We start from the raw sequence: 57066 nt of genomic DNA, 5'->3' as shown, positions 1-57066 counted from the left end.
CTGCATGTCATCGTCATGCAGCGCAGGTATCTGCTGACGAATATGCTGCAGAGCAGCCTCTAGACGTACCCCGCGGATCTCACCCTGGCTGGCGACAAAAGCAGCGGCATCATCGCGCGCAGCGAGGACGATCTTGTCATCGGTAAAAGACGAAGACACATCAGAAGTCGCTTCCGATGTAGCACCCACCGCACCGACCACTGCATCGGTGGTGACCACAAAACTGGTCGCACTGGCTGTAGCGGACACCGTCAACAGTGCTGCCAGGCCGAGGATGTGAATTAGATTCATAGAAAGCTCCTGAAATGCCTGACCGCCAGGCAAGCCTCATTATAGACAATGCTAACGGGGTTATTACACGCCTAGTCACTGCCACAACGGCTTATCCAGCTCAACCTGGCGCTGTGCCTCATGGAGGCCAGCACCTGTTAATTAGTCGCCACTGAGACGAACGAACTGCTTGCGGCTACGCAGATTGCGCTGGCAACCTCGCGTGAGCCTTCATTCAAAAAAGTCCGTAACCGCGCCTAACGGCTGGAGGCCCACCCCATGCGCAACCTCTTATCAAAGGCGAGAGATGGGAGCCCATGACGCATGAAAAATGAAGCACATCCTGCGGAGACGGAGATGGCCATTGTTATGGTCGCATTTTCTTTTTAGAAAACTGTACCGATGAGCAACTCCGCAGATGGCTGCAGATAAAAAGAAAGCCCCAGCGCACGAGGCGTGGAGCTTCCAAAAATCCCATCAAGGGAGGAGCAGAAATCGGTGCCTGGCAGCAGTTAGCGCCAGAAAGGCTTGCTCAGTTCAGCCTGACGCTGTGCTTCGCTGATACCCGCATCTGCAAGCAGACGAGCGTCCAGACGAGCAAGCTGGCGGCGGCTGACGACACGGCGCTGCCATTGCAGAACAGAAGAAAGCATGCGCAGCGGCAGGCCGCTGGAGCCGGTGGTTTGGCTGTGATCAAAGAACAAATCGGAACTGAGGGTACGTTCCATGGTGGTCATCCTTCCGCTTGTGGCGGCTCAGTGGTGTATTGCGATGGGAGAATTATTGCTGTTTGCGCCCGAACGCTGTAGCCACAGCTGGATGAAATTGCAGCACAAATAGATAGCTTGCTTTGCAACTGTTTCGCCAGCTTTACATTCAACTGTACTGGCCATAAGTGCTTTAGCCTGAAAGATACGATTAAGAAGATAAAACAACTGCTAAATCAGCTTCAGTGCAGTGAATGCATATAGGTACAGTTACAGATTGCACTCCTATTACAGCTGACCTGTTTTTCAAATTTTTACTTGGATAAACACCTTCCTGATCGACTTGTCAGAAAAATATTCCCCTGTAAAAATCTCAAAAAAATCTAGAGGTTCTCCTTGCCCCGACAGGCTAGAACTGCGTTGCAGCCAACTGAATTGGGCTGCTATTAGCCGCCACTATTTATGCACATAGCTACTGGCCTACCGGTTGTCAGCTCGCACACCGCCTGTACTCACTCCAAGACAATGGTTGGAACCTCAGGACACTCTGCGTATTGCAGACAATCACGTCTTGTTGAACCGAGGCGAGCCTCTTAAACTCGCGCGGTTATGCTGGTGTAGCGGCGCATGCCCTGCAGCTGGCGCTAAAACTCATGCGCGCACGCCCATTCTTCATGTCCGCTGCCGCTTAATTATAAGAAACAGGCCCAGCTCAACCCGCACTAACCTGCAGCCTTGAGCGGCATTCAATATGTGACCCGATGATTATTCTCGTCAGCTCAAAAATTAGCCAAGCCGACATCCATGCTTCACTCGGCAAGCCCGAGTACAGCTATTTCTTCTTGATGAAAGATTTTCTGCCGGCGTTAGAACAGCTCGGTACGGTCATCCAAGTACGCAGCCGTGACGAAATCGAGTCGCTGCATGCCAGCTACAGCGCTCAGGGCGAGTCCGTCATCTTTATCAGCGTCAGCCCCCCGCATCAGACCCCGCTCGATCTCAAATGCCCTACCGTCACCCTGTTCGCCTGGGAGTTTGACAGCCTGCCGTCGGTGGCCTGGGATGACAATCCGCAGAATGACTGGCGCTATGTGTTTGCCCATACCAGTGGCGCCATCGCTACCAGCAAGGAGGCCGCTGATCTGGTTGCACAGAGCATGGGGCCTGAATTTCCAGTAGTCGCATTGCCAGCACCGGTGTGGACGCGGTTTGCCGAGGTCTGCCCAGAGTCGGGCTGGGCGCCTGACTTTGGGCCGCGCTCATTTGAATTTGCAGGTTTGGTCATTGACAGTCGCACGCTCACTTTGAATGCCGAGGATGTAGCGTATAGGCCCATCTCCGAAGCCAAACGCATCAGCAAAGCCTTGCTGCAAGGTTGGTGGCATGAGATGCGTCTGCCCAGAGCGACCTCCCCAGCGCCAATAGAAGAGCCGCCTGCAGCGCCTCAGGCGACACCCATCTGGGTTGACGGCGTGGTTTACACCACCGTGCTCAACCCGGCAGACGGCAGAAAAAACTGGGTAGATTTGGTCAGCGCTTTTTGTTGGGCATTTAAGAACGAGCCAGATGCCACCTTGATCGTGAAGATGACCCACCATAACATCGACCTTTATCGGGGTGTATTGGCCACTTTATTAGCGCGGCTTTCACCCTTTCGCTGCCGAGTACTGGTCTTGCATGGGTTTCTTCAAGATGCCGAGTATTTGCAGCTCATCCGAGCCAGTTCTTTTTACGTGAATGCCTCATCTGGCGAAGGGCTGTGCCTGCCGCTGATGGAATTTCTGTGCTGCGGCAAACCGGCTATTGCCCCTGGCCATACAGCCATGGCGGATTATGTAGATGATGATTACGTTTTTATTGTGAAGAGCTGCCTAGAGCCCAGCTGTTGGCCACACGACCCTACCGGAATGCTGTTAACCCACAGCAACCGCCTCAACTGGCAGTCGTTAATGGAGGCCTATCAGTCGAGCTATGCCGCCACTAAAACGGCTGAGGCTTATCAATGCTTATCTGGCGCCGCAAGGACTGCCATGCACAGCTTTTGTTCGCTGGAGCGAGTGGGTACTGAGCTAGATGTATTCCTTCAGCAAGTCTTGCGCCTAAGCGGCACCCAGCAAGACAAAGGTGCGCATGATGAGGGGCTTAACGTATGAAGTTCCTTGTCTACTCCGAAGTGACTGCTCGTCAAATTGGTGACAGCCTCGGTCAGTCGGAATACAGCTACTACTTTGTTCTCAAAGAGTTCCTGCCCGTACTGGAAAGCCTCGGCACAGTGACTGTGGTCGAGAACCCGAAAACAGAAATAGACAGGTTGTATGCACAAAGCAAAGCGGCCGGTGAGCCCTGCGTTTTTCTGTCTTTTTCGCCGCCACACAAAACCGAGCTGAAACTGCGCTGCCCGACCGTCCCGGTGCTGGCTTGGGAATTCGACTCGATTCCTAACGAAGCCTGGCTGGGTGATCGCCGACAAGACTGGCGTGTTGGCCTCAGCCGTTGTGGCCGAGCCATTACCCATTGCGGGCTTACGGTTGAGGCTATCAGCGCCGTCATGGGGCCGAATTATCCGGTCATTTCTATACCTGCCCCGATTTGGGATAAATACGCCGCACTGCGTGAACGACAGATACTCACGCACGCCTCATCTCGTACGTGTATCCGGGTAAAAAACGGTGTGGTGCTCGATACTCACGACGTATCCCTTGCGCCCTACATGCCTGACCAGCAATCCGTGGCCTCCGCTGTCGCGGTGGCGCGCAAGCATGAAGCGGCTGAGCAAAAAGCCGCCACCCTGCCTAAGAGCAGAGAGGAAAGCCTGCTGCGGATTACTTACCGCTATTTTCTGGAGTGGCGAAATCTTGTAGGGCGCGCGCTATTTCAAGAATGGATGTCGTCCGGCAAGCGTTGGCTGCTGCGTCAGCCTAAAGTTGAGCCGCTCGCCGCTAAACCCGTAATCGAATCCCCGCTTCCACTTTGGCAACTGAGCGAACATCAACTCGAACTTTCCGGAGTAGTGTTCACGTCGCTCTTCAACCCCTATGACGGCCGCAAGAACTGGGTCGATATGCTGACTGCCTTCTGCGCAGCGTTTCGCGACAAGCCGGATGCGACGTTAGTTTTCAAGCTGGGGCACGCCGAATATCAGTCAGCCATGAATGACATCCTGATGTGCATGGCGCGGCTACCCACGTTTCAGTGTCGCGTCGTGCTGGTTCAAGGCTTCCTTGAAGGCAAAGATTTTGAAGCCTTAATCGAGGCCACCAGCTTTGTCGTGAATGCCTCCCATGGCGAAGGGCAGTGCCTGCCGCTGATGGAATTTCTCTCCTGCGGTAAGCCGGCAGTGGCGCCTCGCCACTCTGCGATGGTCGACTATATCGATACTGAAGTGGCGTTCGTCGTCGATAGCTGGCTAGACGCCACGGCGTGGTCTCACGATGCACGCAAGGCATTTCGCACATGCCGCCATCAAATCGACTGGGAATCGCTGGTCGATGCTTACCGTGCAGCCTACAACTGCATCACCGAAACCCCCGAGCGCTATGCGCAAATGTCACACAACGCCGTTGAGCGTATGCGCAACCACTGCTCGCGGGCCGTTGCCACTGAGCGGCTACGGCACTTCCTGAATCTCAAAGAGGCGCCCACGCCATGAACCCCCAGGACTTATTTCGGCGCCTTGCCGGAATGGAAAACGACCCGCGTCCTACCGATGAAATCTGGCAAGAAACCACCAACTCGCCAGGTTTTGTTGACTCACGTGACTGCGGTTTGGTGGATGCGGTGCAAAGCGGCTGGTACCTGGGCGACAGTAACGAGTTGTTCAAGGGCTTTGCCGTCAGCGCCGAAGACAGCGTGCTCGACGTTGGCTGTGGTGCCGGTGGCGCCACCCTATTTTGTGCCAATCGCGGCGCCCAGGTGACGTTCACCGATGTGGTGCCGGAGAAAATCGAATCCTTGCGGGCTCGCGTTGCGCAAACCGCTGCACGCAAAGCGGAAGGATTTGTATCCGATAGCATTCCGTTACCGGTGGCAGCTAACAGCATGTCACGGGTGATCTCCATGGAAGTGCTCGAACACGTTGAAGATCCAGCCGCTTTCTTGCGTGAATTGGTCCGTGTTGGCCAACCCGGAGCGCTCTACCTGCTAGCCGTTCCAGACCCAGTTGGCGAGAACATGCAAAAGGGCTTTGCGCCGGCCTACTACTTCGAGCGGCCGAACCATATTCACGTATTCGAGCGCGAAGAGTTTGCCCGCTTGGTCAGCGACGCCGGCCTGGAAATAGTGCGCCGAGACGCCTTCGGCTTTTTCTGGACCTTTTGGATGTTTCTGTATTGGACGCTGGCCAAAACCACCGGCGACGAGCTGGTAGGCACCTCCCATGATGTCGTGCAACCACCTTACCCGCCGTTATTAAATGATTGGGCCAAGCTATGGCACCAAATCATCAAAATGCCGGAAGCGGCACCGATGAAGCAGGCGCTGGATCAGTTGTTGCCGAAAAGTCAGGTGATTATTGCCCGTAAGCCGTTATGACCAACACGCGCCAGCGGCAACAGTGACCCATTGAGTTTGTTCCGAAAAGGAAAGCCAGAATGCTGCAACGACTGAAGCGACTTGTCTCACGTATTGTCGCCCCAAGTGCCTCGGTAGCCCCTGAAGTCGAAACGGCAGCCAACGCGCTGCCCAACGACCCAACCCTAACCGACGCCTATCTAAGCGGCTGGTTCCATCATGATAGCGGTGAGCTGTTTGAAGGGTTTGCGATCAGCCCAGAGGATACGGTGCTGGACATCGGTTGCGGTGATGGCACCTACGCATCCTTCTGTGCTGGCCGCGGCGCAGAAGTGATCTTCGCTGACATTGATGGGGCCAAAGTGGCAGCCATCGAATCAATGCTCACCGGCTCACCGGCTCGTGCGATCCAGGGGCTAGTGACGGATGCCAACCCCATTCCGTTGCCGGACGGGCGCGCCAACAAGATCATTGCCATGGAAGTGCTAGAGCACGTTGAAGATCCAGCGCAGTTTATGCGCGAGTTGGTGCGCGTAGCCAAGCCCGGCGCCCAGTTCCTCTTGACCGTGCCAGACCCACTTGGCGAAAGCGTGCAAAAGAAGCTCGCGCCTGCCGCCTATTTTGAACACCCGAACCACATTCGGGTATTTCAACGCGATGAGTTCGAACAGTTGATTCTGGACGCCGGCTTGATCATCGAGCGGCGCGCCGACTATGGCTTCTACTGGTCGATCTGGTGGTTTATGTTCTGGGCCTGCAAGCAGGACCTCTCGCCGCCGTGGCACCCACTGCTCGAGTCCTGGACCACGACCTGGGGCATGCTTTTGTCTACGCCTGACGGCCCGCGGATCAAGAAGGCACTGGATCAGGCCATGCCCAAGAGCCAGGCGATCATCGCCCGCAAACCCTAAGCCGTAACAAGGATTCGCTATGCCCTCTGTCGCTCACGCCAGCCGTTTGAGTATCGCCAACTTACGGCCGCACTTTTTTATGCTGGCGTGTGCAGCGCTCATGACCGTTGTGGTTCTGTTTATTCGTATCGGCATGGGCTTCGAGTTCCCCATCCCCTGGAACGACGAAACCGCATTTACCGCTCAGGCTTTTGAATTCAGCCGCACAGGCAGCTTCTTCGTCTACGGCCTCAATAGCGAACGCGTGGTGATGTGGATGCCGCCCGGCTACATGCTGCTGCTAGCCGGGGTCTACAAGGTTTTTGGCTATAGCTTCGAAATCTCCCGCTGGGTGTCCACGCTTCTGTATTTGGGGGCTTTCGGCGTTGGCCTGGCGATTATTCGCAGCACCCTGACTGGCTGGCGGCAGACACTGGCCATGCTGTTGATGCTTGTGGCCTTCCTTTCACCCTATTCACTGGCGATTGCCAATATTGCCCGAATGGAAGGGCTGTACACACTGATCTTCCTGCTCTCGCTACTGGCGGCAGTGCGTGGCAAATATGCGCTGGGGCTGGCGCTGGTGTTGTTCGGTGCGACTGTGCACTACAACGCGGTGTACTTCCTGTTGCCCTATGGCGCGCTGGTGTTATGGAAAATTGTACGCCGAGAAACCCTCAACATCGGTCCAGGTGAATTACTGGCACTGGTCATCGCCGCGCTGGCGCTGGCAGGCTACGGCCTGTTTGTGATCAAGCACATCGACGGTTTCTGGCAAGACATGCGCTTTCAGTTTGACTTCAAACTGGGCTCCCCAGTGATGAGCGGAAGTGAAGGCTGGAGGCTATTAGGCCTGCTGCTACTGGTGCCCTGTTTACAGCTAATCACGCATCGGCGTTTCGGCGCAGAGGCGCTGTTGTCACTGTATGGCGTGGCGTTTATCGCGATGGCCTTAAATGGCCACAGCATGTGGTACAGCTACGCTTATTGCTTCGGCTTTTGCCTGCTGTTATTGGGCGTGCTGGTTAGTACAAGCACCCTGAGCCGGAACTGGTGGCGCGTAAGTTGGGCGCTGATTGCCGGCGGCCTTCTCTACCAATTGGCGCTGCATGCCAGCAGCGGCAACCCACAGCTCGACGCACTCAAGCCACGCCTGTCGACATTCTCGCGGGATTTTTTGCCCGAGGCAGAGATCCAGAAGGTGCGCACCTTCATTGCCGACTTGCCCGCCGATGCCACCGTCTCGTTCGGCTATTCCGGTGTTGAACCGTACTTCTTCGCTGACTTTGCCCGCTCCGGCGCACGCTGGACCGGCTCGGCACACAGCGTGACGCAAGTGTTTCCCGCGCGCAGCGTGGATTACCGCGTGCTGTGCGACAGCGCGATGTTTCCGGCCTACCTGGCAATGTATGACTGGGATGGTTATCCGCGTAAAAGCCAGGACAGTGGTTGCGCGATTACCCGCCTGAGTAAGGATCAGGCTGATGAGCAGTGACGGCAAGAACAGAGAAATCGAATATTTACGTGCGATTTCTATCTGTCTTGTACTTGTTTCTCATGTGGTTTGGCTCTCGCCTTTTATCTACGAGCGTGTAGTACCGCTGTTTCAGTATGCAAGCTTCGGGGTTGGCGTTGATCTGTTCTTCTGTATTTCCGGCTACGTCGTCGCCATGAGTTACTGCGACTATTTCGATCGCTACCGTAGCCGCGGTCAATTTTGGCCCGCGGCTCGACTGTTCTGGCTACGGCGCGCATACCGCCTGCTTCCCTCAGCCTGGTTATGGGTTGTGATCGGACTGATTGGCGCGGCCTGCTTCAATCGCTCCGGCGTATTCATGGACATAGAACAGAATCTGAAAAGCACCTTGGCTATTTTCAGCTTCACCGCCAATATCGCGCACATGTATGGCTGGCTAGCACCGAACAATGTGTACTGGAGTTTGTCGCTGGAAGAGCAGTTCTATGTAGTGTTGCCACTGTTTCTTTTACTAGTTACCGGCCGACGAAAACGCATCATGGCGTTACTGTTGGTGATCGCGGTGCAGTTCCCATTGGCGCGAGGCCCATTTGGCGACCTTACTGCACAGTACCTCGCATCGTTTCGCATCGACGGTTTTGCTTGGGGCATTTTAGTATTTATGTGCTCCCGCAGCGTTTGGTATCGCCGGATTGAACCGCGTTTTTTACTGCGAAAGCCTTTGGCGTTAATTATTACGTTGTTTTTATTGTTGATGCTGGTAGCGGTACCCGCGCGCCTATTTACCTGGTCGATAAGCACGGGCTTGCTGGCAATGATCACTGCTGTGCTGGTATGGCTCGCGTCGTACGGTAACGGCTATTTGTTCGGCTACCAGCGCTTGAGTGGGGTTATGCAGTGGCTGGGGGCCCGGTCCTATGGGATTTACTTGATTCATCTGCCGGCGTTCAAGTTCACCCACGAAGCAGCCACACGGTATTTACAAGCTTCCGGCCAGGAGAACACACTTGCCATCGTTCCCTTTCTGCTGCTGTTCGCAGGCGTGCTGATTTTGGTGTTAGCCGAGCTTAACTTTCGCTATGTAGAAGAGCCGCTGAGGCGTATTGGCGCTGAACGTGCCAAGCGCAAACTGGCTGCGCTGCAAGCGGCAGACCGCGCAGAGCAAGAGTCAGTTGCTCGGGCACATCAAGAGAAGCAAGAACTCAGCGTTTAGATGCGAGGCCTTTGTATGCTATAGCGGCGAATCCACTGCTGTGCAGGTCGTTCAAAGTAACGATGGGTAAGCAGACTGCTGCTGATTAACATTACAAAGTAGCCGCCCCATAAGACCGAGCTGTAAAAAATGGCGCGCTCAGGCAACAAGTCGGCAAATAGCGTAAAGAAGATCAGTTGCAATGGAAAATGCAGCAGGTAGGACGCGTAGCTAATGTCGCCAAGCCAGGCGGTTCTCTCCCAGCCACCCTTGCCAGCAGTCTCGCTGACAGCCAGGGAGAGAATTGTTATGGGCAGCAGCAGGCCTGTAACCCATAGTGCTTTCAGCTGCTCCAGCCCAGTACCAGCACAACTTGTCGTGCAAAACTTGCTCAATACAACCTGCAGGCTGCCCAACTGAAACTCCAGCAAGGTCGCCAACCAGGCCGCGAGACAGATCAGTAGCAGTGGCTTTGCGCCCCTGTAGACAAGCCCGCCAGTGACCAGCTTTTGGTACGCAACATAGACCAGTGCACCCATATAAAACGCGAACACGCCTCGCCCTATGAGCACGGAATAACTCTGTAGATACAGCCCGGCCATGGCGAGTAGCAGGGCATAAACTGCCCGCGTGGGCAGCCATCTGGCTACGCAAAAAAACATCGCATAGAGCAATATTTCAACAGAAACCGACCATATTGGGGCGTTGAAAGAAAAGCCTTTTTCCAGCCCCCAGGCGGGGGCAAAAAACAGATTGAGAATAAAGTGATAAGCATCGTTGAGCGGGTACACGAAGTACCCGCCGTGGTAGCGGATATACAGCCACTGCAGACCCGCCACTAATAACAAGGTGGCTAGGTGCAAAGGGTAGAGTCGTGACAGGCGTAGCCAGAAAAAACGCCGTGTACTTACACTGCGTTGGCGGATGGGGTCTGCATATAGCCAAAAAATACAAAGCTCGACAATGCGAAAAAGAAATCAACGGCAAACCAGCCTTTCTCATAAAACAAAAACAACACTGAGTAAAACGGTTGTGCTTCGCGTTGAAAAACACCTGGAACTGAGCCATTGAAGAAAAAGTGCTGCCAGTGCCAAAGTACAACTGCCAGCGCTGCGACGCCTCGAGCAAAATCAAGGGAGTGCAGATGCCTAGCCGCATTCGCAGGGGCGTGGTGTGACGGAGGTGTCTGCATGCTGCCCTTGGTGATGTAGTTAATTGGCCTGATGGTCAGTTCAATTGCAGGCTTTTAAAAGCCAGCGCCAAAACCCGAGGGTCTGCAGTCTGTGGTTGCTGTGCATCAGGCAAGACAAACCGCAGGCTGTTGTTGCCCGCATGGGTGATCCCCGAGTTCAACGGGATGTTCAGTGTTGTCTGCGCACCGCTCAACTCGCCGGTGTAAACGGGCTGCTCATTGAGAAATATTTCGACGCGCTGGATACCGAAACTGCTGACGGAAATAAGCAGCTCATGCGGGCGCGGTGCTTGCTGGTCCAGCTCGAACGTTATGCTTGAGGAGTAGCCGGTACTCCAGCGGTGCTGTGACTCGGCCGGGTACCAGCTTTGAAATAGCAATTGCGGGCTGTTGTGGTCGTAATCCTTTGCCAGGCTAAGGGCCTGCAACTGTATAGGGCGCAAGCCATGGTTCAGTGTGCTGAATACGCACTGCTCTGCGCACTGCTCTGCCACTACCACACGGTACTGTGGCAAGGTCTGTACAGAGCAAATCATGGCGTCGGTATAGAGAAAGCCCATATGCCGCCAGGTGGTGCAGGCCTTGATGCCTTGGCGATCAAGCTCAACAAGCAACCCAGCCATAAAAGGCCACAGGTCGTGGTTGGCATAATCGATGGCGGCTATTTGCTCGCGAGGCAGATCGCCGCGAATAAAATCAGCAAACTCGGCAAACTCACTGACTGTTGGCTCGACACGCTCGGGGCTTTGTTTAAACGGTGCCAACAGATAGACCAGGATAAAACCGGCCAACACAACCAAGGTCTGTACCGAGTAAGCGTAACTGGCGCGACGCAGTGCCTCATTAAGCGTCAGGGCTAGCACGCTCGCCAACAGCAGTGGCGCTATTCCAGTGGCAAATAAAGCGACGAAGTCATACAGCGGAGCCGGCGTGCTCTTGTAATACACCACCAGAAGCAAGGCCAGCCCAAGTAATAATGCGCAGGCCTGTAGTGCTGGACGGACAGTCGCGAGTCTTGGGCGCAGCGCCAGCAGGCTGATGATGGCCAGAGCCAAAGCCCACCAGAGCCCTTGAGATGGCAACAGGCTATCGATAAAGGTGAGCATTTCTGCCCAGCTGGGTTTGGCCAGAAAACTGAAGCCATGCTGGGCGTACAACAGCTTGCTCAGATTGCTCGGCGATACGTACAACGCATCGTAAGCGATAGGCAGCACGAAAATGCCAGCAATTAGCAGCGCAACCAGTGCCCAGGGCGCGATCATGGCCCAGTCAATGCCTGCCTTATGCTGCGTCCGCCAACCAAGCAGCAGCGCCAGAGTTAGCGGTAGCAGGGTAAATAGTGGCATGGTGGCGTAGCCATGAATCAACACGCCGGTTAACAGTGCGGCCAAGGGCAGCAGTACTACGCGCCCCTGCATCAACAGCAGACAACAGACCAGAAAGGCCAGATAGGGTGCGATAAGTCTGTGCGGCATCCACAGGCTGAGCAAGTCGGAGCCCAGGTAAGCGCAAAGAATAAATATGGCGAGTGCGGCTGGCCAAAAACGCAACGTGCCAAATAGGTAAAGGCTGAGGCCAGCACCCGTAAAGCCGACTAGTAACGTGGCCATAGTGGTTTGGCCAAAAAGCCAGATATGGGTTCGAGACAACCCGCTGCGCTCAAGGCCGAGCTCGAACAGATGGTTGTAGTAGAACCAGAAAGGCCCAGGGTGGTTGAACTCGTAACGCGAATAATGCCCGACCAGGAGTACGCCCTCGTCGCGAATTCGATTGCCAAGCAGCATGTCTGCGGCAAAATCCCACGCCGGAACGCCGCCGGCAATCAGCGAATACCAGCCCAAGCTGATCAGTAAAAGCGCGGTGAAGCCGAGTAGCACAAGTGCAGAACTCAGCACAGCAAGGCTGCGTTTCACAGCGAAAGTCGTTTGAAGAGCGTCTCCGGTACGCTACGGATTACAAACATAATCAACATCCAAAAGCCTGGCGTGTAGAGCACGTCCTTTTTCTTCTCGATGGCCTTGTCGATATCCAGAGCAACCTTTTCTGGCGTGGCCCACAGCGGCCCCTTGGGAAAGGATGCGGTCATCGGGGTGTCGACGAAGCCGGGCTTGATGGTCAGCACCTGCACATCGCTCTTCTGCAGGCGATTGCGCAAGCCTTGCAGGAAGATGCTCAACGCCCCCTTGGCAGTGCCGTAGATGTAGTTGGACTGGCGACCACGGTCGCCGGCCACAGAGCTAATCACCGCAATGCAGCCATGCCTTTGCTCTTCAAAGTGGCCAGCCAGCCGCGTTAGCAGGGCAATTACGCTGAGGGCGTTGGTCTGCAGCTCCTGCAGGGTCAGCTCGACGCTTTGCTCGCAGGTCTGTTGATCGCTGAGGGTGCCGTGGGCAATCAGTACTCGATCTAGGCCATTGAGTTCGGTTTTGACCTGTTCCAGCAGTGCCTGGTGACTGTCGAGAGCGTTTGCCTCGAAAGTGGCGCAGTGCACAGCCTTGGCGCCGCGCACGCGCAAATCTTGCGCCAGGCTTTCCAATCGCTCGGTATTGCGTGCCAGCAGAAACAGGCTATGCCCCTGAGCAGCGAAGCGCTTGGCACAAGCTTCGGCAATCGCCGAGGTGGCGCCGATGATGAGGATTTTTTGCATGGGATTAGTCCAGGCCGAGCCGGCGCGATTGCAGGGAGGCGAATTTGCCGAGAGCGCCATATTGGGCGCGAACTTCTTGAAAGTGCTGCCAATTGGGCTGGCTTTGTTTAAATGTGGCTTCACTCATACGCGCGTCTTTGGCCAGGTACAGCCGGCCTCCGTAGTCCAGGACCATGCGGTCCAACTCTTCCAGCAACGTCAGCAGGCCAGCCTCCAATTTGAAGTCCAAGGCCAGGGTGTATCCGTCCATTGGGAATGACAGCAAGTTGTCGTTAGCAGCGCCGAAGGCTTTCAGCACGGCCAGGAAGGAGCCGCGATGAGAGGCCGAGATGCGCTCAAGGATTGCGCGCATACCCTCTAGGCCTGCTGCTTTGGGAATGACGAATTGATACTGCACAAAACCCTGTTTGCCATACAGGCGATTCCACTGCTGAATGCCGTCCAGCGGGTAGAAAAAACTTTCGTAAGAAACCCGCTGTTTTGATTCGTGGCGGCGAATACGCTGGTAGTACAGCTCATTGAAGGCGTGCACTGAAAATCGATTAAGCAGGAAAGAGGGCATGTCCAATGGGACACTTAGCCTGGGCTTGCCAGGTAGCACGAGCTGGCCATCGCGAGCATGCTCGCCAAGCATAAGCAGTGAGCGACCTAAGGCCGCACCACTGGCCAGACAATCGATCCATGCCACTGAATAGGTGGCGGCTGCATGAGCCTCGAACAGTTGCAACACCGCTTCGAGATTCGCAGCCTTGTACGTGGTTTGCTTGATATAAGCGCTTTCAATGGGTAATAGACGCAGCGTGGCTGCAACAATCAGCCCGGTAAGACCCATGCCGCCACAGCTCGCATGAAATAGCTCGGGGCGCTCGCTACGTGAGCAGGTAACCTGTGATCCGTCGCCCAGCAGCAGTTCAATGCTGTCCACACATTCGCTGAAGCAGCCATGTACATGGTGGTTTTTGCCATGCACGTCACTGGCAATCGCGCCGCCGATGCTGACGAATTTGGTACCGGGCGTGATGGGTAGAAACCAGCCGCGCGGCACAAATACATCCAATAATTCGCCCAGACTGATGCCCGCGGCGCACGCCAGCAACCCGCTTTGCTCATCAAAACTGTAAAGACGATTGAGCTGACGCGTACTGATCAGCTTATCGGCCAGAGCACTGTCGCCGTAGCTGCGCCCCATACCGCGGCCCAATAAAGCGCCATGCTCACCCAGTTGCTGGATGGCATCTCGTACACTTTGGGGTTGCATCAACTGCGCAGCATGCCGCGGATAGCGGCCCCAACCATGAGTCAGCATGTCGGTTGTGCCTGAGGGCGGAAAACAAAGCGCTTATCCAGCTCGTATTTAGCCACATAGCCAATGGCTAGGCCTATTACACCGCCCAGATAGCGCATTTGGTCAGTACCAAACAAGGCATGGAAAGACAGTTCGAAACCCCAAAATACTGCAGTAGTCAGCACGCCAGTGGAGGCATAAAGGATAAAAACCTTGCTGTCATGTGCCGCAGTTTCGGCCTTGAAGCGAAAGATATAACGCTTATCTAGGGCGTATTTAACAATTAGGCCGACACCAGTACCGAGCATAATCGACAATGCGATAGCATAGGCGCCCGTGTAAACGAGCAGGGAAGCTGCCTGCGCACTTATGTTAGTTGCTGTCGCGATCGCGGCAAGAAGCGCGTAGATAGCTGCCAGTTTCATGACTCGTTCCAAATATCCAGCCGAGGCAAAATGGCATGCATGCTACCGTAGCGCCGCGCTCGTCTCTAGCGCAAATTCGAGGGCTGCTGACGCTGATGCGACCGCGTCAGTGGGTGAAAAATGCCTTCGTCTTTGCGCCACTCATTTTTGCCGGCGAATTCCTCAAGCTGCAATCAATCGAAAAAGTCGCACTGGCAGCGCTGATCTTCTGCGTGGCCTCATCGGCTACTTATATCCTCAACGACCTGAGTGATATTGAGCGCGATCGACGCCACCCGAAAAAGTCACAGACCCGCCCATTGGCATCCGGCTTAATCTCAGTGCCACAGGCGATTATGTTGTTGCTGGTGCTTTATGCCGTTCTGCTGGCGACATGGTTCGTTATGCCGGCTGTGCTCTATGTCGTACTGGGCTATTTGCTGCTTAACCTGGCCTATACCCTCGTACTCAAGCATCAGCCGGTCATCGATATTTTTACCATCGCCATTGGCTTTGTCCTGCGGGTGTATGCCGGCGCCATGGCACTTTCAGTACCTGTCTCGTCGTGGATGTTCGTCACGACCTTGTGCTTGGCCCTGTATTTGGCGGCGGTAAAACGCGGCCAGGAACTCGCCAGCAATGGCAGCGAAAGCCGCGAGGTGTTGCAGCACTACACGCCGGCACTGCTGAATCGCTACGCGGAGATGGCCGCCACCGGCGCGTTACTGTTCTACAGCCTGTTTGTCATCACCACGCGACCTGCGTTGGTGATGACTATTCCGCTGGTGCTGTATGGGCTGTATCGCTACTGGTTCATCGTTGAATCAAAAGACGGTGGCGAATCACCCACAGATGCGCTGCTGGGTGATTGGCAATTGCTACTGACGGTGGCCATTTGGGCCGTAGTATCGGCTGTTTCGATCTGGCCGGAGCAACCGCTATGAGCCTTGACTATTCATATGCGCTCACACCCTTGCTGGCCTGGTTGCTGGCCGGGTGTAGCAAGTTCGCCATCAACAGTGTGCGGGCTCGGCGGTTGGCGTTTGACTTGATCGGCTATGGCGGCATGCCGAGCAACCACAGCGCGATCGTTTGCAGCATGGCAGTGCTGATTGCACTCAAGGAAGGTATTGCACACCCGGCTTTCGGTGTAGCGGTTACCTTGGCTTTTATCGTTTTGCTGGATGCCAGCAGTCTGCGCCGGCAGGTTGGTTTGCATGCAGAAGCCATCAATACCTTGTCTGCAGCGACCCCATCCAAGCCCCTGCGTGAGCGCATGGGACATAGTCGCAGCGAATTACTCGCAGGGTTCTTAATCGGTAGCCTTGCGGCCTGGCTGGTATGGTGCTGGATGCCGATGTACTCAGCGGCTGGTTGAGTACCACAGAATAAAGGGAGGCTGAGTGAATAAACTTCTGGTTACGGGTCTCAATGGTTTTGTGGGTGGCCATCTGCAGGCATTGCTGGCGTCCATGACGAACGAGCCCTGGCAGTTGCTGGCATCTAAACCGCATGACCTACTGGATTGCGCCTCATTGGATGCCTGGCTACAGGATGAGTGCCCCGATGCCGTCATTCACTTGGCAGGGCAGACGTTTGTGCCCGAGGCCTTTCGCGACCCGCAGCGCACCCTCGAAGTGAACCTGCTGGGCACATTGAATCTACTCCAGGCACTCAAGCGACGAGGCTTCAGCGGCACCTTTCTCTATGTCAGCTCTGGCGACGTTTATGGGCAGGTTGCGGAAGGTGACTTACCGGTCGTCGAAAGCCTGGCACCACGGCCGCGCAATCCCTATGCCGTGAGCAAAGTAGCCGCCGAATTGCTCTGTCAGCAGTGGAGTTATAGCGAACCTTGGCGGATCATAGTCGCCCGCCCGTTTAACCATATTGGCCCTGGGCAGGGTGAAGCATTCGTTATCCCGAGTATGGCTCGTCAGCTCGTCCGCGTTCGCCAAGGTCTGCAGCCTGCGCAATTGGAGGTCGGCGATGTCGATGTGACGCGCGATTTTCTCGATGTACGCGATGTGCTTCAGGCTTATCTGGCCTTACTCAAGCACGGTCGCAACGGCGAGATCTACAACGTGTGCTCCGGCGTCGAGCAACGGGTGCGCGATCTGATCATGCAGATGGCTAACCTGGCCGGGGTAGAGGTTGACCTGGTACAGGATCCCAGCCGTATGCGTCTGTCTGAGCAGCGGCGGGTAATGGGATGCAGCAAAAAACTACAAAAAGAGACTGGGTGGAAGCCTGGCACTTCAATCACGGAAACCCTGCAGAGCGTGCTCTCTGACTGGGCAGCAAGAGAAATGGATAATGTCTAAGACTGCATTGATTACTGGCGTAACCGGCCAAGACGGCGCTTACCTGGCCAAACTGCTGCTAGAAAAAGGCTATGACGTTCATGGCTTGGTGGCTCGACGCAGCAGCGATACGCGTTGGCGGCTTCGTGAGTTAGGCGTTGAAGGGCAGATTTCTTATCACGAAGGTGATCTGGCCGATGCCTGCTCGATTCAGCGCGCGGTAATCAAAGCCAAACCGGATGAAATCTATAACCTGGGCGCGCAGAGCTTTGTTGGCAGTTCATGGGATCAACCGGTAACCACTGCCGTCGTCGACGGTATTGGCGTCACGCATTTGCTCGAAGCGATTCGCCAGTTTGCCCCGCAAACCCGCTTTTATCAGGCCTCGACCAGCGAAATGTTTGGTTTGATTCAGGCCGAGCGCCAGGACGAGAACACCCCGTTCTATCCGCGCAGCCCTTATGGCGTGGCCAAGCTCTATGGCCATTGGATTACCGTTAACTACCGTGAAAGCTTCGGCCTGCATGCCTCCAGCGGCATCCTGTTCAATCACGAATCGCCGCTGCGTGGCATCGAGTTCGTCACCCGCAAAGTCTCCGACGCGGCCGCTCGAATCAAACTTGGCAAACAGACAGAGTTGCGTCTGGGCAATATCGACGCTAAACGAGACTGGGGCTTTGCCGGCGATTATGTCGAAGCCATGTGGCTAATGCTGCAGCAAGAACAGGCCGACGATTATGTGGTGGCCACCGGCGTCACCACCACCGTGCGCGACATGTGCAAACTGGCCTTCGAGCATGTGGGCTTGAACTATGAAGATTATGTAGTCATCGACCCGCAGTTCTTCCGCCCTGCCGAAGTCGAGGTGCTGCTGGGTAATCCAGGCAAGGCCGAACGCAAGCTGGGTTGGACGCCAAAAACCAGTCTTTCCACTCTGATTGAAATGATGGTCGAAGCCGATCTGCGCCGCGTCGGCAAGGAGTAAGGGCGAATGATCGTTCCTGTCATCCTTTCCGGCGGTGCCGGTACACGCTTATGGCCAGCCTCGCGCGAGGACCACCCCAAGCCCTTTATGCGCTTACCGGATGGCCAATCGCTGCTGCAGAAAACCTATGTGCGCGCCGCGAGCCTGATTGCTGAGGGCGGCGAAATGCTCACGGTGACCAATCGCGAGCACTACTTTGAAAGCCGTGATCATTTCGCTCAAGCCAGCTTAAACCGTCATCGCGCCCGCTTCCTGCTTGAGCCGCAAGGCCGTAATACGGCCTCAGCCATCGCCGTGGCGGCTTTGGTTGTGGCTGCAGAACATGGCGAGGACACGGTGTTGGTCGTCATGGCTGCAGACCATCTGATCCATGATTTACCTGGATTCAAGGCGGCGACCGAACATGCGCTGGTCCTGGCTCGTCAGGGCTATCTAGTGACATACGGTATTCGGCCCACAGCACCTGAAACCGGCTTCGGCTACATCGAAGCCGGCGATAACCTGGATGAGCGCGGTGGCTGCCGAGTCCAGCGTTTTGTAGAGAAACCTGATCAGGCGACGGCGAAGGAATATCTCGAGAGTGGTCGGTTCCTGTGGAACTCAGGGATGTTCTGCTTTACCGCTGGCAGCTTGATTGACCAATTACAGCAGCATGCGCCGGAGTTGCTGGAGCTGGCGCGCGCATGTGTAGCACTCAGCCCCCGTGGTGAGAGCGCGCAGATGCAGGAATTGCACGCACAGAGTTTTGCCGCCTTGCCGGATATCTCCATCGACTATGCCTTGATGGAGCGCTCTGACAAGGTTGCAGTAGTGCCGGCCGCTTTTGATTGGAGTGATATCGGTTCGTGGAATGCCCTGCGCGAACTGGTGGAGGCCGATGACCAGCAAAATCGTGTTCAAGGCGATGCCATTTTTATCAACAGTCGCAATACCTTCGTGCAGAGCCAGGGTCGTTTGGTGGCTACCGTTGGGGTCGACAATCTGATTGTGGTCGAGACACCCGACGCGATTCTGGTAGCCCATGCCGACTGCACACAGCAAGTGGGTCAGGTTGCCAAGCGTCTGAAGTTAGAAAACCATCAAGCCTACCGCCTGCATCGCACGGTATCGCGGCCCTGGGGCACCTACACGGTGCTGGAAGAAGGCCCACGCTTCAAGATCAAACGCATCGTGGTCAAACCTGGGGCCGCACTGTCCTTGCAGATGCACCATCATCGCAGCGAACACTGGATCGTTGTGCAGGGCATGGCCAAGGTTGTGAATGGCGATACGCCGCTATTGATCAACAGCAATGAGTCAACCTTTATCCCTGCTGGACACAAGCATCGGTTGGAAAACCCAGGTGTAATTGATCTGGTAATGATCGAAGTACAAAGCGGCGAATACCTCGGCGAAGACGATATCGTCCGCTTCGAAGATCAGTACGGCAGGGTGCAGTAATGGCCATCGGCATGGCCCGTGCGGTATGGAATTACCGCGGCTTTGTACTGGGCAGCGTGCAACGCGAGTTTCAAACACGCTATCGCAATTCACTGCTGGGTGCGGTTTGGACCATTCTTAATCCGCTGTCGATGATCATCGTCTACACGGTGATCTTTTCCCAGTTGATGAAAGCTCGCCTGCCCGGCGTGGATAGCAGCCTGGCCTATGGCATTTACCTGTGCACCGGAATTCTCGCTTGGGGCTTTTTTGCCGAGGTGATCAATCGCAGTCAGTCGGTATTTCTTGAACACGCCAACCTGATCAAGCGCCTGAGTTTTCCACGTATTTGCCTGCCATTGATTGTGGTGCTGAACGCCGGCGTGAACTTCGCGATCATATTTTCGCTGTTTCTCGGCTTCTTGCTGGTGACCCAGAACTTCCCCGGCTGGGCGGTACTGGGAGTTATTCCCGTGCTGCTGATCCAGATCGCCTTTTCTATCGGCTTAGGCATCAGCCTCGGTGTGCTCAACGTATTTTTTCGCGATGTTGGCCAGTTGATGGCGATTGTTTTGCAGTTTTGGTTTTGGTTTACCCCCATCGTCTATCCGTTGTCGATTCTGCCGAAAAGCATTCAATCACTGATCGTTCTTAATCCTATGGCGCCATTAATGACGGCCTATCAGGGTATTTTTGTGTATGGCCGCTGGCCCGACTGGATCTCACTCTGGCCAACTGCGCTGCTGGCGACGGCGCTCTGTTTACTCGGCATGCACCTGTTTCGTAAGCGCTCCGGTGAAATGGTGGATGAACTCTGATGGGCAGCATCAAAGTCACCCAGCTGGGTAAAGCCTACAAACAGTACCCGACGCGCTGGGCGCGTTTGGCCGAATGGCTGTGGCCCTTTGCAGGGCCGCGTCATCGCTTGCACTGGGTGCTGCGTGATATCAACTTTGAGGTTGAGCCGGGAGAAGCTGTTGGCCTAGTTGGTGCCAACGGCGCAGGCAAAAGCACACTCCTCAAATTAATCACCGGCACCACGAAAGCCAGTGAGGGCACTGTCGAGTTTCAAGGTCGTGTCGCGGCTCTATTAGAATTGGGCATGGGCTTTCATCCCGAGTTTAGCGGCCGGCAGAATGTAATCATGGCCTCCCAATTGCTGGGGCTAAACGTTGCTGAGATTCAGGCACTGATGCCTGCAATTGAAGCCTTTGCCGAAATTGGCGACGCCATTGATCAACCTCTGCGCACCTATTCAAGTGGCATGCAAATGCGCCTGGCTTTCAGTGTGGCCACCGCTCGGCGGCCGGACATTCTGATCGTTGATGAAGCCCTGTCCGTGGGCGATGCGTACTTCCAACACAAGAGCTTTGAGCGCATTCGCCAGTTTCGCCGCGAAGGCACTACCCTGCTGATTGTTTCCCATGATCGCTACGCCATCCAATCGATTTGTGATCGTGCTTTGCTGCTCCATGACGGCGCCCTGGCGCTTCAGGGCAAGCCCGACACAGTGCTGGATTACTACCACGCCCTGATGGCCGATCGTGAAGGCAAGACCATTCGCCAAGAGATGCTCAGTTCCGGTCATGTTCAGACCGTGTCAGGCACAGCAGAAGCGGTGATCGCCGCTGTACACCTGCTGGATAACGAAGGTCGGGAGCTCGATGTAGTTGAAGTCGGGAGCCCCGTAGTGCTGGAAGTTCAGGTGCAGGTACAACAACCCATTGAGCAGTTAGTTCTGGGGTTTTTGATCAAGGATCGCTTTGGTCAGGCGATGTATGGCCTTAATACTCAGCGTACGGCCCAAGCACTTGAGTCATTGCAGGCGGGGGAAACCCTTACCTTCCGTTTCGCCTTCCCGGTGCTTCTGGGTCAGGCTCACTATTCGATTTCTTTGAGCCTCACCAGCCAAGATTCACACCTGGATAAGAATTACGAATGGCGTGATTACGGTTTGGTTTTCCATGTGGTTAACACCACCCGGGAGAATTTTGTCGGCTGCTCCTGGCTGGATGCGCAGATCAGCATTGAACGCCCGCAAATAAGCATCAACAGCTCGGCGGCCTCACAGTGACTCGCTTGCTGATTGAATGCACCAACGTGTTTCGCAATCCACGGGTTAACTCGGGGATTCAGCGGGTCGTGCGCAACATCGTGCGGCACCTGGGCAGTACCGCTGACACCGTGGAATGCATTCCGGTGATCTTTGCGCGTGGCCGGCTTTATCGTGTCACCAAGCTAACACCAGACCCGGCGGATGAGGCGTTGTTGGCCCGCGCCTATGAGTTGTTGGAGCGACTCAATGGTGCTTTCTGGCGCGCCCATGGCCGCTATGAAAACCACTGGCCGATGACCCGAGTGCACAATCTTCGCCGCGCCTTTTACGTAGTTAGCCGCGTTCTGAACTTACCTATTGCCTTGGGTCTGCGTAGCTTGCGGCTATTGGGTTTTGACCCTTTATTACTGCGCGCAGAGCCTTTCGAAGCGCACGCGGGTGATCAATTGGTGCTCCTCGACTCGTCTTGGCACGAGGCGCACTTTGGCCAAATAGAGCAGCTAAAGCGCCAAGGCGTAGGCATTGTTGCGGTGCTTTACGATCTGATCCCGCTCACTCGCCCGGAGTTCTTTGATACGCGTCTCAGTGCGGTTTTTAGCGCTTGGTTTGACTGGGTAATCCATACAGCGGACGGCTATATGGCCATCTCGCGCAGTGTGCGTGACCAGCTCAAGCATGAATTGGCCACGCGCCTGGGCACAGTGGCCGCAGAAAAGCCTTGGTATGGTTATTTTCACCTGGGCTCCGAGTTGGACCTGATCCGGGCAGAGCTGGCACCACCCGCCGAGCTAACCCGCCTGTTTAACGCCGAGCAGCCGGTCTACTTGGCGGTTAGCACTGTCGAGCCGCGTAAAAATCACAGCTACCTACTCGACGCCTTCGAGTTGTTATGGGCACAACAGAGCCCCGTTAGGCTGTGCATCATTGGTCGGGTTGGCTGGAAGTGCGAAGCGCTGATCAAGCGCATTGAAGGGCACCCTGAATTTGGCCGGCGACTGTTTATGTTCAACCAGCTGGATGACGGCGGTTTGGAATACGCCTACGCACGGGCGAAAGCGCTGGTGTTCTCCTCCCATGATGAAGGCTTTGGTTTGCCCTTGGTCGAGGCCATGCAGCGTGGGTTGCCCGCCATGGGCAGCGACATTCCGGTATTCCATGAAGTGGGCGGCGAGTACATGGCGTACTTCGACTTGCAGGCACCGCAGACGCTGGCCGACTTGGTGACGCGCTTCGAACAAAGTGGCGAGTTCCCTGCGGCGGGCCAGCTGACCGATTGGCAGTGGATTGGTTGGGGCGGAGCCTGTAGGCAGCTGGTCGACGGCATAATGGCTGAGGTTGGACCACAAGAGGCCCCACAGCGACAGGAATATACCCATGCGGGTCGCCCTTAACGCAGGCATTCTGCGTGCGCCGCGCACCGGAATTGGCCAGTACCTGGTTGAGCTGGTGCAAGCGTTGGCGGCTTATCCTGAGATTGAGCTAAGGCTGTTCAACGGTTGGAGTTGGCAGTCTGAATTGCCTGCTGCTGCGCTGCCGGGCTATTCCCGTGCGAGCGGGCTGATCAAGCGCTGGGTGCCGAATGCTTATGCCCTGCGCCGACTGGTTGAGCAGCAACGTTTTAATCGTGGCACTGCCGGCGTCGACCTCTATCACGATCCGAGTTTATGGCCGTTTGAATGCAACGGTCCGATGGTGATGACCCTTCACGACCTGACCCATGTGCACTTCCCAGAAACTCAGCCGGCCGATCGTCTGCGCGAAATTGAGCGGCATGCGGCTCGCAGTGTCGAGCGGGCCGAGCGAATTCTGGTCGACTCACATTTCATCGGCGAGGAAGTCTGTCGCTATTACGGCGTACCTACCGAGCGGGTAGTGGTGGCGCCGCTGGGTTACGCCGCGCGCTTTTATCCGCGTACTGCTGCGCAGTTAGCGGCGCCGCTGCAGGCTTTAGATTTGCAGCCCAGTCGCTACCTGCTGTGCGTTGGCACCCTGGAGCCGCGCAAGAACCTGCAACTGGCTCTACGGACTTATCAATGCCTGCCGGCAGCTCTACGTGAGCAGTATCCGCTGGTGATCGTCGGCATGCCGGGATGGCGCCCAGAACAGTTGGCCGAGCCGTTGCAGCGGGCATTGGCCAGCGGCCAAGTGCGTTTGCTGGGTTATCAGAGTGACACGACGATTGCCGAACTGCTGGCCGGCGCACGCTTGCTGCTGTTTCCTTCGCTTTACGAAGGCTTTGGCCTGCCGGTCCTGGAGGCGATGGCCAGCGGCACCCCGGTGATCCTCAGCCGTAGCTCGGCGTTGCCAGAAGTGGCTGGCGAGGCCGGAACCTATATTGACCCGCAGGATGAACAGGCCTGCGCCGAGGCTATCCAGCAGTTAATTGATGACCAGCCAGAATGGCAACGTCGGCGCGATACAGGTTTACTGCGCGCCGAAGCGTTTTCCTGGCAACGCTGCGCGGCGATTACCGCGAATGTGTACCGACAGGTTGTGGAGTCCTGATGCGCGTTTTACATTTTTTCAAAACTTACCTCCCCGAATCTATGGGGGGCATCGAGCAGGTCATCTTCCAGCTCTGTCAGAGTGGCATGGCGCATGGGGTTCACAGTGAAGTGCTGACCCTCAGCGCCAATCCGCAACCACGTGAGGTGATGGTGGCCGATCACAAGGTGCACAGAGCCAAGCTGGACCTGCAACTGGCCTCTACCGGTTTTTCCTTTAGCGTGTTCAAGCAGTTTCGCGAGCTAGCCGCGCAAGCAGACATCATCAATTACCATTTCCCATGGCCGTTTATGGATCTGGTGCACTTCGCGTCTGCGGTAAACAAGCCGGTGGTGGTGACTTATCACTCGGATATCGTCCGGCAAAAGAATTTGATGCGCTTGTACAGCCCACTGATGCACGCCTTTCTAAATCGTGCCGATCGGATTGTTGCCGCCTCACCGAACTACCTTGAGACCAGCCCGGTACTTGAACGCTATCGGGGAAAAACTCAGGTGATCCCCTATGGCTTGGATCGCAGTGGTTATCCGGTGCCCAGCCCACAGTGCTCGACTAACTGGGAGCAGCGCTTCGGCCGGCGTTTCTTTCTGTTTGTCGGCGTAATGCGCTACTACAAAGGTCTGCACATTCTGCTTGAGGCTGCGCAGGGCACGGATTATCCAATCGTCATAGTCGGCGCTGGCCCGCTGGAGCAGGAACTGCGTGAGCAAGCAGCCACGTTGGGTTTAACCAATATGCACTTTCTCGGCCGCTTGGGTGAGGAAGACAAGGTCGCCTTGTTGCAGCTCTGCAGCGCCATCGTATTTCCTTCGCATCTACGCTCGGAAGCTTTTGGCATTTCCTTATTAGAGGGAGCCATGTACGGCAAACCGATGATTTCCAGCGAAATCGGCACCGGCACCAGCTATATCAATATCCACGGTGAAACCGGCTTAGTGGTGCCACCGAGTAACCCCGTCGCGTTTCGTGAAGCCATGCGCACGCTGTGGGACAACCCCGAGCAGGCGCAGGAGATGGGGCGCAAGGCTGGCCAGCGTTATGAGCAGCTGTTCACCTCTGAGCAGATGGGGCGACAGATGGCGCAGCTCTATCGCGAGCTGTTAGAGCAAAAAAAATAACCGATACAAAAAACCCGGCCTAGGCCGGGTTTTTTGTGCAGTTAACGCGCTCGATTACTCGACCGCTTTAACCATATCTTCGATGACTTTCTTGGCGTCGCCGAAGACCATCATGGTCTTGTCGAGGTAGAACAGTTCGTTGTCCAGGCCGGCGTAGCCGCTGGCCATCGAGCGCTTGTTGACGATCACGGTCTTGGCTTTGTAAGCCTCGAGAATCGGCATACCGGCGATCGGCGACGTCGGGTCGTTCTTTGCCGCCGGGTTGACCACGTCGTTGGCGCCGAGCACCAGCACCACGTCGGCTTGGCCGAACTCGGAGTTGATGTCGTCCATCTCGAACACCTGCTCGTAAGGCACTTCAGCCTCAGCCAGCAGGACGTTCATGTGGCCTGGCATACGGCCAGCGACCGGGTGGATCGCGTACTTCACGGTCACGCCACGGTGCGTCAGCTTCTCTGCCAGTTCCATCAGCGCGTGCTGAGCACGGGCCACAGCCAGACCGTAGCCCGGCACGATGATCACGGTGTCCGCGTTGGTCAGCAGGAAGGCTGCATCGTCGCTCGAACCGGATTTAACCGGACGCGCTTCTTTGGCACCCGCTGGGCCGGCTTCTGCCGGAGCACCACCGAAACCACCGAGGATCACGTTGAAGAACGAACGGTTCATCGCCTTGCACATGATGTAGGAGAGGATCGCGCCTGATGAACCCACCAGCGAACCGGCAATGATCAGCATCGAGTTGTTCAGCGAGAAGCCGATACCGGCCGCCGCCCAGCCCGAGTAGCTGTTGAGCATCGACACCACGACCGGCATGTCTGCACCGCCAATCGGGATGATGATCAGCACGCCGATCACGAAGGCCAGGGCCAGCAGGATGGCGAATGCGGTCAGGTCACCGGTGAAGGTGTACATCAGGCCGAGGCCGAGAATCGCCAGGCCAATGGCCAGGTTGATCCAATGCTGACCCTTGAACTGTACCGGTGCGCCTTGGAACAGACGGAACTTGTACTTGCCCGACAGCTTGCCGAAGGCAATTACCGAACCGGAGAAGGTGATGGCACCAATAGCTGCACCGAGGAACAGCTCCAGACGATTGCCCGCTGGAATTGCATCGCCCAGCGCGGCAACGATACCCAGTGACTGCGGCTCAACCACCGCAGCAATGGCAATAAACACCGCTGCCAAACCGATCATGCTGTGCATGAAGGCGACCAGTTCCGGCATCTTGGTCATTTCTACGCGTTTGGCCATGACGGTACCGACCGTACCGCCGACCAGCAGGCCGACAATCACGTAGCCGATGCCAGCGGTGGCGATTTCAGCGCCGAGCTTGTAGATCAGGGCAACGGTAGTCAGCACCGCCAAACCCATGCCGAGCATGCCAAACAGGTTGCCGCGACGCGAGGTCGTCGGGTGCGACAAGCCTTTGAGTGCCTGGATAAAGCAGATCGAGGCAACAAGGTAGAGCACGGTGATCAGATTCATACTCATCAATGCTTCTCCCCTGCAGCGGCTTTCGGCGCTTTCTTCTTGAACATTTCCAGCATGCGCCGGGTGACCAGAAAGCCACCGAACACGTTGACCGCAGCCAGGGCCACCGCCAGGGTGCCCATGGTTTTACCCAGTGGGGTCACGGTCAGGGCAGCAGCCAGCATGGCGCCGACGATAACGATCGCGGAAATTGCGTTGGTCACCGCCATCAGCGGGGTGTGCAGGGCCGGGGTCACGTTCCACACCACGTGGTAACCCACGTAGATGGCCAGTGCAAAGATGATCAGGTTGTAGATGCCGTCGGAAATCATATCCATGAGCGTTGCTCCCCTTAGCCGTTCGTACGGACGACTTGGTTATCGCGGCACATCAGGCACGCGTTAACGATGTCGTCTTCAAGGTTGAGGTGGAACTTGCCTTCGCCGTCGATGACCAGCTTGAGGAAGTCCAGCAGGTTGCGTGCGTACAGCGCCGAAGCATCCGCCGGCACCATGGCCGCCAGGTTGCTGTGGCCGACGATGGTCACGCCGTGCTCGACCACCACTTGCTCAGCCACGGTCAGCGGGCAGTTACCGCCTTGCGCAGCGGCGAGGTCGATGATCACCGAGCCTGGCTTCATTTCCGCTACGGTGGCGGCATGCAGCAGGGTCGGTGCCTTGCGGCCCGGAATCAGCGCGGTGGTGATGACGATGTCAGCCAGCTTGGCCTTCTCGTGCACCGCTTTGGCCTGACGCTCCATCCACGACGCCGGCATCGGCCGCGCATAGCCGCCCACGCCTTGGGCGCATTCACGCTCTTCATCGGTCTCGAACGGCACATCGACGAACTTGGCGCCGAGCGACTCGATCTGCTCTTTAACCGCAGGACGCACGTCGGAGGCTTCGATCACCGCACCCAGACGCTTGGCCGTGGCGATGGCCTGCAAGCCGGCAACACCCGCACCGAGGATGAGAATACGCGCGGCCTTAACGGTACCGGCAGCAGTCATCAGCATCGGCATAAAGCGCGGGTAGTGGTGCGCCGCCAGCAGCACAGCCTTGTAGCCGGCGATGTTGGCTTGCGACGACAGCACGTCCAGACTTTGCGCACGGGAGGTACGCGGAGCGGCCTCCAGGGCGAAAGCGGTGACGCCACGGGCATTCATCCGCGCGATGGTGTCGTTGCAAAACGGGTTGAGCATGCCAACCAGTACCGCACCAGACTTCATATGCGCCAGCTCGGCTTCGGTTGGGGCAACCACTTTCAGCACCAGATCTGCGCCGAAGGCAGCAACATCAGTGGCAATAGTGGCGCCGACGGCTTCATAGGCGCTGTCTGGGATGCTGGCAGTTACGCCGGCACCGGCCTGAACGGTCACCTGATGGCCTTGGCCGATCAGCTTCTTGATGGTTTCGGGAGTTGCGGCAACGCGCGTCTCACCAGCATGGGTTTCGAGAGGAACACCGATGTGCACTTCAATTCTCCTGCGTGATCTTTTTGGTGAACCGGCGCACTGCGGATGGCACGCGGGCAATGGGGAGGATCAGCACAAATCCGACCGGCAAACAGTCTGCAGCAATCGGGGGCGGCATTTTGCAGGCGAAGGCCATAGCCTTCAAGGCGTTATGAAGTAAAACCTTAAGATAACTACAAGGCAGCGAGTGACCAACAAGTCACGCAAATCCCTTAAAGCCTCGCAGTGCAAGGCTCACGTACGATTTATAAGGCTTTTTTCAACCGTCCCCATTCCTGACATAAATGCACTGCTATCAGATCAACGGACAAACCCGTATTACCCGATAAAAACCGCCAATTCATTGGGCTACAGCGGCATTAGTGTGCAAAAAAATAAACACTACTGCTTTAAAAACTGAGCACAAGTGTAGCGATCAAGATAGCTGACTACGGGGTCAATATTAGCTCGGCACGCACTCTAGACGGGGCCTGTAACGGGGTAAAGTTGATTCCGACGAACTACCTACAGCGCTTTTAATGCACGCCACTAACGTTTTCGGCTGTTCAGGCCATTGGCCAGGGCATAATCATGGGCTTCGCCTACCAGCCAGTCGCGCAACAACAGCAAGGCGGCCGACTCCAGTTTGCGTTCGGGGATCATCAGGTAATACGCCTTATCAGTCGGCAGACTGAGTGACGCCGCGATCACCAGGCGCCCTTCGTCCAGCTCGCGGCGGATCAGAAACGGCGGAATCAGGGCGATGCCCATGTCATGCATGGCCGCCTGCGCCAGCATGGAAAACAGCTCGTAGCGCGGTCCCGTCATGTCCCGTGCGGTACTCAAGCCTTGGGCGCTGAACCACTGCCGCCAGGCGTAGGGCCGGGTGGTCTGCTGTAACAGCGGCAGCGTGGCAATCTGTTCAACGCTCAGTTGCGTCTGCCCATCGAGCAGGCCCGGGCTGCACACCGGCATCGGGTTCTCACCCATCAGCAGATGCGCCTGGGTGCCGGACCAATCGCCATCGCCGAAATACACCGCAGCGTCGAACTCGGTATCGGCAAACAGAAAAGGCCGTGTACGGTTGGTCAAGTTGACCGTGACCTCAGGGTGCAGGCGCTGAAAATCCTTGAGTCGCGGCAGCAGCCACTGCGTACCAAAGGTCGGCACCACCGCCAGCTCGATGCTCATTGCACCCTGTTGGCCCATCACGGCCAGGGTGTCGCGCTCCACCGCATCCAGTTGCCCGGCAACCCGGCGCGCATAGGATTGCCCGGCCTCAGTCAGCACCACCCCCCGGCGCGAGCGGCGGAACAACTCGATATTAAGGAAGGCCTCCAGCCCGGCAATTTGCCGGCACACCGCACCCTGGGTCAGGCTCAGCTCTTCGGCGGCCTTGGTAAAACTCTGATGCCGAGCAGCCGACTCAAACGCAATCAGCGCAGCAGTACTGGGAATTTTGCGGCGCATGTGTGCATCAACCTCACTTTATTCAGCGAAATAAGCCGAATAACCCTATCTCGAAGTGAGCATTACGCACAACTACGTGCGCAATACTCGTTTGCCTGCTTGCCATATGCCGCCTAGGATCAATCCCACATCTATGCGGGCGCCTCTTCACTGCGTGCAGACCCGCTTTATTACTGTCTGAATTCGAGGTTTTCGCGATGGCCAAGGCAAGCTTCAACTGGATCGACCCACTGCTGCTGGACCAACAGCTGACCGAAGAAGAGCGCATGGTGCAGGGCAGCGCCCAGCAGTTCGCCGCCGACAAACTGGCCCCCCGGGTGATCGAAGCCTTCCGCCACGAGCAAACCGACCCGAAGATTTTCCGCGAGATGGGCGAGACCGGCCTGCTCGGCGCCACCATCCCCGAAGAATACGGCGGCAGTGGCCTCAACTACGTGAGCTACGGCCTGATCGCCCGCGAAGTCGAGCGTGTCGACTCTGGCTACCGCTCGATGATGAGCGTGCAGTCGTCCTTGGTGATGGTGCCGATCTTTGAGTTTGGCAACGAAGCGACCAGGCAGAAGTACCTGCCTAAGCTCGCCAGCGGCGAATACATCGGCTGCTTTGGGCTGACCGAGCCGGACCATGGCTCCGACCCAGGCAGCATGATCACCCGCGCCAAAAAGGTCGACGGTGGCTATCGCCTGACTGGCGCGAAAATGTGGATCACCAACAGCCCGATCGCCGACGTGTTTGTGGTCTGGGCCAAGGATGATGCCGGCGAAATTCGTGGCTTCGTCCTGGAAAAAGGCTGGCAGGGCCTGAGCACCCCGACGATTCACGGCAAGGTCGGCCTGCGCGCCTCGATCACCGGCGAAATTGTCATGGACAACGTGTTCTGCCCAGAAGAGAACGCCTTCCCCGACGTACGCGGCCTCAAAGGCCCGTTCACCTGCCTCAACTCTGCCCGCTATGGCATCAGCTGGGGCGCGCTGGGCGCCGCCGAGTTCTGCTGGCACACCGCGCGCCAGTACACCTTGGATCGCAAGCAGTTTGGCCGCCCGCTGGCACAAACTCAGCTGATTCAGAAGAAACTGGCTGACATGCAGACCGAGATCACCATGGCTCTGCAAGGTTGCCTGCGCCTCGGCCGAATGAAAGACGAAGGTACGGCGGCGGTGGAAATAACCTCGATGATGAAGCGCAACAGCTGCGGCAAGTCCCTGGACATCGCCCGCATGGCCCGCGACATGCTTGGAGGCAACGGCATCAGCGACGAGTACGGCGTGGCTCGCCACCTGGTCAACCTTGAGGTGGTCAACACCTACGAAGGCACCCACGACGTCCACGCGCTGATTCTTGGCCGCGCACAAACCGGCTTGCAGGCGTTCTTTTAACGCTACTGCGTAGGATGGGTTAACCGCACAGCGGCGTAACCCATCGCTCGGCTTGATGGGTATCGCTGCGCTCAACCCATCCTACCCCGCCGTTTCCAACTATCCACGAGGCCTCACCCATGCCCGGTGCCCTGTCACATATCCGCGTTCTCGACCTCTCTCGCGTGCTCGCTGGGCCCTGGGCCGGGCAGATTTTCGGTGATTTGGGCGCGGAGGTGATCAAGATCGAGCGCCCTGGCAGCGGCGATGACACCCGCCACTGGGGTCCGCCCTATGTGAAAGATGCCGAGGGCAACGATTCGCGCGAAGCGGCGTACTTCCAAAGCGCCAACCGCAACAAGCAATCGGTCACTTTGGATTTCACCCAGCCCGAGGGCCAACGTCTGGTGCGCGAGCTGGTGCAGAACTGCGACGTATTGCTGGAGAACTTCAAGGTCGGCGGCCTCGCGGCCTATGGCCTCGACTACGCATCCCTCAAGGCACTCAACCCGCGCCTGATCTACTGCTCCATCACCGGTTTCGGGCAAAACGGCCCCTACGCCAAGCGCGCCGGTTATGACTTTATGATCCAAGGCCTCGGCGGGTTAATGAGCCTGACCGGCAAACCCGATGGCGAGGAGGGCGCTGGCCCCATAAAAGTCGGCGTCGCCCTGACCGACATTCTCACCGGCCTGTACGCCACGGTCGGCGTATTGGCGGCACTCAATCAGCGCGAGCAATCGGGGCTTGGCCAACACATCGACGTGGCCCTGCTCGACGTGCAAGTAGCCTGCCTGGCTAACCAGGCGATGAACTACCTCAACACCGGGGTCGCGCCCAAGCGCCTGGGCAACGCCCACCCGAATATCGTGCCCTATCAGGATTTCCCCTCGGCCGACGGCAACTTCATCATCGCCGTGGGTAACGATGGGCAATTCCGCAAGCTTTGCGAGGTAGCCGGCCTTACGGCTTTGGCCGACGACTCGCGTTTTTCTACCAACAAGGCCCGCGTTGCCCACCGCACCGAGCTGATCCCGCTGTTGCGCCAAGCCACGGTATTCAAAACCACCGCCGAATGGGTGGTGCTGCTGGAGGCGGCTGGCGTGCCCTGCGGGCCGATCAACGATTTGGCCCAGGTGTTTGCCGACCCTCAAGTACAGGCGCGCGGCCTGCGCATTGACCTACCCAACAGCCTGGGCAGCAGCACGCCGCAAGTGGCAAGCCCACTGCGCTTATCAGAGACTCCGGTGCAATACCGCAACGCCCCCCCGCTGCTCGGCGAACACACCGAGCAGGTGCTGAGCCGCCATCTGGGCCTGAGCGCCGAGCAGATCAGCGCCCTGCGTGAGGCCGGCGTGCTCTAAGCCCAACGTCAGGCGAGTGCGCGCCACTCAGCAACTCCGGATCGACGTGGGAGGGGCTTCAGCCGCGACGCTTTCGCCGCCTTCAAGCCCATCGCAGCTAAAGTCCCTGCCACCGATATGACGCTAACCCGGCTGCCCATCCACCCGTGCAGTCCAGAACATCGCCGCGTAGTAACGCAAAAACAGGGCGAAGGCGGCCATCCATAGCAAGCTGGATAAACCCAGCCCGAGCATCGGCGCAAAAGGCACCAGCAGCACCCGCGCCAACGCGCCCAATTGCAGCATGGCAAACGCCCAACCGATCACCGCTGGCGGCTGCAACGGGCGACCGGTATGACCAAGGCTGACCCTGGCCAACATCGCCAGAATCGCCCCACCGACACAGCCCAGCGCCAAGGCGTGATACGCCAGGCTGACATTACTCAACCAGCCCAAACTCCACGCAGCCAGACCCAGCAGCGCCAACGGCAGCCAGGCATAGGCCAGGTGCAACGACCACAGCAATGGCACCCGCCAGATACCGGCGTCGTACCAGTGCCACAGACGCATCACATGCAGCCCTGCCAAACCCAGCACCAGCGGTGCCATCCAGCTCTGCGGCTGTAGCGCCAGGCCGCTGGCAAACAGCAGTGCCAGAGCCAGCGAAGCCAGTAACGTCACTACATCGAGTCGCGGTCGAGGAGCAAACGGTTGCGGCCGGTTCAAACCGCGCTGGGTGAAGAACGGCATCACCCGTCCGCCGATCACACTCACCAACGCGCCAATCAGCCATAACCCGGCCAACGCACCACGCCGTTGCAGGCTGTCATCGCCCACCGCCAAGCCATACAGCAGCAGCCATTCGCAGGCGGCCATCAGCAACACCACGGCCACCAGCGGAAAATTGCGCCATTGTCGCACCCGCCAAAGCTGGCGCCCGAGCACCAGCGCCAGCAGCGGTAGAAACGGCAATTGCAGCGCCAGCAGTAATGGCAACGGCGCGCCGAGCAACCAGGCCAATCGCGCCAGCAGCCAGAGCCCGAACAACGCAACCAACGGCCAACCACTCAGGCCCGGCCGCCCCGTCCAGTTCTGCACGGCAGTCAGCAAAAAACCGGCAATAATTGCCACCGCAAAACCGAACGGCAGCTCATGCCGGTGCCAAGCCAGACTACCGCCTACCGGCTGCCAACCCGGCAGCAATCCCCACAACGCCGCCGCCCACAGCCCAATCGCCAACACGGCAAACACCGCGCCAGCGAGAAAGAACGGACGAAAACCCAGGCGCCACAGCGGCGCAATACTCAGCTCTTGCTGGCGATCACGCAGCCACACAGCAAGGCTCCTTGTGCCCGTGTAATTGCTGTTGCGCAGCCAGACGCACTACATACCCGAGTTTGAGCAAGGCGGGGCCGATGATCGTCAAACTATGCGCCGCCACCTGGCTGCCGATACTCAATTGCGCGCTCAAACCATAGGCGCCCAGCAATCCGCTCACCAGCAACAACACACCTGCCACGAGCAGTTGATTCGCCAACTGCAACGCCCGCAACGGACACGAGAAAGAACCCCACATATTTACCTCCCAGGCATTGCGCCCTGACTTCAGCTGTCCAGCGCGCTGGCCGGACCAAAGAATTCGTAATGGCTTTGCGCCGCCGGCACACCCAATTCCTGTAAGTGCCGCTTAATCTGCGCCATAAACGGTTTAGGACCGAGGAAATAGGCATCCAGATCGCGCTGCTCAGGCAACCACTCAGCCAACTGCTGTTGACTGAGGAAGCCTTCGGCATCGCCCGCATCACCGTCGCGCGGCTCGCTGTAGCACACGTAATGCCGCACCTGCGGGCGCTCACTGCGCTGCGCCTCAACCCAGTCGCGGAAGGCATGTACACCGGCATGGCGCGCACAGTGGATAAAGTGAATGTCGCGGCCACTGTCACGCGCGGCTTCGAGCATGCTCAACGCCGGCGTAATGCCCACGCCCGCACTGATCAGCACCAACGGTTTGGCGGACTCGCGCAGCACGAAATCGCCAGCCGGGGCGAACAACTCCAGGCTGTCACCGAGCTGAAACTGGTCATGCAAGTAATTGGAAACCTTGCCGCCGACCTCACGCTTAACGCTGATGCGGTATTCGCGGCCATTGCTCAGGGCCGACAGCGAGTAGTTGCGGCGTTGCTCTTCACCATCCAACAGCAAACGCAGGCCGATGTACTGACCGGGCTGGAAGTCCGCCACCGCGCCACCGTCAGCCGGAGCCAGATACAACGAGACGATCTCTTCGCTCTCCACCACCTTGCGGCTCAGGCGAAATTCACGCGCCCCGCGCCAGCCACCTTCGGCACTGGCATTGGCGGCGTAGGCGGTCTCTTCGGCGCCAATCAATATGTCGGCGAGCTGACCATAGGCAACGCCCCAGGCTTCGATCACCGCATCAGTGGCGATCTCGGCACCCAGCACTTCACGAATCGCCCGCAGCAGGCAGCTGCCAACAATCGGGTAATGCTCGGGCAGTATCTGCAACGACACATGCTTGTTAACGATCTGCCCCACTAGAGGGCCCAGCGCTTCCAGCTTGTCGATGTGACGGGCATACATCAGCACCGCGTTGGCCAGGGCACGCTGCTGACCGCCGCTGGCCTGGTGCGCCTGGTTAAACAGAACACGCACCTCGGGGTATTCGCCGAGCATCAGCTCATAGAAGTGCCGAGTCAGGGCTTCGCCGCCGCTTTCCAGCAACGGCACAGTGGCTTTGATCAGCGCGGTTTGGGCGGGGGTCAACATAGAGGTTTCCTCATCAGGGCGACACGCTGCACTTGCGCAGCGGTTCTGTTCATATCACCCTGACTACTACAGGAAACGTGCCAATTATTTTTAACTTAATAATCAAAGACTTATATATTACCGTGTCTTTTAGACAGCTAATTGTTTGAGTCTTAATGACATAAACAGTGTCCTTATGACAGCAAACCCGCTCGTTACTGCATTGATTCCCCTGGTCGCCGACCTATCTCGCGAACTGCCGGAAGCTGAACGCTATCGCCGCCTGCTGCAAGCGCTCAGGCAATTGCTGCCGTGCGATGCGGTGGCTTTGCTCAAACTCGACGGCGACACGCTTATCCCCTTGGCGGTCGAAGGCCTGAGCACCGACACCCTCGGCCGACGCTTTAAGCTCGACGAGCACCCGCGTCTACAAGCGTTACTGGCGCAACGCGGGCCCACCCGCTTTGCCACCGACTGCGACATGCCTGACCCCTATGACGGTCTGGTTGACGGCCATCGTGGTCACCTGCCGGTACATGACTGCTTGGGTTGTCCGTTGTACGTGCAGGATCAACCCTGGGGTCTGCTGACCCTCGACTCGCTCGACCCCTCCAGCTTCGGCAAAGTCGACCTGGACAACCTGCAGGCCTTCGCCAGCCTGGCCGCCGCCACGGTGATGGCCAATGAACGGATCAACACGCTGCTGCAACGCGTCGAAGATCAGCACCAACTGGCCGAAGCTTACAAGCAGGCCGCCGTGCAGCATCGACCCCGCGAATTGATTGGCCAGAGCGCTGTACACAGACAACTGCAGCAAGAAATTGCCCTGGTCGGCAACAGCGAGCTGAACGTGCTGATCAGTGGTGAAACCGGGGTTGGCAAAGAGCTGGTTGCCGAAGCCCTGCATGCCGCCTCGTTGCGTGCCAGCCGGCCTCTGATCAGCCTCAATTGTGCGGCGCTGCCGGATAACCTGGTAGAGAGTGAGCTGTTCGGCCATGTGCGCGGCGCCTTTACCGGCGCGCACAACGAACGGCGCGGCAAATTCGAACTGGCCGATGGCGGCAGCCTGTTCCTCGATGAAATAGGTGAGTTGCCGCTGGCGGCGCAGGCCAAACTGCTGCGCGTGTTGCAGAGCGGCCAACTGCAACGCGTCGGCGCCGACATGGAACAGCATGTGGATGTGCGCGTGTTGGCCGCGAGTAATCGTGATCTGGCCGAGGAAGTACGCGCCGGACGCTTCCGTGCCGATCTCTACCACCGCCTCAGCGTCTACCCGCTAAAAGTCCCGGCACTGCGCGAGCGTGGCCGCGACGTGCTGCTACTGGCTGGCTACTTTCTTGAGGAAAATCGCGCGCGTTTGGGGCTGCGCAACCTGCGCCTGACCCAGGCGGCGCAAACCAGCCTGCTGGCCTACAACTGGCCGGGCAATGTGCGCGAACTGGAACACCTGATCGGCCGCGCCGCGCTCAAGGCACTGGCCAGCTGCAGCGAACGCCCACGCATTCTCAGCATCGACAGCCCGCACCTCGACCTGCCGCAGGTGCACAGCAGCCAAGCAGAGGCGCCAGTCGAAAGCGCGCCACACAGCCAAAACATGCCGCTGCGTGAAGCTATCGATAGCTTTCAGAAACAGCTGATTAACCAAACGCTGCACCGCCACCAACATAAATGGGCAGCCGCCGCGCGCGAGCTGGGCATCGACCGCGCCAACCTGATCCGCCTTGCCAAGCGCCTGGGTCTGCCGTAAGCCAGGCCGACGACGCCTTGGCGTATTCAGCGGTGACTGCCAGGCGCCAAAGCGCGGGCTCTATACGCGATGTCGCAGCACACTGGATGTACTGCAAGCAGACGTGGCGCCTGTACCATGTTGGCCCATGGAACCGTAATGCTGGAGATGAAACCCCTTGCCTGACATCCACCCGCCCTTTCTTGACGAAATTGACCGCCAATTGATCGCGGCCCTGCAGATTAACGCCCGTGAGAGCGTGGCCATGCTCGCCCGGCAGATGGGGATTGCCCGCACCACCGTGACCTCACGACTGGCGCGGCTGGAGAAGGCCAACGTCATCACCGGATACGGCGTGCGGCTCGGCCAACGGGTCGTGGATGGCGGGCTGCAAGCGTATGTGGGGATCACCGTACAACCGCGTTCCGGCAAGGAGGTGCTGCGCCGCCTCGGCGCCATGGCCCAGGTACAACAGCTGTGTGCGGTCAGTGGCGAATTTGATTACGTGGCGTGGCTGCGCACCGATTCGCCGGAGCAACTGGATCAGTTGCTCGATCAGATCGGCAGCGTGGACGGCGTGGAAAAGACCACCACGTCCATCATCCTCAGCAGCAAAATCGATCGCGGGCAGCCGGTTTAACTATTAAGCGGCCATCCCAGCGCACGAACAGACCCGAGTCACAAACTACGACAATATGCAGGATTAGTTCGTCATAGTGATCGTCAAGCATTCATGACGACGACACTTTGCGTCTTATTAACGTGTTCTACGCCCTCTAGAATGGCTGCCATCCTTTCCTATACTCAGCTGCGTATTTCGCACCGAGTCGCCATCAAGGTCAGCCATGAACACGAAGAATCGCCATCCCGCAGACGGCAAGAAACCCGTCACCATCTTCGGCCCGGACTTTCCGTTCGCCTTTGACGACTGGATCGAACACCCGGCGGGCCTGGGCAGTATTCCTGCGCACAACCATGGCGCCGAAGTCGCGATTGTTGGCGCGGGCATCGCCGGCCTGGTGGCCGCCTACGAACTGATGAAAATGGGCCTCAAGCCCGTCGTCTATGAAGCCTCGAAAATGGGCGGGCGTTTGCGCTCGCAAGCATTCAACGGTGCCGAAGGCATCATCGCCGAGCTCGGCGGCATGCGCTTCCCGGTGTCGTCCACCGCCTTCTATCACTACGTCGACAAACTCGGCCTCGAAACCAAGCCATTCCCCAACCCGCTGACGCCCGCCTCGGGCAGCACCGTCATCGACCTTGAAGGCAAAACCCATTACGCCGAAAAGCTGGCAGACCTCCCAGCGCTGTTCCAGGAAGTGGCTGATGCCTGGGCTGATGCCCTGGAAGCCGGCTCGCAGTTCGCCGATATCCAGCAGGCGATTCGCGAGCGTGACGTGCCACGCCTCAAAGAGCTGTGGAACACCTTGGTGCCGCTGTGGGACGACCGCACCTTCTATGATTTCGTCGCCACTTCCAAAGCCTTCGCCAAGCTCTCGTTCCATCACCGCGAAGTATTCGGCCAGGTCGGTTTCGGCACCGGTGGCTGGGACTCGGACTTCCCCAACTCGATGCTGGAAATCTTCCGGGTGGTGATGACCAACTGCGATGACCACCAGCACTTGGTAGTCGGGGGCGTCGAGCAGGTGCCGCTGGGCATCTGGCGGCATGTGCCGGAGCGCTGCGTGCACTGGCCAGCAGGCACCAGCCTGAGCAGCCTGCACAACGGCGCACCGCGTGCCGGCGTGAAGAAAATTGCCCACGCGGCAGACGGCCGTTTCGCCGTCACCGACAACTGGGGCGATACCCGCGAATACGCCGCCGTACTGACCACCTGCCAGAGCTGGCTGCTGACCACCCAGATCGAATGCGACGAAACCTTGTTCTCGCAAAAAATGTGGATGGCCCTGGACCGCACCCGCTACATGCAATCGTCGAAAACCTTCGTGATGGTCGACCGCCCATTCTGGAAGGACAAGGACCCGCAAACCGGCCGCGACCTGATGAGCATGACCCTCACCGATCGCCTGACTCGCGGCACTTATCTGTTCGACAACGGCGACGACAAGCCCGGGGTGATTTGCCTGTCGTACTCGTGGATGAGTGATGCGCTGAAAATGCTCCCGCATCCCGTGGAAAAGCGCGTGAAGCTGGCGCTGGATGCGTTGAAAAAAATCTACCCGAAGGTCGACATCGCAGCACGCATCATTGGCGACCCGATCACCGTTTCATGGGAAGCCGACCCGCACTTCCTCGGTGCTTTCAAGGGCGCATTGCCCGGCCATTACCGTTACAACCAGCGCATGTACGCACACTTTATGCAGGACGATATGCCCGCCGAACAACGCGGCATCTTTATCGCCGGTGACGATGTGTCATGGACGCCAGCCTGGGTCGAAGGCGCAGTACAGACCTCGCTCAACGCAGTGTGGGGCATCATGAAACACTTCGGCGGTGCCACTCACGCCGAAAACCCGGGCCCCGGCGACGTATTCAACGAAATCGGCCCGATTGCCCTGCCCGAGTAAAAGGAACAGCCATGCGCGTAGCCCTTTACCAATGCCCGCCGCAGCCTCTGGATGTCGCCGGCAATCTGCAGCGCTTGCAGCAGTTCGCGCTGCAAGCCAAAGGCGCGGACCTGCTGGTGCTGCCGGAAATGTTCCTGACGGGCTACAACATCGGTAGCGCTGCCGTCAGCCGGCTGGCTGAAGCGTGCGACGGTGAGTCAGCCCAGCAGATCGCCGACATCGCCAAAACGCTGGGGCTCGCCATTGTGTATGGCTACCCCGAACGCGCCGACGACGGCCAGATCTACAACGCCGTGCAATTGATCGACGCCCATGGCGAGCGCCTGGGCAACTACCGCAAGACGCACCTGTTCGGCGAACTGGACCACTCGATGTTCAGTGCCGGGATCAATGCTTGCCCGTTGATCGAACTCAATGGCTGGACGCTCGGCTTTCTCATCTGCTACGACCTGGAGTTCCCGGAAAACGCCCGACGCTTAGCCCTGGCCGGTGCCGAACTGATCCTGGTGCCAACGGCGAACATGATTCCCTACGACTTTATTGCCGACGTCACCGTGCGGGCTCGCGCGTTCGAAAACCAGTGCTATGTGGCCTACGCCAACTACTGCGCCAACGAGGGCGACATCCATTACTGCGGCCAAAGCAGCATTGCCGCACCGGATGGCAGCCGCATCGCCCAGGCCGGCCTCGATGAAGCGCTGATTGTCGGCGAGCTGGATCGTCAGTTAATGAACAACTCGCGAGCGGCCAATCGCTACCTGCTTGATCGCCGGCCCGAGCTATACAGCGAGCTGAACACGCGTTGAGCCCGAATGCCCAGCAGGTGAGGGCGTTGGTCAATCTGCGGTGGATAGGTTCCGAGTGGCTATTTATATGAGGGAAAAATGAATACAGCGGAGGCACATGACAAACAAAAAGGGCCTAGGTTTTCACCTAAGCCCTTGTTTTATATGGTGCACCAGACGGGATTCGAACCCATGACCACTGCCTTCGGAGGGCAGTACTCTATCCAGCTGAGCTACTGGTGCAGCGCGGGCGCAATCATACGCATGTCGCTGCCGGGCGTCCATGCCGCGGCTTGTTCGTGATTCTGCACGCAAATCGGCAGCCAGCTGCCTATTCGCATAAAACCCTTGAACAAGGGCAATATCCCGTTAATTTTTTCGAACAGACTATTGCCCTTTACCCCTTGTGACCCTAGGATTCGTTTGAGATTTCAAACGCTCTTGCTGAAATCGTGCGTGCCCACGTGTTGTGCCCGCCCATCGGCAGTATGAGCCCCATGATTAAGCCGTAGCTGCATAAGTGGTGCGGCGCATTCGATGACACGTACCGATGCCAGGGTGTCGGAATTGAGGAGACTGCCATGCAATTGAAAGACACCCAGCTGTTCCGTCAGCAGGCTTATATCGACGGCACTTGGCTGGACGCCGACAGCGGCCAGACCATCAAGGTTAACAACCCGGCTACCGGCGAGATTATCGGCAGCGTGCCGAAGATGGGCGCAGCAGAAACCCGTCGCGCCATCGAAGCGGCCGACCGTGCGCTGCCGGCCTGGCGTGCCCTGACCGCCAAAGATCGCGCCAACAAATTGCGTCGCTGGTTTGAACTGATGATCGAAAACCAGGATGACCTGGGGCGTCTGATGACGCTGGAGCAAGGCAAACCGCTGGCCGAAGCCAAGGGCGAAATTGCCTACGCCGCCTCCTTCCTTGAGTGGTTCGCCGAAGAAGCCAAGCGCGTGTATGGCGACGTGATTCCCGGCCACCAGCCAGACAAACGCCTGATCGTGATCAAACAGCCAATCGGCGTGACTGCGGCGATTACACCGTGGAACTTCCCAGCGGCGATGATCACCCGTAAAGCCGGCCCGGCGCTGGCAGCGGGTTGCACCATGGTGCTCAAGCCGGCCTCGCAAACACCTTATTCCGCCCTGGCCCTGGCCGAGCTGGCTGAGCGTGCCGGTATTCCTAAAGGCGTGTTCAGCGTGGTCACCGGTAGCGCCGGCGAAGTGGGCAGCGAGCTGACCAGCAACCCGATTGTGCGCAAGCTGAGCTTCACCGGCTCCACCGAAATCGGCCGTCAGCTGATGGCCGAATGCGCCAAGGACATCAAAAAGGTCTCGCTGGAACTGGGCGGCAACGCGCCGTTTATCGTGTTCGACGATGCCGACTTGGATAAAGCCGTCGAAGGCGCGCTGATTTCCAAATACCGCAACAACGGCCAGACCTGCGTGTGCGCCAACCGCCTGTACATCCAGGACGGTGTGTACGACGCCTTCGCCGAGAAGCTGGCCGCTGCGGTAGCCAAGCTGCAGATCGGCAACGGTCTGGATGACGGCACCACCACCGGCCCGCTGATCGACGACAAAGCCGTGGCCAAGGTGCAGGAACATATCGCCGATGCCCTGAGCAAAGGCGCCAAGCTGCTTACCGGTGGCAAACCGCATGCGCTGGGCGGCAGCTTCTTCGAGCCGACCATTCTGGTCGACGTGCCGAACAACGCCGCCGTGGCCAAGGAAGAAACCTTCGGCCCACTGGCACCGCTGTTCCGCTTCAAGGACGAAGCTGATGTGATCGCCATGGCCAACGACACCGAGTTCGGCCTGGCCTCATACTTCTACGCCCGCGACATGGGCCGCGTGTTCCGTGTGGCGGAAGCCCTGGAGTACGGCATGGTCGGGGTGAATACCGGGTTGATCTCCAATGAAGTCGCACCGTTCGGCGGCGTAAAAGCCTCCGGCCTGGGCCGCGAAGGCTCCAAGTACGGCATTGAGGATTATCTGGAAATCAAATACCTCTGCCTAAGCATCTAAACGCTAGGCGGTATAGACCTCGCAGAAGGTGCACGAGAGCGCTGCATCTTCTGTATAGAAACCAACAGACCTGTACCTAGGCGCGCTGTGGCAGCCGATCATCGAATACTGCCAGGCCGTCGTCGGTACACATCCTTGAACGACGCCGAGATTAACCGGCGAATGAGGACACCATGAGCAAGACTAACGAATCGTTGATGCAACGCCGCACCGCTGCCGTTCCACGCGGCGTGGGCCAGATCCACCCGATCTTCGCCGACCATGCGGAGAACGCTACGGTTACCGACGTTGAAGGTCGCGAATTTATCGACTTTGCTGGCGGTATCGCGGTGCTCAACACCGGCCACCTGCACCCGAAAATCATTGCTGCCGTACAGCAGCAACTGACCAAGCTGACCCACACCTGCTTCCAGGTACTGGCCTACGAGCCTTACGTGGAACTGTGCGAGAAGGTCAATGCCAAGGTGCCGGGCGACTTCGCCAAGAAGACCCTGCTGGTCACCACCGGCTCCGAAGCCGTGGAAAACTCGATCAAGATCGCCCGCGCCGCCACCGGCCGTACCGGCGTAATCGCCTTCACCGGTGCTTACCACGGCCGCACCATGATGACCCTGGGCCTGACCGGCAAAGTGGTGCCTTACTCGGCTGGCATGGGCCTGATGCCCGGCGGTATCTTCCGCGCGCAATACCCGTGCGCCCTGCACGGCGTGAGCACGGATGACGCGATTGCCAGCATCGAGCGCATCTTCAAGAACGACGCCGAGCCAAAAGACATCGCCGCGATCATCATCGAGCCGGTGCAGGGCGAGGGCGGCTTCTACGTCGCGCCGAAAGACTTTATGCAGCGCCTGCGTGCCCTGTGTGATCAGCACGGCATTCTGCTGATTGCCGACGAAGTGCAGACCGGCGCCGGCCGTACTGGCACCTTCTTCGCCATGGAACAGATGGGCGTCGCTGCCGACCTGACCACCTTCGCCAAGTCCATCGCCGGCGGTTTCCCGGTGGCGGGCGTGTGCGGCAAGGCTGAATACATGGACGCCATCGCTCCAGGCGGTCTGGGCGGCACCTACGCCGGCAGCCCGATTGCCTGCGCCGCGGCTCTGGCCGTGATGCAAGTGTTCGAAGAAGAGAAGCTGCTGGATCGCTGCAAGGCTGTCGGCGAGCGTCTGGTCACTGGGCTCAAGGCCATCCAGGCCAAGCACAACGCCGTTGGCGAAGTGCGCGCCCTCGGCGCGATGATTGCCATGGAGCTGTGCGAAGGCGGTGATGTGCATAAGCCCAACGCCGCGCTGACCGGGCAGATCGTCGCCAAGGCGCGTGACAAGGGCCTGATCCTGCTGTCGTGCGGCACCTACGGCAACGTATTGCGTGTACTGGTACCCCTGACCGCCGAAGACGCGCTGCTCGACCGTGGCCTGGCAATTATCGCCGAGTGCTTCGACGAACTGGCGTAATGACTGGGCATTAGCCCGGCAGTAAAAAAGACCCGCTTCGGCGGGTCTTTTTGGTTGGCGAGCATGCCCAGCAGGGTAGCCCAGCACAGGCGTCGGTTGATTAGCCTGCGGGCACGAACTCGCCGCGATCACGGCGATAAAAACGCCGCGCATGCTCGTTAGCAGCCGCGGTGGCTGTCACGAAGGGCTACGCCAGGATTTCGGCCAGCAGGTCAAAGACGATGCGGATACGCCGCGCGGTGTGCAGCTCGCGATGAGTGACCAGCCAGATCGGCAGCGAGAAGCCGGGGACATCCTCCAGCACGCGAACCACGCCCGGGGTTTCCCGCGCGATCTCCTCCATGATTGCGCCGATACCTAGGCCCTGACGAACCATTTCCCAGTAGGTCACGGAGTTGTCTGCGTAGCTGCGAAAATTCGTGCTACTCAGCAGCAGGCCTTGGCCGCGCAGGTGATGCAGGTAGTGGCCCGTGCGGTCCAGGCCGATAAAGTCGTGCTGCAAAGCCTGTTCAGCAGTACGCGGTAGGCCATGTTCGCGCACCCAGCTTTCGGACGCGTAGAAGCAGGCGGAACTCTGCCGGACCAACCGACCAATCAGCTCTGGTTGTTCGGGGCGCACATGGCGGATGGCGATGTCGGCCTCACGGCGCAATAGGTCGCTAAACCCGTCCGAAGCGACCACCTCAACCTGGATGCCGGGTGCTGCCTGACGGATATGCAGGAGGATCTTCGGCATCAGGTACGCCGCCACCGCGTCGCTGGTGGCCACGGACACCACACCCTCCACCTCTTCTGAGCGCCCGGCCGCAGCCAGGCCCAGCTCATGCGCCGCCGCGCCCATCACGCGGGCATGGCCGAGTAACTCCAGCCCCGTCGCGGTGATCGCCATGGCTTTGCCGACCCGCTCGAACAGGGTCACGCCCAGCGCCAACTCCAGGGCGGCGACCTGGCGACTGAGGGTCGGTTGCGACTGCCCGAGCTTACGCGCGGCCGCCGACAGCGAGCCGGTCTCTGCCGTTTCGAGAAAGGCGCGCAGCTGGTTCCAGTCGACCTTATCCATACGTAAATGCATATGTTGTCTGCAATTTATCGCAATACCCCGTAGTGGTGCGCAAGGATAGCATCCGCACTGTTGTTGGCCCTCGCCTTACCTCCATGCACAGGACGCGCCCCATGCACGCACCCACCACCTCGACCGGCGACCAGCGTATTGAACCTTCAGCTACCGCTGCCGCTGCCACTGCCATGGCCCACAAAGCACACTTCTGGAACCGGATTGCGCGTAAGTATGCGAATGATCCGATTGCCGACCTGGCCGGTTACGAGCGGACGATGCAGCGCGTACAGGATTTGCTGTCTACAGAGCATGAGGTGCTGGAGATCGGTTGCGGCACAGGCACTACCGCCCTGCGTCTCGCCCCGAGAACGCGGCGATTGGTAGCCACCGATGTATCCGAGCAGATGATTACCATCGTCTGCGCGAAACTCGCCAGCCAACCCATGCCACAGCTGCACTTCAGGTTGGCCGACGCCGATGCCCCCGTGGCCGAGCAGGGCGCCTACGATGCCGTACTGGCGTTCAATCTGCTGCATCTAGTGACGGATCTATCGCTCGCGTTGAGTTCGGCCATCAATGCCTTGAAGCCAGGCGGCTTGCTGATCTCGAAGACGCCCTGCCTGAATGAGATGAACCCACTGATTCCCAAGCTGGCCCTGCCGCTGATGCGTGCCATCGGCAAGGCGCCCCCTGTGTTGTGTTTCGACGCCAGCCAGTTACAGGCGGCCATGACCGCGCAAGGTCTGGAAATCCTTGCCGTCGAGCGCCATGGCAGCAAGGGCAAAGATTGGCGGGTGTTTATCGTGGCGCGCAAGCCAGATGCCCCACCGACGGCCAGGTGATCAACGCCTGCACCACCCGCCCTAATTGATCAATTTCACCACCCGGACCTGCTGGTCCGTCCCTATGTTGCACCCACAGAAAACCTTGGAGCTTGCCATGTACCTTCGTCCAATCACCGTTCTGAGTACTGCTGTGCTACTGCTGTCCGGCTGCGCCGCCACCATTAACCAGAGCGGCCTAGAGCAGCGTACCGCTCAAGCCATCGGCCAACCCACGGGCCAATTCACCATCAGCGATCGCAGTGAAGAAACCGGCGGGCGCATCAACTACACCGTAAAAACCAAGGACGGCGGCACTTACCGCTGCTACATGTATTCGGCCACCGGCTTCCAGAAGGCCATGAGCTTTGGCCAGATACCGCATTCGGACGCCATCTGCACGGCCATGGCCGGCACCCCAGCCGCTAGCGGGCAACGCAATAACAATTCCGGCAGCACCTGCAATGCTCTACTGCAGGCGGCAGGTCGCTGCTAAGTGCTCAGGTTTCCCACTCAGCGCGGCGCGGCCAAGTGCTGAGCGGGAGGTGCGCCTAACCGTATTGATGATTTGAGCGGTCAATCGTTTGGATGTTGATGCCATGAAACAACTATTGCCTTACCTGCCTCTGCTGTTTGTTCTGTTGGTACATGCAGATGCCCGCGCAGAAGGGCGCTGTCCAGATGGCTATTTTCCAATTGGTGGCGGTAGCGCCGGCTGGGAAGGCTGTGCGCCGATGGGGCCTGGAGCCGATGGCGCGCAAGAACCGGAACCCCAGCTGGAAACACGCTGGGGCGCGGTTGCAACGGCTAATGGTGCCCTTGGGGTTGCAGCGGGTATGGGTTCGCGAGAAAGCGCGGAGCAGCAGGCGATGTCCGACTGCCAAGCCCAATCCCGCGACAAGAACTGCAAGCTCCAAATCGCTTATTACAACCAATGCGTCGCAGTCGCCTGGGGCGATGCAGGCAGTCTGTGGGCACGCTCGCCCGACGTGCAGGATGCGGAAGAAACAGCGCTGAGTAATTGCCAGCAGAAAACAACTCACTGCGATATCTACTATTCAGCATGCAGTTATGCCGAGCGCGTGCAGTGATGCAAGAGCACACCGTATGAAAAGGCTCACAACGCTGTTTCTCAGCGCGCTGTCGTTGCCGCTTACGGCAGCTGCCTGCCCCATTGGTATGCAGTACGACGGGTACGGCTGCAGCCCCCCGTACCAATACAGCATGGACGACTGGATACGTGAGAAGAACGATTACCTCGATTCCCTCGGCCCGAAAAACCCCGTACCGGTGGTCTATAGAAGCCCCGAAGAAGTAGCAGAACTGCAAAGGCTTCAAGCCGAAAAAAATCAGCGCGATGCGGCGATTGCTCAGGAAATAGCTCAAGGGGTCTGGTACTCCGCGTCCAGTACCACCCCGGAAGGCAAGCTGTGCGTGGCAACCTTTGCCAAATTCACCCGAGCAGACAATGGCCAAAACGGAGGTGTTGTCAGCCTTCTCGGGTTTCAACAACCCAAGCCAGATGCCTGGCTGATCTTTTACGGTACCGGCCTGCCCACCCCTAAAAACGTAAAGAAAATACAGCTCACCCTGCAGCAAGATGACGAGCCGGCACAGACCGTAGAGGTGTTCAGCTACAGGTTTGAAAGAAAGATCGGGGCGATTGCATTTGCCGTACCTGGGCTCACGGCTGCACTAGAAGGCATGCGCGATAAGCAACGCTTTAATCTGTCGATTGATGGGCAAACAGTGCTGACCCTGCAATGGGCTGATGCCGCCCCCGTGATCCAGCAACTTCAACAATGCGCAAAATAGCGCAGGGCCATAAGAAAATTGGCGCACTTAGCGCTCAACTTACAGCGCATGTCGCATGCACCTTACTTCAACCTAACTCTTGCTCCGCGCACCAGGAAAGCAAAATGAAGACTCAATTACTTATCGCTACTTTATTTACTGCCACCCTACTTACAGGTTGCGCCAGCAACCAAAACGTCCATCTCTATACCCCAGAAGAACAAGCCGCCATGACGGCGGACGGGGCGATTGCAACGATGCTTACGCCCTCAGAGATACGCGAGCACTTTGAGAACTCCGGGAAAGTGATCAAGCCAACGGGGCACGTCTCTTACTGCAATGCCGGTTTAATAAGTGGCTCTGCAAGAAGTGAAGCGCTCAAAACTATTGATGGGGTCTGCGGCGGTACAGGTGAATACACCCTTGTGCGTGCTGTACCTATGTTAGATGCAGTCAGTACGGCTGTTGGAACAAGCTGCATGCGTTCGGAAATGATCGTTTTTCGATGCAACCACACGCAGGCTGTACACCCATAGTTTTAGCCTGAATTACCCGCAACCGGCCTGCACTGAGCTGTTACCTAAGCGGAACAGTAGAGCCGTAACGACTATTAAGGCCGATCAAACACCCACTGCAGCGGCACGTCATTTTGCGCGCTGTCGGCCAGTTGCGTCAGCGGCTGCGGCCGGTCGATAAAATAACCTTGGGCATAATCAAGCCCCAACCCGCGCACGCAATCGAGGGTGGCCTGGCTTTCAACGAACTCGGCCACGGTACTCAGGCCCAGCTGTCGGGCAATCTGCTGCATCGAACTGACCATGGCCTGATTGATCGGGTCGTTCTCGATGCCACTGATAAAGCTGCCATCAATTTTGACGATATCCAGCGGCAGATGCCGCAGGTAGGCGTAGGAGGCGAAGCCGCTGCCGAAATCATCCAGCGCCACTTTCAGGCCAAGGCTGCGCAGCTGCTGAATCCACTGCGCGGAGATGCCCAGCTCGCCCAGGGCCACCATCTCGGTGACCTCGATGCACAGCTTGTGCGCCGGCAGATTAAGCCGCAGCAGTTCGCTGTGCAGCATTTCATGGAAGTGTGGATTAAGCAGCGAGCTGGCCGTGAGGTTGAAATTGACCTGCACCAACTGCTCAAGATGCCTCGGGTTATCCGCCAGCCATTGCAGCAAGTGCATCACCACCCAGCGGTCAATGGCGCCGAGCAAGCCGTAGCGCTCGGCAGCCCCGAGAAACTGCCCAGGGCTGATCCACTCGCCGCTGTGCGGGTCGCGGTAGCGCAGCAGCACTTCATAGCGCAAGCCATCGTTCTCGCCCTGCAACGCCATTACTGGCTGATAGAACAGCTCGAAGTGGCCTTGGTCGATGGCCTCACGCAGACGGGTGATCCATTGCAGCTGACGCTGATGCTCAAGCAATACGCCATCGGCTGGGTTGAACTGTTGCACCCGGTTGCGCCCCAGGTGCTTGGCCTGCTGGCTGGCACTGTCAGCCCAGTTCAGCGCGATTTCCCAGTCACTCACGTCAGCATCGATGGCCAGTAAACCGATACTGACCTGCACGCGAAACGGCCGGCCCTGCCAGGTAAACACAAACTGCTCAACGCCACTGCGCAGGCGCTCGGCTACCTGCAGCGCAGTATCGTTAGCGGTGTCGCGCAACAGCACAGCAAACTCATCACCGCCCAAACGGGCCAACTGCGCCTCGGCGGGCAAGTGATGCTGCAGGTGGCTGGCCAACTGGCGCAACAATTGATCGCCCGCTGAGTGCCCACACAAGTCGTTGACCTGTTTGAACTGATCCAGGTCGAGGCTGAGCAAATGACTAAAGCGCTGTTTGGCCCCCTGCTCGAGGCTCTCGCGCAGCAGGCGCTCCAGCTCGCGGCGGTTGAGTAGGCCGGTCAGCGAGTCATGGGCGGCCAGATAATGCAGGCGTTCTTCCAAGGCACGGCGCTCGCTAAGATCGACCACCATGCCTTCGATGCAATCATGCGTCAGGCGTTTATGCAGGGATAAATACACCCAATGCATCTGCCCATCGCAGCCGAGCATTTGGCACTCCAGACTGCTGGTCGGCTCGGCCTCCAGCTCTGCCAGCAATTGACCCCAGTGCTGGGCGCCCAGCAACTGCTGCATGGACAAGCCGACAAGCGTGTCGGGCAGGGCCAACAACGCGCTGAAACTTGGGTTGGCTTCGATCAATGTGCCGCTCTGGGTACAGCGGAAAATGCCCTCGCCACTGCTGCTGAACAACGCCTGGTATTGCTGCAGATTGCCCTGAGCTTGGGCTTTGCTGTGTAACAGCGCTCGGCGGATCTGCTCCAACTGCTTATCAAGCATGCCGCCAAACAGCAGCAGGCTCAGCACCGGCAAAAAGGTGTGCAGGTAATTGACCCCGGGTAATACGGGAATCACCCCGGAACGGCTCAACGGCACCAGCAGCATCAACAGCAATGCCGCGCTCCAACACAGCAAATAGCCCACAGCATAGGGCCGGCGCTGCTGCACACCGCGCACCAGCAGGAGCACATGGAACAGAGCGGTGAGCATGATCAGCAGGTTGAGCGTCTGATAAGAGCGGTAACCGCCGTAGCTGAGGATGGTCCAGCCACTGACCAGCAAAATCAGCCCAAATAAACCATCGCGCAGCCAGCGCAGACGCCCCAGTTCAAGCCTCAAGGCGCTGATCAGAAACAAGCTGCTGAAAATCAGCATGCCCGGGTTGGCCACGTTGGCCAGCTGCATCGGCAACCACACCCACTCAACGCTGAGCATGTCGCTGACACCATGCTGCGTGGCGTTGTACAGCGTTATGCTGGCCAGGGTCAGGCAGAACCACAGCAGCGGCGGCTCATGCAGGGTGCCGAAGCGCACCATGAAGAACAGGGTCAGGCTCAACAGGGCGCCCAGCAACAAACCGCTGCGCAGCCAATGCTGCGCCAACAACAGGCTGGTCTGTTCGGCGCTGGCCAACTGGATCGGCACACTCACCATCGAGCCGCTTTGCACCCGCAGCAGCACGGTATGGGACCCAGCACCCAGGCGCGGCAGGCTCAACATCACATGCGGCGAGGGTTCACCACGCGCCAGAAAGGCCCGATGATCGCCGCTGTATAACGGCGTAATCAGGCGGTCGCGGCTGTACAGCCAGACTTCGATATCGTCGAGCGCAGGGCGATCAATAATCAGCAACAGGCGTTCGGCCGCCGGCGCGTCCAGCTCAAACGCCAACCACCAGGCACTCGCCGAATAGCCCAGTTGCGGTATGCCCTGCACCAGCTCGCCTTGCGTGGCGATGCGCGGCAATACCTCGCTGGCCGTCAGTTCAGCACTGGCATCCTGCAACACACGCAAAGCCGGCACCGCCACGGGCTGTTGCAGCTGCTCATTGTTGAGCACCAGCACGGGCAGCCCAGCCGTAACCGTAGCGCTGTTCAGCCCCAGTAACAGTAGCCAGAAGGTAATGGTACACAGACGCAACATGCAGCCTCGTCATACGTGCAAAGGGGGATTTTCGGTACAGCATGGCGGATGGGACGCGGTCTGCTGCCAGACAATTCTAGCTGAGAACCGCTGGTCCGCCGCTCGGCTTGAAGCCTGTAGGAAGGGCGCTCGACACGTCTGGTAAAGCTATCGCGCACTATTCTTGCCGAGTCAGCGTAACAAAAGTGTCCGGTCACTCTCTATAGTGACCACAAACAGCTGGCAGCTTTGTGCCCCTCGCACCTGAGGGCGCGCCAGCGATAAGGAGTTAACCGTGCACGCTATGCTGCCATTGCTCGACCAACTGGCCTTTCCGGCAATCCGCCGGGGCCCGCTGGAAGCGCTGCAGATCAACCTGACCTACCGCTGCAACCAGCGCTGCCTGCATTGCCACGTAAATGCCGGGCCCACCCGCACCGAAGAGATGACCGACGAAAGCCTGGCACTGCTGCATCAAGTGATTGATGCGCACCCGGTGCAGACCCTCGACCTCACCGGCGGCGCGCCGGAAATGCACCCACGCTTTCGCGAGATCGTGCTGCACGCACGCCGTGAAGGCCTGCGGGTGATCGATCGTTGCAACCTGACCATCCTCAGCGAGCCCGGTTACGAAGATCTGGCCCAGTTCCTCGCCGAGCAGGGCGTGGAAGTCAGTGCCTCCTTGCCGTGCTACTCACGCGATAACGTCGATAAGCAACGCGGCGATGGTGTGTTCGAGGCCAGCATCAACGGCCTGCAACAGCTCAACGCCCTCGGTTACGGTCAACCCGGCAGCGGCCTGATTCTCAACCTAGTGTACAACCCGCAAGGTGCCAGCCTGCCGCCCCCGCAAGTCGCATTGGAAGCGGACTACAAACAGCACCTGGCTGAAGATTTCGGCATCGTCTTCAACCACCTGCTGACCATCACCAATCAGCCGATTGCACGCTTTGGCAGCACCTTGGTCAGCAAGGGCCAGTTCAACGGCTATATGCAGCTGCTGCGCGACAGCTATCGCCCGGAAAACCTCGACTCACTAATGTGCCGTTCGCTGGTCAGCGTTGACTGGCAGGGCTATCTGTACGACTGCGACTTCAACCAGATGCTTGAGCTACCGTTGCCCCTACAGGGCCAGTTGATTGGCCGCGAGCGCGCGCACTTGCGCGACCTGCTCGGCGCCACCCTCGATGGCAACCCCATCATTACCCGAGACCATTGCTACGCCTGCACCGCCGGGCAGGGCTCCAGCTGCGGCGGCGCGCTTAATGAATAAGGCTGGAGTAGACGTATGAGCAGCACTGTCGGGCTGTTTTTCTGGGGATTTCTGCTGGTGTATGGCGTGCTAATGGTGGCCCTGTCACCCCGCGCCGTAACCCTCGGCGGCTTCTTCAACGGTGAAGACAATCAGGGCCGCAGCGCTGCGCCCTGGTTGCTGACCTCGAGCATTTTTATCAGCTGGATCTTCGCCAAATCGGTGACCAACGCCGCCAACCTGGGCGCCAGCTACGGCCTGATCGGCGGCTTGGCCTATGCCATGTACTGGCTGTCGATTCCGCTCACCGGCTTCGTTATCTACCGCCTACGTCGTCGCTATGCGGCTACCGGACTGGTGAGCTTTCTCAGCAGCCATTACGGCCGTGGCGCGGCGTTGGCATTTTCCGCCGCCATCCTGATTCGCCTGTTCAACGAGGTGTGGAGCAACACGGCGGTGGTCGGCGGCTATTACGGTGACGCCGGCAGCCTCGAATTTATTGGCGCGGCCCTGTTGTTTACCGCCGTGACCCTGGCCTACAGCCTGCGCGGCGGCCTGCGCAGCTCGATCCTCACCGATGCGGCGCAGGCGGCAATCTTTATCGTCGCGCTGATCTGGGTACTCGGTTTGGTACTGCCGCAGCATTCGCCTAGCGAACTGGCCAGCACCAGCCACTGGGCGCTGAATGCCGGCGTCGACCTGCTGCTGGTGGCCGGCCTGCAAGCCTTCAGTTATGGCTTCCATGACCCGGTACTGACCGATCGCGGCTTTATCAGCGAAGAGAAAACCATGCGCCGCTCGTTCGTGATTGCCGGCGTGCTGGGCTTCTTCGCCATCCTCGCGTTCAGCCTGATCGGCGTACATGCGCAACTCACTGGTTTAGCAGCCTCGGACAACGTACCCGCTGCACTGGCCAAGACCATGGGCATCGGCGCGTTGATGGTGATGACCGTGGTGATGGTCTCCGCTGCGGGTTCGACGCTGGACTCAACCTTCTCCAGCCTGGCCAAGCTGGCCGGCCGCGAGCTGCCCAAGCTGGCCGGGCGCGACTTGGGCCAGAAGGCTATCGGCGTCGGCATGGCCGTCATGGTGGTCTTCGCCTTGCTCGGCAATCTGCCGATGATTGCGGGCACCGACATTCTCAAGGCCACCACCATCAGCGGCACCATGGTCATCGGTCTGGCTCCGGTGTTTATCCTGCATGGTCTGACCACGCCCACCCGCATGGGCTTCCATCTGAGTTTCTGGACTGGCCTGGGCTTGGGCGTTGCCCTGACGCTGGGTTGGATCCCGCAGAGCTGGGCCATCGGTGACGGCAAATATGCCCTGCTGCTCGGCACCAACCTGTATGGCCTGGGGCTGTGTGTACTGGGCTATCTGATCCCCGGCTGGTTTAACACTCACCAGCGAGGAGCCGCCTGATGCGTGCCGGTCGTGATTGTCCGTTGGACTACCGCCTGGCGCGGGATGCCTTTAGTGGCTCGCCGCTATTCGACTGCGAAACCCTGTATGTGGTCGGTGGCCTGTACGGCAACCGCCAGGCACTGGCCGCGCTGGAGAAACGTTTAGCGGCTGAGCCAAATGCGCGCGTGGTGTTCAACGGCGATGCCCATTGGTTTGACCGTGAGCCCGCGTTATTCCAGCAGATTGAACAGGGCGTGAATCCACACCTGGCGATGCGTGGCAATGTCGAAACCGAACTGGGCCGCGTGGAAAACAGCGGGGCTGGCTGCGGCTGTGCCTACCCGATGAGCGTGGACGACGCCGTGGTCGAACGCTCCAATGCCATCCAACTGGAGCTCAATCGCACCGTGCAGGGTTTGCCCGGTATGGCCGAGCGTTTGGCAGCACGGCCCAGCACCGCGTTAGTCAGCGTCGGTGGTCAGCGCATCGCCATTAGCCATGGTGACGAGCAATCGCTGGCTGGCTGGGATTGCTCACGCGAAGCCATGACTGCAGCGGCGCGCCAGCAGCAGCTAGATGCCTGGCTGCTCGCGCAGAACATTCGCGTATTGGCCACCAGCCATAGCTGCAGCGCCGTGGCGTTGAACCTTGCGCATGGCGCGTTGATCAATAACGGCGCGGCCGGCCTGCCCAATTTTAGCGGCGGTCGTTATGGCCTGATCAGCCGCATCGCCACCACCCCACACCCGGCCGCACTCTACCGCTGCCAACGCGATGGGCTGTTTATCGAAGCCCTGCCACTGAACTACGACCACCCAGCCTTTCTCGCCGACTTCGACCGCCAATGGCCCGCCCATAGCCCGGCCGCCAAGTCCTATCGCTCACGCATTCTCGGCAACACCACAGACCGCCCCGAAGCGGCTTTGCTGGCCGGCTTTAGCCTGTGCCAAAGCCTCTGCGCCCTGGAGACACTAAACTGATGAACGCTCGCAAACTCGCCCTAATGGGCGTGATTCTCGCCTTGCTAGGCAGCTTCTTTATTTTCGATGTTGGCCAATACCTCAACCTCGATGCCCTGAAGACCCAGCAGGACGCCCTCAACGCCCAGGTCAGCGCTCAACCGTGGCTGGCCGCTGGGGTGTTCTTCCTCGCCTATGTTGCGGTCACAGCGCTTTCGCTGCCTGGCGCGGCGCTAATGACCCTGCTGGCTGGCGCACTGTTCGGCCTGCTTGAAGGCTTTGTGCTGGTGTCATTCGCGTCTACCGCCGGGGCGACTTTAGCCATGCTCAGCAGTCGTTTTCTGCTGCGTGACTGGGTGCAAACACGCTTTGGTCAGCGGCTGGCCAAGATCGACGCCGGCATCGAACGCGAAGGTCCTTTCTACCTGTTCGCCCTGCGCCTAGTGCCGGCTTTCCCATTCTTCCTGATCAACCTGGCCATGGGCCTGACCCGGCTGCCGGTGCGCACCTACTGGTGGGTCAGCCAGCTCGGCATGCTGCCGGGCACCTTAGTGTTCGTGAACGCCGGCCGTGAGCTGGGCCAGCTGGAGTCGCTGAGCGGCATCCTCTCGCCTGGCTTGCTCGGCGCCTTTGTCTTGCTCGGTGTATTCCCGCTGATCGCACGCAAGTTGCTCGGCCTGATTCAGGCGCGTCGGGTGTATGCCGGCTGGGACAAACCGAAAAACTTCGACCGTAACCTGGTGGTGATTGGTGCCGGCGCCGGCGGGCTGGTCAGCTCGTATATCGCCGCGGCGGTAAAAGCCAAGGTCAGCCTGATCGAAAAACACCAAATGGGCGGCGACTGCCTGAACACCGGCTGCGTGCCCTCCAAAGCGCTACTGCGCTCGGCCAAACTGGCCAACGAGCTGAAAAAAGGCGAGGCCCTGGGCTTCACCGGCGTGCAAGGGCAAGTGGATTTCCCGGCCGTAATGGAACGCATCCAGCGGGTGATCGCCGACATCGAGCCGCATGACTCGGTGGAGCGCTACACCGGTCTGGGCGTCGAGGTGATCCAGGGTGAGGCGAAAATCCTCACGCCTTGGACGGTTGAGGTCAACGGACAAACATTGAGTAGCCGCAACCTAATCATCGCCGCCGGCGCACGGCCGTTTGTGCCGGATATTCCGGGGCTCGAGCAAATCCGCGCCTACACCTCCGACAGCATCTGGACCCTGCGTGAGCAACCGCGCTGGCTGCTGGTGCTCGGCGGCGGGCCGATTGGTTGCGAGCTGGCGCAAGCCTTTCAGCGCCTCGGCAGCCAGGTGATTCAAGTGGAGCGCGGCGGCCGTCTGCTGCCCCGTGAGGATGCCAATGCCAGCGAAGCAGTCATGGCCAGCCTGCGTGCCGACGGCGTCGACTTGCGCCTGCAACATCAGGCCGAGCGTTTTGAGGTGGTCGACGGTGAACCGCGGATGATTGCCCGCAACCTGGAAACCGACGAGCCAGTCACCATCGCCTTCGACTGCCTGCTGTTGGCCCTCGGTCGTAAAGCCAATGTCAGCGGCTACGGCGCCGAGGAACTGGGCCTGACGCTGCGTGATAATGGCACCCTGGAAACCGACGAATACCTGGCCACGCGCTTCCCCAATATTTTTGCGGTGGGCGACGTCACCGGGCCGTATCAGTTCACCCACGTGGCCGCGCACCAAGCCTGGTACGCCGCCGTCAACGCGCTGTTTTCCGGGTTCAAACGCTTCAAAGCCGATTACCGGGTGATTCCGCACTGCACCTTCACCGACCCAGAAGTGGCACGTGTTGGCCTCAGCGAAGGCGAAGCCCAGGCGCAAAACACCGCTTATGAAGTCACCCGCTACGGCATTGACGACCTCGACCGCGCCATCGCCGATGAAGCCGCCCATGGTTATGTGCAGGTACTCACCGAGCCCGGCAAGGACCGCATTCTCGGGGTGACCATCGTCGGCGAGCACGCCGGTGAGCTGCTCACCGAATACGTGCTGGCCATGAAGTACAACATGGGCCTGAACAAGATTCTCGGCACCATCCACAGCTACCCGACCATGAGTGAGGCGAACAAGTACGCCGCCGGCGAATGGAAGCGAGCGCATGCCCCACAGGGCCTACTGCGCTGGGTTGAGCGCTTCCACACTTGGCGGCGCAGCTGATGCGCGCCTTAGTGCTGGGCCTCATCCTCGCCGCTCCGCTGGCCCAGGCGGAGAACCTACTCACGCCCTGGACTGCCGGGCCGCCGAGTGGTGAATGGTCGACGCCGTGGAAGCTGGCAGACATTCCCAAACTCAAACCCTCTGAACGCTCGCTGGTCGAGCTGGATGGCCAATCTGTGCTGCGCATCAAGGCCGATGCCGCCGCTGGCGGACTGGTGCATCCATTGAGTTTGTCCGGTGATCAAGCCTGGCAACTGAATTGGCAGTGGCGCACTGAGCAAAAACTGGACAAGGCCCGCTTCGCCACCCGCGAGGGCGATGACTACGCCGCGCGGGTCTATGTGCTGCTCGACTATCCACTGGACTCGCTGAGCTTCGTCACCCGGCAGAAGCTACGCCTGGCACGCACCTTCTTCGACCCCGATCTGCCGGCCGCGACCTTGAGCTACGTCTGGGATAACCGCGAAGCACCCGGCACCCATGCCCGCAGCGCCTACACCGAAACGGTAGAGATGCACGTGCTGCGCGGCCCGGATGCGCCACTGGGCGAATGGCTGGAGGAGTCGCGTGATCTGCGCGCCGATGCCACCGCCGCCTTCGGCAGCGCGCCGCGCAAGATTCTCGGTGTGGTGTTCGCGGCCGACAGCGACAACACCGGCGAAAGCGTGACCAGTTATTTCGCCACGCCGCAATTACGCCACGCACCCTGACAGTCCGTGGCGTAAGTCTTTACCATGCAGCGACTGTTTGACACGCAACCCATGGAAGCTTGGCGTGACTCATCACTATGACCTGCTATTGATCGGTGC

General features: G+C 58.6%; 52 protein-coding genes and 1 tRNA gene (2 of these 53 cut by a window edge). 35 read left to right on the top strand and 18 right to left on the bottom strand.

Annotated features, from left to right (window positions below):
* Positions 1-291: the 5' portion of a DUF2388 domain-containing protein gene (locus D8779_RS08040; RefSeq protein ID WP_136663890.1), read on the bottom strand. 27 nt of this gene lie to the left of the window's left edge; only the first 291 of its 318 coding nucleotides appear in the window; its start codon is at positions 289-291; its stop codon lies off the left edge, out of view.
* A gap of 491 nt (positions 292-782) precedes the next feature.
* On the bottom strand, positions 783-998 hold the full coding sequence (locus D8779_RS08035; protein WP_136663889.1) for a DUF1127 domain-containing protein: 216 nt from the start codon (positions 996-998) through the stop codon (positions 783-785).
* 740 nt (positions 999-1738) lie between these two features.
* Here D8779_RS08035 and D8779_RS08030 point away from each other — a divergent pair.
* The 6 genes from D8779_RS08030 (at position 1739) to D8779_RS08005 (ending at position 9066) form a co-directional block, all read left to right on the top strand.
* Positions 1739-3130 (top strand): glycosyltransferase, encoded by a 1392-nt coding sequence (locus D8779_RS08030; RefSeq protein ID WP_136663888.1) that lies wholly within the window; start codon positions 1739-1741, stop codon positions 3128-3130.
* Complete coding sequence (locus tag D8779_RS08025; RefSeq protein ID WP_136663887.1) at positions 3127-4626, top strand: glycosyltransferase; 1500 nt, start codon at positions 3127-3129, stop codon at positions 4624-4626. The genes D8779_RS08030 and D8779_RS08025 overlap by 4 nt, the downstream gene beginning before the upstream one ends.
* The gene (locus tag D8779_RS08020; protein WP_240789699.1) at positions 4623-5507 is read left to right on the top strand and encodes a class I SAM-dependent methyltransferase; all 885 of its coding nucleotides are present in this window, start codon (positions 4623-4625) and stop codon (positions 5505-5507) included. Before D8779_RS08025 ends, D8779_RS08020 begins: the two co-directional genes overlap by 4 nt.
* Positions 5508-5566: 59 nt before the next feature.
* Positions 5567-6397, top strand: a complete 831-nt coding sequence (locus D8779_RS08015; protein WP_136663886.1) for a class I SAM-dependent methyltransferase — start codon at positions 5567-5569, stop codon at positions 6395-6397.
* A gap of 100 nt (positions 6398-6497) precedes the next feature.
* On the top strand, positions 6498-7871 hold the full coding sequence (locus D8779_RS08010; RefSeq protein ID WP_136663885.1) for a hypothetical protein: 1374 nt from the start codon (positions 6498-6500) through the stop codon (positions 7869-7871).
* Positions 7861-9066 carry an acyltransferase family protein gene (locus D8779_RS08005; protein WP_136663884.1) on the top strand — a complete coding sequence of 402 codons (1206 nt, stop codon included), beginning with the start codon at positions 7861-7863 and terminating at the stop codon, positions 9064-9066. The genes D8779_RS08010 and D8779_RS08005 overlap by 11 nt, the downstream gene beginning before the upstream one ends.
* On the opposite strand, the gene D8779_RS08000 is transcribed toward D8779_RS08005, so the two are convergent.
* From D8779_RS08000 to D8779_RS07975, 6 genes are read right to left on the bottom strand one after another with little or no spacing between them, the layout of a single operon-like run.
* Positions 9063-9908 carry an acyltransferase family protein gene (locus D8779_RS08000; RefSeq protein WP_240789698.1) on the bottom strand — a complete coding sequence of 282 codons (846 nt, stop codon included), beginning with the start codon at positions 9906-9908 and terminating at the stop codon, positions 9063-9065. The two genes, D8779_RS08005 and D8779_RS08000, sit on opposite strands and share 4 nt — an antisense overlap.
* A 44-nt stretch (positions 9909-9952) precedes the next feature.
* On the bottom strand, positions 9953-10237 hold the full coding sequence (locus D8779_RS07995; protein ID WP_136663882.1) for a hypothetical protein: 285 nt from the start codon (positions 10235-10237) through the stop codon (positions 9953-9955).
* A gap of 35 nt (positions 10238-10272) precedes the next feature.
* Positions 10273-12150 carry a hypothetical protein gene (locus D8779_RS07990; protein ID WP_136663881.1) on the bottom strand — a complete coding sequence of 626 codons (1878 nt, stop codon included), beginning with the start codon at positions 12148-12150 and terminating at the stop codon, positions 10273-10275.
* A complete protein-coding gene (locus tag D8779_RS07985; RefSeq protein WP_136663880.1) occupies positions 12147-12884 on the bottom strand; it encodes an SDR family oxidoreductase in 738 nt (245 codons plus the stop codon). The genes D8779_RS07990 and D8779_RS07985 overlap by 4 nt, the downstream gene beginning before the upstream one ends.
* A 4-nt stretch (positions 12885-12888) precedes the next feature.
* Positions 12889-14190 carry an FAD-binding oxidoreductase gene (locus tag D8779_RS07980; protein ID WP_136663879.1) on the bottom strand — a complete coding sequence of 434 codons (1302 nt, stop codon included), beginning with the start codon at positions 14188-14190 and terminating at the stop codon, positions 12889-12891.
* The gene (locus D8779_RS07975) at positions 14184-14594 is read right to left on the bottom strand and encodes a GtrA family protein (protein WP_136663878.1); all 411 of its coding nucleotides are present in this window, start codon (positions 14592-14594) and stop codon (positions 14184-14186) included. Before D8779_RS07975 ends, D8779_RS07980 begins: the two co-directional genes overlap by 7 nt.
* A gap of 35 nt (positions 14595-14629) precedes the next feature.
* On the opposite strand from D8779_RS07975, the gene D8779_RS07970 reads away from it, so the two are divergent.
* From D8779_RS07970 to D8779_RS07925, 10 genes are read left to right on the top strand one after another with little or no spacing between them, the layout of a single operon-like run.
* Positions 14630-15517 carry a decaprenyl-phosphate phosphoribosyltransferase gene (locus tag D8779_RS07970; RefSeq protein WP_136663877.1) on the top strand — a complete coding sequence of 296 codons (888 nt, stop codon included), beginning with the start codon at positions 14630-14632 and terminating at the stop codon, positions 15515-15517.
* Positions 15514-15951, top strand: a complete 438-nt coding sequence (locus D8779_RS07965) for a divergent PAP2 family protein (RefSeq protein ID WP_136663876.1) — start codon at positions 15514-15516, stop codon at positions 15949-15951. The genes D8779_RS07970 and D8779_RS07965 overlap by 4 nt, the downstream gene beginning before the upstream one ends.
* Positions 15952-15976: 25 nt before the next feature.
* Positions 15977-16894 (top strand): GDP-mannose 4,6-dehydratase, encoded by a 918-nt coding sequence (locus D8779_RS07960; protein ID WP_136663875.1) that lies wholly within the window; start codon positions 15977-15979, stop codon positions 16892-16894.
* Positions 16887-17858 carry a GDP-mannose 4,6-dehydratase gene (gmd, locus tag D8779_RS07955; protein WP_136663874.1) on the top strand — a complete coding sequence of 324 codons (972 nt, stop codon included), beginning with the start codon at positions 16887-16889 and terminating at the stop codon, positions 17856-17858. Before D8779_RS07960 ends, gmd begins: the two co-directional genes overlap by 8 nt.
* Before the next feature lie 6 nt (positions 17859-17864).
* On the top strand, positions 17865-19298 hold the full coding sequence (locus D8779_RS07950) for a mannose-1-phosphate guanylyltransferase/mannose-6-phosphate isomerase (protein ID WP_136663873.1): 1434 nt from the start codon (positions 17865-17867) through the stop codon (positions 19296-19298).
* Positions 19298-20095, top strand: a complete 798-nt coding sequence (locus D8779_RS07945) for an ABC transporter permease (RefSeq protein WP_136663872.1) — start codon at positions 19298-19300, stop codon at positions 20093-20095. The genes D8779_RS07950 and D8779_RS07945 overlap by 1 nt, the downstream gene beginning before the upstream one ends.
* A complete protein-coding gene (locus D8779_RS07940; RefSeq protein WP_136663871.1) occupies positions 20095-21351 on the top strand; it encodes an ABC transporter ATP-binding protein in 1257 nt (418 codons plus the stop codon). Before D8779_RS07945 ends, D8779_RS07940 begins: the two co-directional genes overlap by 1 nt.
* A complete protein-coding gene (locus D8779_RS07935; protein WP_136663870.1) occupies positions 21348-22724 on the top strand; it encodes a glycosyltransferase family 4 protein in 1377 nt (458 codons plus the stop codon). Before D8779_RS07940 ends, D8779_RS07935 begins: the two co-directional genes overlap by 4 nt.
* On the top strand, positions 22708-23838 hold the full coding sequence (locus D8779_RS07930) for a glycosyltransferase family 4 protein (RefSeq protein ID WP_136663869.1): 1131 nt from the start codon (positions 22708-22710) through the stop codon (positions 23836-23838). The genes D8779_RS07935 and D8779_RS07930 overlap by 17 nt, the downstream gene beginning before the upstream one ends.
* Entirely contained in the window at positions 23838-24956 is a 1119-nt protein-coding gene (locus D8779_RS07925; RefSeq protein WP_136663868.1) for a glycosyltransferase family 4 protein, read from the top strand. Before D8779_RS07930 ends, D8779_RS07925 begins: the two co-directional genes overlap by 1 nt.
* 54 nt (positions 24957-25010) lie before the next feature.
* On the opposite strand, the gene D8779_RS07920 is transcribed toward D8779_RS07925, so the two are convergent.
* The 4 genes from D8779_RS07920 to D8779_RS07905 form a co-directional block, all read right to left on the bottom strand.
* Positions 25011-26447 carry an NAD(P)(+) transhydrogenase (Re/Si-specific) subunit beta gene (locus D8779_RS07920; protein WP_136663867.1) on the bottom strand — a complete coding sequence of 479 codons (1437 nt, stop codon included), beginning with the start codon at positions 26445-26447 and terminating at the stop codon, positions 25011-25013.
* Positions 26447-26764, bottom strand: coding sequence for an NAD(P) transhydrogenase subunit alpha part 2 (locus D8779_RS07915; RefSeq protein WP_090241161.1), 318 nt, complete (start codon positions 26762-26764; stop codon positions 26447-26449). Before D8779_RS07915 ends, D8779_RS07920 begins: the two co-directional genes overlap by 1 nt.
* Positions 26765-26778: 14 nt before the next feature.
* Positions 26779-27900 (bottom strand): Re/Si-specific NAD(P)(+) transhydrogenase subunit alpha, encoded by a 1122-nt coding sequence (locus tag D8779_RS07910; RefSeq protein ID WP_090241159.1) that lies wholly within the window; start codon positions 27898-27900, stop codon positions 26779-26781.
* A gap of 528 nt (positions 27901-28428) precedes the next feature.
* Positions 28429-29349 carry a LysR family transcriptional regulator gene (locus D8779_RS07905; RefSeq protein WP_136663866.1) on the bottom strand — a complete coding sequence of 307 codons (921 nt, stop codon included), beginning with the start codon at positions 29347-29349 and terminating at the stop codon, positions 28429-28431.
* A gap of 197 nt (positions 29350-29546) precedes the next feature.
* Between D8779_RS07905 and D8779_RS07900 the strand changes: the two genes are divergently transcribed.
* Together D8779_RS07900 and D8779_RS07895 are read left to right on the top strand one after the other, a co-directional pair.
* A complete protein-coding gene (locus D8779_RS07900) occupies positions 29547-30725 on the top strand; it encodes an acyl-CoA dehydrogenase (protein WP_136663865.1) in 1179 nt (392 codons plus the stop codon).
* Between the two features lie 119 nt (positions 30726-30844).
* Entirely contained in the window at positions 30845-32068 is a 1224-nt protein-coding gene (locus D8779_RS07895) for a CaiB/BaiF CoA transferase family protein (RefSeq protein WP_136663864.1), read from the top strand.
* A gap of 123 nt (positions 32069-32191) precedes the next feature.
* On the opposite strand, the gene D8779_RS07890 is transcribed toward D8779_RS07895, so the two are convergent.
* From D8779_RS07890 to hmpA, 3 genes are read right to left on the bottom strand one after another with little or no spacing between them, the layout of a single operon-like run.
* Positions 32192-33382 carry an NnrS family protein gene (locus D8779_RS07890; protein ID WP_136663863.1) on the bottom strand — a complete coding sequence of 397 codons (1191 nt, stop codon included), beginning with the start codon at positions 33380-33382 and terminating at the stop codon, positions 32192-32194.
* Positions 33369-33623, bottom strand: a complete 255-nt coding sequence (locus tag D8779_RS07885) for a transmembrane sensor/regulator PpyR (RefSeq protein ID WP_136663862.1) — start codon at positions 33621-33623, stop codon at positions 33369-33371. The genes D8779_RS07890 and D8779_RS07885 overlap by 14 nt, the downstream gene beginning before the upstream one ends.
* A gap of 29 nt (positions 33624-33652) precedes the next feature.
* Positions 33653-34834, bottom strand: coding sequence for an NO-inducible flavohemoprotein (gene hmpA, locus D8779_RS07880; protein WP_136663861.1), 1182 nt, complete (start codon positions 34832-34834; stop codon positions 33653-33655).
* Positions 34835-35009: 175 nt separating this feature from the next.
* Here hmpA and norR point away from each other — a divergent pair, with 175 nt between their 5' ends.
* The 4 genes from norR to D8779_RS07860 all read left to right on the top strand — a co-directional run bounded on the left by norR (position 35010) and on the right by D8779_RS07860 (position 39873).
* Positions 35010-36560, top strand: coding sequence for a nitric oxide reductase transcriptional regulator NorR (gene norR, locus D8779_RS07875; protein ID WP_136663860.1), 1551 nt, complete (start codon positions 35010-35012; stop codon positions 36558-36560).
* Positions 36561-36717: 157 nt separating this feature from the next.
* The gene (locus D8779_RS07870; protein WP_136663859.1) at positions 36718-37179 is read left to right on the top strand and encodes an Lrp/AsnC family transcriptional regulator; all 462 of its coding nucleotides are present in this window, start codon (positions 36718-36720) and stop codon (positions 37177-37179) included.
* 205 nt (positions 37180-37384) lie between these two features.
* Positions 37385-39067 (top strand): flavin monoamine oxidase family protein, encoded by a 1683-nt coding sequence (locus tag D8779_RS07865; protein WP_136663858.1) that lies wholly within the window; start codon positions 37385-37387, stop codon positions 39065-39067.
* 11 nt (positions 39068-39078) lie between these two features.
* Entirely contained in the window at positions 39079-39873 is a 795-nt protein-coding gene (locus D8779_RS07860; protein WP_136663857.1) for a carbon-nitrogen hydrolase family protein, read from the top strand.
* A gap of 145 nt (positions 39874-40018) precedes the next feature.
* On the opposite strand, the gene D8779_RS07855 is transcribed toward D8779_RS07860, so the two are convergent.
* Positions 40019-40095: transfer RNA gene (locus D8779_RS07855), tRNA-Arg, on the bottom strand.
* Between the two features lie 338 nt (positions 40096-40433).
* Between D8779_RS07855 and gabD the strand changes: the two genes are divergently transcribed.
* Positions 40434-41882 carry an NADP-dependent succinate-semialdehyde dehydrogenase gene (gabD, locus tag D8779_RS07850; protein ID WP_136663856.1) on the top strand — a complete coding sequence of 483 codons (1449 nt, stop codon included), beginning with the start codon at positions 40434-40436 and terminating at the stop codon, positions 41880-41882.
* Between the two features lie 173 nt (positions 41883-42055).
* The gene (gene gabT / locus D8779_RS07845) at positions 42056-43336 is read left to right on the top strand and encodes a 4-aminobutyrate--2-oxoglutarate transaminase (RefSeq protein WP_136663855.1); all 1281 of its coding nucleotides are present in this window, start codon (positions 42056-42058) and stop codon (positions 43334-43336) included.
* Positions 43337-43523: 187 nt separating this feature from the next.
* On the opposite strand, the gene D8779_RS07840 is transcribed toward gabT, so the two are convergent.
* Positions 43524-44396, bottom strand: a complete 873-nt coding sequence (locus D8779_RS07840) for a LysR family transcriptional regulator (protein ID WP_136664462.1) — start codon at positions 44394-44396, stop codon at positions 43524-43526.
* Between the two features lie 113 nt (positions 44397-44509).
* On the opposite strand from D8779_RS07840, the gene D8779_RS07835 reads away from it, so the two are divergent.
* The 5 genes from D8779_RS07835 to D8779_RS07815 all read left to right on the top strand — a co-directional run bounded on the left by D8779_RS07835 (position 44510) and on the right by D8779_RS07815 (position 47544).
* Positions 44510-45235, top strand: a complete 726-nt coding sequence (locus tag D8779_RS07835; RefSeq protein ID WP_136663854.1) for a class I SAM-dependent methyltransferase — start codon at positions 44510-44512, stop codon at positions 45233-45235.
* Between the two features lie 97 nt (positions 45236-45332).
* A complete protein-coding gene (locus D8779_RS07830; RefSeq protein ID WP_136663853.1) occupies positions 45333-45710 on the top strand; it encodes a hypothetical protein in 378 nt (125 codons plus the stop codon).
* Positions 45711-45813: 103 nt separating this feature from the next.
* Positions 45814-46305 (top strand): DUF4189 domain-containing protein, encoded by a 492-nt coding sequence (locus D8779_RS07825; RefSeq protein WP_136663852.1) that lies wholly within the window; start codon positions 45814-45816, stop codon positions 46303-46305.
* Positions 46306-46321: 16 nt separating this feature from the next.
* Positions 46322-47029, top strand: coding sequence for a hypothetical protein (locus D8779_RS07820; RefSeq protein ID WP_136663851.1), 708 nt, complete (start codon positions 46322-46324; stop codon positions 47027-47029).
* A gap of 104 nt (positions 47030-47133) precedes the next feature.
* Positions 47134-47544, top strand: coding sequence for a hypothetical protein (locus D8779_RS07815; protein ID WP_136663850.1), 411 nt, complete (start codon positions 47134-47136; stop codon positions 47542-47544).
* Positions 47545-47618: 74 nt separating this feature from the next.
* On the opposite strand, the gene D8779_RS07810 is transcribed toward D8779_RS07815, so the two are convergent.
* The gene (locus D8779_RS07810; protein ID WP_136663849.1) at positions 47619-50501 is read right to left on the bottom strand and encodes an EAL domain-containing protein; all 2883 of its coding nucleotides are present in this window, start codon (positions 50499-50501) and stop codon (positions 47619-47621) included.
* A gap of 283 nt (positions 50502-50784) precedes the next feature.
* On the opposite strand from D8779_RS07810, the gene arsS reads away from it, so the two are divergent.
* The 6 genes from arsS to D8779_RS07780 all read left to right on the top strand — a co-directional run.
* Positions 50785-51753 (top strand): arsenosugar biosynthesis radical SAM (seleno)protein ArsS, encoded by a 969-nt coding sequence (gene arsS / locus D8779_RS07805; protein ID WP_205895811.1) that lies wholly within the window; start codon positions 50785-50787, stop codon positions 51751-51753.
* A 15-nt stretch (positions 51754-51768) separates the two neighbouring features.
* Positions 51769-53154, top strand: coding sequence for a sodium:solute symporter family transporter (locus tag D8779_RS07800; RefSeq protein WP_136663847.1), 1386 nt, complete (start codon positions 51769-51771; stop codon positions 53152-53154).
* A complete protein-coding gene (locus tag D8779_RS07795) occupies positions 53154-54116 on the top strand; it encodes a hypothetical protein (RefSeq protein ID WP_205895790.1) in 963 nt (320 codons plus the stop codon). Before D8779_RS07800 ends, D8779_RS07795 begins: the two co-directional genes overlap by 1 nt.
* A complete protein-coding gene (locus tag D8779_RS07790) occupies positions 54116-56257 on the top strand; it encodes an FAD-dependent oxidoreductase (RefSeq protein ID WP_136663845.1) in 2142 nt (713 codons plus the stop codon). Before D8779_RS07795 ends, D8779_RS07790 begins: the two co-directional genes overlap by 1 nt.
* Positions 56257-56967 (top strand): DUF3047 domain-containing protein, encoded by a 711-nt coding sequence (locus D8779_RS07785; RefSeq protein ID WP_136663844.1) that lies wholly within the window; start codon positions 56257-56259, stop codon positions 56965-56967. Before D8779_RS07790 ends, D8779_RS07785 begins: the two co-directional genes overlap by 1 nt.
* A gap of 64 nt (positions 56968-57031) precedes the next feature.
* A protein-coding gene (locus tag D8779_RS07780; RefSeq protein ID WP_136663843.1) for an FAD-dependent oxidoreductase crosses the window boundary here: on the top strand, positions 57032-57066 show its 5' portion. It continues 1039 nt past the right edge of the window; only the first 35 of its 1074 coding nucleotides appear in the window; its start codon is at positions 57032-57034; its stop codon lies off the right edge, out of view.

The organism is Pseudomonas leptonychotis (assembly GCF_004920405.1).
Taxonomy (GTDB): Bacteria; Pseudomonadota; Gammaproteobacteria; order Pseudomonadales; family Pseudomonadaceae; genus Aquipseudomonas; species Aquipseudomonas leptonychotis.
This window is presented reverse-complemented; position numbering and strand designations above follow the sequence as displayed.

What these genes read in the sequence shown, in the direction of transcription:
- D8779_RS07970 (WP_136663877.1), top strand. Translation starts at nt 14,630, where the DNA reads ATGCATGCTACCGTAGCGCCGCGCTCGTCTCTAGCGCAAATTCGAGGG.
- D8779_RS08005 (WP_136663884.1), top strand. Translation starts at nt 7,861, where the DNA reads ATGAGCAGTGACGGCAAGAACAGAGAAATCGAATATTTACGTGCGATT.
- D8779_RS07795 (WP_205895790.1), top strand. Translation starts at nt 53,154, where the DNA reads ATGCGTGCCGGTCGTGATTGTCCGTTGGACTACCGCCTGGCGCGGGAT.
- D8779_RS08020 (WP_240789699.1), top strand. Translation starts at nt 4,623, where the DNA reads ATGAACCCCCAGGACTTATTTCGGCGCCTTGCCGGAATGGAAAACGAC.
- gmd (WP_136663874.1), top strand. Translation starts at nt 16,887, where the DNA reads ATGTCTAAGACTGCATTGATTACTGGCGTAACCGGCCAAGACGGCGCT.
- D8779_RS07830 (WP_136663853.1), top strand. Translation starts at nt 45,333, where the DNA reads ATGTACCTTCGTCCAATCACCGTTCTGAGTACTGCTGTGCTACTGCTG.
- D8779_RS07865 (WP_136663858.1), top strand. Translation starts at nt 37,385, where the DNA reads ATGAACACGAAGAATCGCCATCCCGCAGACGGCAAGAAACCCGTCACC.
- D8779_RS07920 (WP_136663867.1), bottom strand. Translation starts at nt 26,447, where the DNA reads ATGAGTATGAATCTGATCACCGTGCTCTACCTTGTTGCCTCGATCTGC.
- D8779_RS07790 (WP_136663845.1), top strand. Translation starts at nt 54,116, where the DNA reads ATGAACGCTCGCAAACTCGCCCTAATGGGCGTGATTCTCGCCTTGCTA.
- D8779_RS08030 (WP_136663888.1), top strand. Translation starts at nt 1,739, where the DNA reads ATGATTATTCTCGTCAGCTCAAAAATTAGCCAAGCCGACATCCATGCT.
- D8779_RS08015 (WP_136663886.1), top strand. Translation starts at nt 5,567, where the DNA reads ATGCTGCAACGACTGAAGCGACTTGTCTCACGTATTGTCGCCCCAAGT.
- D8779_RS07825 (WP_136663852.1), top strand. Translation starts at nt 45,814, where the DNA reads ATGAAACAACTATTGCCTTACCTGCCTCTGCTGTTTGTTCTGTTGGTA.
- D8779_RS07905 (WP_136663866.1), bottom strand. Translation starts at nt 29,349, where the DNA reads ATGCGCCGCAAAATTCCCAGTACTGCTGCGCTGATTGCGTTTGAGTCG.
- D8779_RS07950 (WP_136663873.1), top strand. Translation starts at nt 17,865, where the DNA reads ATGATCGTTCCTGTCATCCTTTCCGGCGGTGCCGGTACACGCTTATGG.
- arsS (WP_205895811.1), top strand. Translation starts at nt 50,785, where the DNA reads ATGCTGCCATTGCTCGACCAACTGGCCTTTCCGGCAATCCGCCGGGGC.
- D8779_RS07900 (WP_136663865.1), top strand. Translation starts at nt 29,547, where the DNA reads ATGGCCAAGGCAAGCTTCAACTGGATCGACCCACTGCTGCTGGACCAA.
- D8779_RS07980 (WP_136663879.1), bottom strand. Translation starts at nt 14,190, where the DNA reads ATGCTGACTCATGGTTGGGGCCGCTATCCGCGGCATGCTGCGCAGTTG.
- gabT (WP_136663855.1), top strand. Translation starts at nt 42,056, where the DNA reads ATGAGCAAGACTAACGAATCGTTGATGCAACGCCGCACCGCTGCCGTT.
- D8779_RS07895 (WP_136663864.1), top strand. Translation starts at nt 30,845, where the DNA reads ATGCCCGGTGCCCTGTCACATATCCGCGTTCTCGACCTCTCTCGCGTG.
- D8779_RS07840 (WP_136664462.1), bottom strand. Translation starts at nt 44,396, where the DNA reads ATGGATAAGGTCGACTGGAACCAGCTGCGCGCCTTTCTCGAAACGGCA.
- D8779_RS07930 (WP_136663869.1), top strand. Translation starts at nt 22,708, where the DNA reads ATGCGGGTCGCCCTTAACGCAGGCATTCTGCGTGCGCCGCGCACCGGA.
- D8779_RS07810 (WP_136663849.1), bottom strand. Translation starts at nt 50,501, where the DNA reads ATGTTGCGTCTGTGTACCATTACCTTCTGGCTACTGTTACTGGGGCTG.
- D8779_RS07995 (WP_136663882.1), bottom strand. Translation starts at nt 10,237, where the DNA reads ATGCAGACACCTCCGTCACACCACGCCCCTGCGAATGCGGCTAGGCAT.
- D8779_RS07835 (WP_136663854.1), top strand. Translation starts at nt 44,510, where the DNA reads ATGCACGCACCCACCACCTCGACCGGCGACCAGCGTATTGAACCTTCA.
- D8779_RS08010 (WP_136663885.1), top strand. Translation starts at nt 6,498, where the DNA reads ATGACCGTTGTGGTTCTGTTTATTCGTATCGGCATGGGCTTCGAGTTC.
- D8779_RS07925 (WP_136663868.1), top strand. Translation starts at nt 23,838, where the DNA reads ATGCGCGTTTTACATTTTTTCAAAACTTACCTCCCCGAATCTATGGGG.
- D8779_RS07965 (WP_136663876.1), top strand. Translation starts at nt 15,514, where the DNA reads ATGAGCCTTGACTATTCATATGCGCTCACACCCTTGCTGGCCTGGTTG.
- D8779_RS07800 (WP_136663847.1), top strand. Translation starts at nt 51,769, where the DNA reads ATGAGCAGCACTGTCGGGCTGTTTTTCTGGGGATTTCTGCTGGTGTAT.
- D8779_RS08025 (WP_136663887.1), top strand. Translation starts at nt 3,127, where the DNA reads ATGAAGTTCCTTGTCTACTCCGAAGTGACTGCTCGTCAAATTGGTGAC.
- norR (WP_136663860.1), top strand. Translation starts at nt 35,010, where the DNA reads ATGACAGCAAACCCGCTCGTTACTGCATTGATTCCCCTGGTCGCCGAC.
- D8779_RS07815 (WP_136663850.1), top strand. Translation starts at nt 47,134, where the DNA reads ATGAAGACTCAATTACTTATCGCTACTTTATTTACTGCCACCCTACTT.
- D8779_RS07945 (WP_136663872.1), top strand. Translation starts at nt 19,298, where the DNA reads ATGGCCATCGGCATGGCCCGTGCGGTATGGAATTACCGCGGCTTTGTA.
- D8779_RS07860 (WP_136663857.1), top strand. Translation starts at nt 39,079, where the DNA reads ATGCGCGTAGCCCTTTACCAATGCCCGCCGCAGCCTCTGGATGTCGCC.
- D8779_RS07885 (WP_136663862.1), bottom strand. Translation starts at nt 33,623, where the DNA reads ATGTGGGGTTCTTTCTCGTGTCCGTTGCGGGCGTTGCAGTTGGCGAAT.
- D8779_RS07785 (WP_136663844.1), top strand. Translation starts at nt 56,257, where the DNA reads ATGCGCGCCTTAGTGCTGGGCCTCATCCTCGCCGCTCCGCTGGCCCAG.
- D8779_RS07975 (WP_136663878.1), bottom strand. Translation starts at nt 14,594, where the DNA reads ATGAAACTGGCAGCTATCTACGCGCTTCTTGCCGCGATCGCGACAGCA.
- hmpA (WP_136663861.1), bottom strand. Translation starts at nt 34,834, where the DNA reads ATGTTGACCCCCGCCCAAACCGCGCTGATCAAAGCCACTGTGCCGTTG.
- D8779_RS07985 (WP_136663880.1), bottom strand. Translation starts at nt 12,884, where the DNA reads ATGCAAAAAATCCTCATCATCGGCGCCACCTCGGCGATTGCCGAAGCT.
- D8779_RS07940 (WP_136663871.1), top strand. Translation starts at nt 20,095, where the DNA reads ATGGGCAGCATCAAAGTCACCCAGCTGGGTAAAGCCTACAAACAGTAC.
- D8779_RS07820 (WP_136663851.1), top strand. Translation starts at nt 46,322, where the DNA reads ATGAAAAGGCTCACAACGCTGTTTCTCAGCGCGCTGTCGTTGCCGCTT.
- D8779_RS07915 (WP_090241161.1), bottom strand. Translation starts at nt 26,764, where the DNA reads ATGGATATGATTTCCGACGGCATCTACAACCTGATCATCTTTGCACTG.
- D8779_RS08035 (WP_136663889.1), bottom strand. Translation starts at nt 998, where the DNA reads ATGGAACGTACCCTCAGTTCCGATTTGTTCTTTGATCACAGCCAAACC.
- gabD (WP_136663856.1), top strand. Translation starts at nt 40,434, where the DNA reads ATGCAATTGAAAGACACCCAGCTGTTCCGTCAGCAGGCTTATATCGAC.